The organism is Paenibacillus sp. FSL K6-1318 (assembly GCF_037976905.1).
Taxonomy (GTDB): domain Bacteria; phylum Bacillota; class Bacilli; order Paenibacillales; family Paenibacillaceae; genus Paenibacillus; species Paenibacillus amylolyticus_A.
In genome coordinates, this window is sequence record NZ_CP150270.1 from 2,679,972 (window position 1) to 2,737,642 (window position 57,671).

At 47.2% G+C, this 57,671-nt stretch carries 49 protein-coding genes (1 of these 49 only partly in view); 33 read left to right on the top strand and 16 right to left on the bottom strand.

The genetic code is table 11. The features are described from left to right. From NYE45_RS12140 to infC, 6 genes are all read left to right on the top strand, one after another. A protein-coding gene (locus NYE45_RS12140; protein WP_340016804.1) for an LTA synthase family protein crosses the window boundary here: on the top strand, nucleotides 1–649 show its 3' end. The gene continues 1,289 nt to the left of window position 1, outside the view; 649 of the gene's 1,938 nt are visible here — the last part of the coding sequence; its start codon lies off the left edge, out of view; the stop codon is at nucleotides 647–649. 234 nt (nucleotides 650–883) lie between these two features. Further along, on the top strand, nucleotides 884–1,891 hold the full coding sequence (locus tag NYE45_RS12145; RefSeq protein ID WP_340016805.1) for an LLM class flavin-dependent oxidoreductase: 1,008 nt from the start codon (nucleotides 884–886) through the stop codon (nucleotides 1,889–1,891). A 99-nt stretch (nucleotides 1,892–1,990) separates the two neighbouring features. Next, nucleotides 1,991–2,740, top strand: a complete 750-nt coding sequence (locus tag NYE45_RS12150) for a metallophosphoesterase family protein (protein ID WP_340016806.1) — start codon at nucleotides 1,991–1,993, stop codon at nucleotides 2,738–2,740. Nucleotides 2,741–2,841: 101 nt separating this feature from the next. Continuing rightward, nucleotides 2,842–3,165, top strand: a complete 324-nt coding sequence (locus NYE45_RS12155; RefSeq protein WP_062834020.1) for a (2Fe-2S) ferredoxin domain-containing protein — start codon at nucleotides 2,842–2,844, stop codon at nucleotides 3,163–3,165. A 170-nt stretch (nucleotides 3,166–3,335) separates the two neighbouring features. Next, nucleotides 3,336–4,268, top strand: coding sequence for a manganese-dependent inorganic pyrophosphatase (locus NYE45_RS12160; protein WP_340016808.1), 933 nt, complete (start codon nucleotides 3,336–3,338; stop codon nucleotides 4,266–4,268). Nucleotides 4,269–4,387: 119 nt separating this feature from the next. Next, on the top strand, nucleotides 4,388–4,879 hold the full coding sequence (gene infC / locus NYE45_RS12165) for a translation initiation factor IF-3 (RefSeq protein ID WP_340016809.1): 492 nt from the start codon (nucleotides 4,388–4,390) through the stop codon (nucleotides 4,877–4,879). 188 nt (nucleotides 4,880–5,067) lie between these two features. Here the strand turns inward: infC and NYE45_RS12170 are convergent, their stop codons facing one another. Both NYE45_RS12170 and NYE45_RS12175 read right to left on the bottom strand, forming a co-directional pair. Next, nucleotides 5,068–5,346 (bottom strand): hypothetical protein, encoded by a 279-nt coding sequence (locus NYE45_RS12170; RefSeq protein ID WP_340016810.1) that lies wholly within the window; start codon nucleotides 5,344–5,346, stop codon nucleotides 5,068–5,070. Next, nucleotides 5,253–5,891, bottom strand: a complete 639-nt coding sequence (locus NYE45_RS12175) for a protein-glutamine gamma-glutamyltransferase (RefSeq protein WP_340016811.1) — start codon at nucleotides 5,889–5,891, stop codon at nucleotides 5,253–5,255. Before NYE45_RS12175 ends, NYE45_RS12170 begins: the two co-directional genes overlap by 94 nt. Nucleotides 5,892–6,162: 271 nt before the next feature. Between NYE45_RS12175 and NYE45_RS12180 the strand changes: the two genes are divergently transcribed. After that, nucleotides 6,163–8,910 (top strand): PAS domain S-box protein, encoded by a 2,748-nt coding sequence (locus NYE45_RS12180; protein WP_340016812.1) that lies wholly within the window; start codon nucleotides 6,163–6,165, stop codon nucleotides 8,908–8,910. An 83-nt stretch (nucleotides 8,911–8,993) separates the two neighbouring features. Here the strand turns inward: NYE45_RS12180 and NYE45_RS12185 are convergent, their stop codons facing one another. Both NYE45_RS12185 and NYE45_RS12190 read right to left on the bottom strand, forming a co-directional pair. Further along, nucleotides 8,994–9,206, bottom strand: coding sequence for a hypothetical protein (locus NYE45_RS12185; protein WP_062834023.1), 213 nt, complete (start codon nucleotides 9,204–9,206; stop codon nucleotides 8,994–8,996). A 120-nt stretch (nucleotides 9,207–9,326) separates the two neighbouring features. Continuing rightward, nucleotides 9,327–10,052, bottom strand: a complete 726-nt coding sequence (locus NYE45_RS12190) for a hypothetical protein (RefSeq protein WP_340016813.1) — start codon at nucleotides 10,050–10,052, stop codon at nucleotides 9,327–9,329. 635 nt (nucleotides 10,053–10,687) lie between these two features. Between NYE45_RS12190 and NYE45_RS12195 the strand changes: the two genes are divergently transcribed. The 15 genes from NYE45_RS12195 to NYE45_RS12265 all read left to right on the top strand — a co-directional run bounded on the left by NYE45_RS12195 (nucleotide 10,688) and on the right by NYE45_RS12265 (nucleotide 31,420). Next, nucleotides 10,688–12,382: a M3 family oligoendopeptidase gene (locus NYE45_RS12195; protein WP_076330835.1), complete on the top strand. Its 1,695-nt coding sequence runs from the start codon at nucleotides 10,688–10,690 to the stop codon at nucleotides 12,380–12,382. Nucleotides 12,383–12,626: 244 nt separating this feature from the next. Continuing rightward, complete coding sequence (locus NYE45_RS12200; protein WP_340016814.1) at nucleotides 12,627–13,778, top strand: iron-containing alcohol dehydrogenase; 1,152 nt, start codon at nucleotides 12,627–12,629, stop codon at nucleotides 13,776–13,778. 583 nt (nucleotides 13,779–14,361) lie between these two features. Then, nucleotides 14,362–15,531 (top strand): glucose-1-phosphate adenylyltransferase, encoded by a 1,170-nt coding sequence (locus NYE45_RS12205; protein WP_340016815.1) that lies wholly within the window; start codon nucleotides 14,362–14,364, stop codon nucleotides 15,529–15,531. Between the two features lie 26 nt (nucleotides 15,532–15,557). Further along, nucleotides 15,558–16,661, top strand: coding sequence for a glucose-1-phosphate adenylyltransferase subunit GlgD (glgD, locus tag NYE45_RS12210; protein ID WP_076330841.1), 1,104 nt, complete (start codon nucleotides 15,558–15,560; stop codon nucleotides 16,659–16,661). A gap of 516 nt (nucleotides 16,662–17,177) precedes the next feature. Further along, nucleotides 17,178–19,610, top strand: coding sequence for a glycogen/starch/alpha-glucan phosphorylase (locus NYE45_RS12215; RefSeq protein ID WP_340016816.1), 2,433 nt, complete (start codon nucleotides 17,178–17,180; stop codon nucleotides 19,608–19,610). 264 nt (nucleotides 19,611–19,874) lie between these two features. Next, a complete protein-coding gene (locus NYE45_RS12220; protein ID WP_340016817.1) occupies nucleotides 19,875–20,744 on the top strand; it encodes an effector binding domain-containing protein in 870 nt (289 codons plus the stop codon). Between the two features lie 42 nt (nucleotides 20,745–20,786). Beyond that, the gene (locus NYE45_RS12225) at nucleotides 20,787–21,245 is read left to right on the top strand and encodes a VanZ family protein (RefSeq protein ID WP_340016818.1); all 459 of its coding nucleotides are present in this window, start codon (nucleotides 20,787–20,789) and stop codon (nucleotides 21,243–21,245) included. Between the two features lie 140 nt (nucleotides 21,246–21,385). After that, entirely contained in the window at nucleotides 21,386–23,077 is a 1,692-nt protein-coding gene (locus NYE45_RS12230) for an alpha-glucosidase (RefSeq protein WP_340017359.1), read from the top strand. Between the two features lie 215 nt (nucleotides 23,078–23,292). Continuing rightward, entirely contained in the window at nucleotides 23,293–23,985 is a 693-nt protein-coding gene (locus NYE45_RS12235) for a metal-dependent hydrolase (RefSeq protein ID WP_340016819.1), read from the top strand. A 238-nt stretch (nucleotides 23,986–24,223) separates the two neighbouring features. Then, nucleotides 24,224–25,579 carry a C4-dicarboxylate transporter DctA gene (gene dctA / locus NYE45_RS12240; RefSeq protein ID WP_340016820.1) on the top strand — a complete coding sequence of 452 codons (1,356 nt, stop codon included), beginning with the start codon at nucleotides 24,224–24,226 and terminating at the stop codon, nucleotides 25,577–25,579. A 375-nt stretch (nucleotides 25,580–25,954) separates the two neighbouring features. Next, nucleotides 25,955–27,676 (top strand): alpha,alpha-phosphotrehalase, encoded by a 1,722-nt coding sequence (gene treC, locus NYE45_RS12245; RefSeq protein ID WP_340016821.1) that lies wholly within the window; start codon nucleotides 25,955–25,957, stop codon nucleotides 27,674–27,676. A gap of 28 nt (nucleotides 27,677–27,704) precedes the next feature. Next, nucleotides 27,705–29,723 (top strand): PTS system trehalose-specific EIIBC component, encoded by a 2,019-nt coding sequence (treP, locus tag NYE45_RS12250; protein ID WP_340016822.1) that lies wholly within the window; start codon nucleotides 27,705–27,707, stop codon nucleotides 29,721–29,723. 220 nt (nucleotides 29,724–29,943) lie between these two features. Next, a complete protein-coding gene (locus NYE45_RS12255) occupies nucleotides 29,944–30,792 on the top strand; it encodes a chemotaxis protein (RefSeq protein WP_340016823.1) in 849 nt (282 codons plus the stop codon). A gap of 70 nt (nucleotides 30,793–30,862) precedes the next feature. Further along, nucleotides 30,863–31,141 carry a YkgJ family cysteine cluster protein gene (locus NYE45_RS12260; RefSeq protein WP_340016824.1) on the top strand — a complete coding sequence of 93 codons (279 nt, stop codon included), beginning with the start codon at nucleotides 30,863–30,865 and terminating at the stop codon, nucleotides 31,139–31,141. A 75-nt stretch (nucleotides 31,142–31,216) separates the two neighbouring features. Further along, entirely contained in the window at nucleotides 31,217–31,420 is a 204-nt protein-coding gene (locus NYE45_RS12265) for a hypothetical protein (RefSeq protein ID WP_062834041.1), read from the top strand. Nucleotides 31,421–31,548: 128 nt separating this feature from the next. Here NYE45_RS12265 and NYE45_RS12270 read toward each other — a convergent pair whose 3' ends face one another. From NYE45_RS12270 to NYE45_RS12280, 3 genes are all read right to left on the bottom strand, one after another. Continuing rightward, nucleotides 31,549–32,664, bottom strand: coding sequence for an AbrB family transcriptional regulator (locus NYE45_RS12270; RefSeq protein WP_340016825.1), 1,116 nt, complete (start codon nucleotides 32,662–32,664; stop codon nucleotides 31,549–31,551). A 148-nt stretch (nucleotides 32,665–32,812) separates the two neighbouring features. Continuing rightward, complete coding sequence (locus tag NYE45_RS12275) at nucleotides 32,813–34,123, bottom strand: MFS transporter (RefSeq protein ID WP_340016826.1); 1,311 nt, start codon at nucleotides 34,121–34,123, stop codon at nucleotides 32,813–32,815. A 77-nt stretch (nucleotides 34,124–34,200) separates the two neighbouring features. Next, nucleotides 34,201–34,905 carry an O-methyltransferase gene (locus tag NYE45_RS12280; protein ID WP_340016827.1) on the bottom strand — a complete coding sequence of 235 codons (705 nt, stop codon included), beginning with the start codon at nucleotides 34,903–34,905 and terminating at the stop codon, nucleotides 34,201–34,203. 139 nt (nucleotides 34,906–35,044) lie between these two features. Between NYE45_RS12280 and NYE45_RS12285 the strand changes: the two genes are divergently transcribed. Continuing rightward, nucleotides 35,045–35,941, top strand: a complete 897-nt coding sequence (locus NYE45_RS12285; RefSeq protein ID WP_340016828.1) for a LysR family transcriptional regulator — start codon at nucleotides 35,045–35,047, stop codon at nucleotides 35,939–35,941. Nucleotides 35,942–35,983: 42 nt separating this feature from the next. Here NYE45_RS12285 and NYE45_RS12290 read toward each other — a convergent pair whose 3' ends face one another. Continuing rightward, entirely contained in the window at nucleotides 35,984–36,703 is a 720-nt protein-coding gene (locus NYE45_RS12290) for a YoaK family protein (protein WP_340016829.1), read from the bottom strand. Nucleotides 36,704–36,787: 84 nt separating this feature from the next. Beyond that, complete coding sequence (locus NYE45_RS12295) at nucleotides 36,788–37,663, bottom strand: prolyl oligopeptidase family serine peptidase (protein ID WP_340016830.1); 876 nt, start codon at nucleotides 37,661–37,663, stop codon at nucleotides 36,788–36,790. 243 nt (nucleotides 37,664–37,906) lie between these two features. Here NYE45_RS12295 and NYE45_RS12300 point away from each other — a divergent pair, with 243 nt between their 5' ends. Further along, on the top strand, nucleotides 37,907–38,650 hold the full coding sequence (locus tag NYE45_RS12300; RefSeq protein WP_062834047.1) for a GTP pyrophosphokinase family protein: 744 nt from the start codon (nucleotides 37,907–37,909) through the stop codon (nucleotides 38,648–38,650). A 6-nt stretch (nucleotides 38,651–38,656) separates the two neighbouring features. Continuing rightward, nucleotides 38,657–39,892, top strand: coding sequence for a multidrug effflux MFS transporter (locus NYE45_RS12305; protein WP_340016831.1), 1,236 nt, complete (start codon nucleotides 38,657–38,659; stop codon nucleotides 39,890–39,892). Between the two features lie 147 nt (nucleotides 39,893–40,039). Here the strand turns inward: NYE45_RS12305 and NYE45_RS12310 are convergent, their stop codons facing one another. Next, on the bottom strand, nucleotides 40,040–40,690 hold the full coding sequence (locus NYE45_RS12310; protein WP_340016832.1) for a hypothetical protein: 651 nt from the start codon (nucleotides 40,688–40,690) through the stop codon (nucleotides 40,040–40,042). A gap of 436 nt (nucleotides 40,691–41,126) precedes the next feature. Between NYE45_RS12310 and NYE45_RS12315 the strand changes: the two genes are divergently transcribed. The 6 genes from NYE45_RS12315 (at nucleotide 41,127) to NYE45_RS12340 (ending at nucleotide 49,029) form a co-directional block, all read left to right on the top strand. Continuing rightward, nucleotides 41,127–42,104 carry an ABC transporter substrate-binding protein gene (locus NYE45_RS12315; RefSeq protein ID WP_340016833.1) on the top strand — a complete coding sequence of 326 codons (978 nt, stop codon included), beginning with the start codon at nucleotides 41,127–41,129 and terminating at the stop codon, nucleotides 42,102–42,104. 157 nt (nucleotides 42,105–42,261) lie between these two features. Further along, nucleotides 42,262–42,882: a flavin reductase family protein gene (locus tag NYE45_RS12320; RefSeq protein WP_340016834.1), complete on the top strand. Its 621-nt coding sequence runs from the start codon at nucleotides 42,262–42,264 to the stop codon at nucleotides 42,880–42,882. Between the two features lie 240 nt (nucleotides 42,883–43,122). Beyond that, nucleotides 43,123–44,277 carry a type III polyketide synthase gene (locus NYE45_RS12325; RefSeq protein ID WP_340016835.1) on the top strand — a complete coding sequence of 385 codons (1,155 nt, stop codon included), beginning with the start codon at nucleotides 43,123–43,125 and terminating at the stop codon, nucleotides 44,275–44,277. 51 nt (nucleotides 44,278–44,328) lie between these two features. Beyond that, nucleotides 44,329–46,581: an MMPL family transporter gene (locus NYE45_RS12330; RefSeq protein ID WP_340016836.1), complete on the top strand. Its 2,253-nt coding sequence runs from the start codon at nucleotides 44,329–44,331 to the stop codon at nucleotides 46,579–46,581. 189 nt (nucleotides 46,582–46,770) lie between these two features. Continuing rightward, nucleotides 46,771–47,790 (top strand): alpha/beta hydrolase family protein, encoded by a 1,020-nt coding sequence (locus tag NYE45_RS12335; RefSeq protein ID WP_340016837.1) that lies wholly within the window; start codon nucleotides 46,771–46,773, stop codon nucleotides 47,788–47,790. A gap of 66 nt (nucleotides 47,791–47,856) precedes the next feature. Beyond that, a complete protein-coding gene (locus tag NYE45_RS12340) occupies nucleotides 47,857–49,029 on the top strand; it encodes a GDSL-type esterase/lipase family protein (protein WP_340016838.1) in 1,173 nt (390 codons plus the stop codon). A 151-nt stretch (nucleotides 49,030–49,180) separates the two neighbouring features. Here NYE45_RS12340 and mnhG read toward each other — a convergent pair whose 3' ends face one another. The 6 genes from mnhG to NYE45_RS12370 are packed head-to-tail and all read right to left on the bottom strand — an operon-like array spanning nucleotide 49,181 to nucleotide 55,089. Beyond that, nucleotides 49,181–49,573 (bottom strand): monovalent cation/H(+) antiporter subunit G, encoded by a 393-nt coding sequence (gene mnhG, locus NYE45_RS12345; RefSeq protein ID WP_169481694.1) that lies wholly within the window; start codon nucleotides 49,571–49,573, stop codon nucleotides 49,181–49,183. Next, nucleotides 49,557–49,841, bottom strand: a complete 285-nt coding sequence (locus NYE45_RS12350; protein WP_056692373.1) for a Na(+)/H(+) antiporter subunit F1 — start codon at nucleotides 49,839–49,841, stop codon at nucleotides 49,557–49,559. Before NYE45_RS12350 ends, mnhG begins: the two co-directional genes overlap by 17 nt. Continuing rightward, nucleotides 49,841–50,317 (bottom strand): Na+/H+ antiporter subunit E, encoded by a 477-nt coding sequence (locus NYE45_RS12355; RefSeq protein ID WP_062834057.1) that lies wholly within the window; start codon nucleotides 50,315–50,317, stop codon nucleotides 49,841–49,843. The genes NYE45_RS12350 and NYE45_RS12355 overlap by 1 nt, the downstream gene beginning before the upstream one ends. A gap of 6 nt (nucleotides 50,318–50,323) precedes the next feature. Beyond that, complete coding sequence (locus NYE45_RS12360; RefSeq protein ID WP_062834058.1) at nucleotides 50,324–51,802, bottom strand: Na+/H+ antiporter subunit D; 1,479 nt, start codon at nucleotides 51,800–51,802, stop codon at nucleotides 50,324–50,326. Continuing rightward, nucleotides 51,795–52,133 (bottom strand): Na(+)/H(+) antiporter subunit C, encoded by a 339-nt coding sequence (locus tag NYE45_RS12365; protein ID WP_062834059.1) that lies wholly within the window; start codon nucleotides 52,131–52,133, stop codon nucleotides 51,795–51,797. Before NYE45_RS12365 ends, NYE45_RS12360 begins: the two co-directional genes overlap by 8 nt. Before the next feature lies 1 nt (nucleotide 52,134). After that, entirely contained in the window at nucleotides 52,135–55,089 is a 2,955-nt protein-coding gene (locus NYE45_RS12370) for a Na+/H+ antiporter subunit A (protein WP_340016839.1), read from the bottom strand. A 300-nt stretch (nucleotides 55,090–55,389) separates the two neighbouring features. Here NYE45_RS12370 and NYE45_RS12375 point away from each other — a divergent pair, with 300 nt between their 5' ends. Both NYE45_RS12375 and NYE45_RS12380 read left to right on the top strand, forming a co-directional pair. Next, the gene (locus NYE45_RS12375) at nucleotides 55,390–57,030 is read left to right on the top strand and encodes a GGDEF domain-containing protein (protein WP_340016840.1); all 1,641 of its coding nucleotides are present in this window, start codon (nucleotides 55,390–55,392) and stop codon (nucleotides 57,028–57,030) included. 71 nt (nucleotides 57,031–57,101) lie between these two features. Then, nucleotides 57,102–57,623 (top strand): hypothetical protein, encoded by a 522-nt coding sequence (locus NYE45_RS12380; RefSeq protein ID WP_340016841.1) that lies wholly within the window; start codon nucleotides 57,102–57,104, stop codon nucleotides 57,621–57,623. Nucleotides 57,624–57,671 lie beyond the last annotated feature (48 nt).

The window sequence follows — 57,671 nt, forward strand, 5'->3', positions numbered from 1 at the left end:
GTTTACGGTTCCCGCTGATCGTGCGCGAATCACGATTCCTGCGACCATCACGAACAAACTGCTTCACGATTATCTGCAAGCGATCAACTATACGGACTATGCCATCGGTCAACTCATTAATGAGTTGAAGTCGAATGGATTATGGGATAACACAACGCTAGTGCTTTACGGAGACCATTTCGGTCTGCCTGCTGACGAAGAGATTACACAGCAAATCCAGGCCAATCTGGGCGTTCCTTATGACGGTAAAGTAAGTCGTTTCAATATTCCGTTCATGATTCATACGCCAAAACAGACCAAAGGACAATTGATCGAGCAGCCTGGCGGTCAGCTGGATATGCTGCCAACGATCATGAATCTGATGGGCGTTTCGCTCCAGGATGAGAAGTTCACTGCATTCGGGCATGATCTGCTGAACATGGATCATAATGCCTTCGGTATCCGGTATTACTTGCCGACAGGTTCATTTGTTAACAATGACATCATGTTTATCCCTGGTGCAGGCTTTGACGATGGAACAGCCTATTCGCTCAAAACCTATGAACCGGTAACGGATTTGGAACCGTATCGTTCCGATTATGAACATGTGCTCAGCCTGATGAAATTGTCTGACGAGTATGTGAAGTTGTTACCGAAACGTGCGCCATAAGTTAATATTTCTCGAATAAGATTTAGTAAAAACGTCACCGGTCTAAGAGCTGGTGGCGTTTTTTGCATGTTTATTGCACGAGTGTGGTAATAAAGAGGATAACTAAAGTTTGAAACTGTAATAATTAATGTTACAATGGAACAAGCAAGAACGAAGTGAGCAAGAGCGCGTAATATTCGCAGAACTCATATTCACAGAACGCATGAACCTAACAGACGAGAGGATTGAATATATATGAAACTGAGTGTACTTGAACATGGACATATCAATGAAGGCCGAAGTGTACAGGATACGTTGCAGGAAACGGTGAAACTCGCGCAACATGCGGATCAATTGGGGTACTCCCGTTTCTGGATGTCGGAGCATCATGGTAGTGGTGCACTGTCTTTCTCCAGTCCGGAAGTTATGATTGCACATGTCGCAGCACATACGGATCGGATTCGTGTAGGTTCCGGCGGTGTAATGTTGCCTCATTATAGTGCTTACAAGGTTGCGGAGAATTTCCGTCTGCTGGAAGCTCTGCATCCGGGACGGATTGACCTTGGGATTGGCAGAGCACCGGGCGGCATGCCGATTGCCAGCAGAGCGCTCAACGAAGGCAAATCATCGAATGTACACTTCTTCCCACAGCAGATTGCGGATCTGGGTGGATACTTCCACGAGCAATTGCCAGAGGATCATCGGTTCGCATCTCTTGTAGCCGGGCCATCGGTTCCAACCGTTCCTGAAGTATGGTTGCTGGGTTCCAGCTCCGAAGGTGCGAGAATTGCTGCGGCGCAAGGGACATCGTATGCGTTTGCCCAATTCTTCGGAACACCCGGCGGCGAAGAAGCGATGAAGCATTACCGCAGACATTTCAAGCCGTCCATCCTGAATGACAAACCACATTCAATGATTGCTGTGTCTGCATTCTGTGCGGAGACAGAGGAAGAAGCCGCTGAACTTGCACGCAGCAATGAACTTTTCTTCCTGCGTCTGGGACGAGGTCTTGAGCAAAGTTCATTCCCATCTTTGGATACGGTGAACAACTATCCATTTACAGCGATGGAGATGGAACAGATCCGTCAACGCCGTTCTTTTTCTATCGTGGGTACACCAGATCAGGTGAGGGACAAAATTACTGCTATGGCTGAACGTCATGAAGCGGATGAAGTCATTATCGCGTCAGCGGTCCATTCGTTTGAAGCACGTCTGCGCTCATTCGGCTTGATTGCAGAAGCCTTTGGACTCAAGCAGGACTAATGGTAAGCAAGCGGGAATAACTACTCTGAACAGACTGGAATCTTGCACTTGCAAGGTTCCGGTTATACTCTTGCGTGATCAGGGAGAGGAGAGATTCACATGCGCAGATGTGTCATTAGTGATATTCATGGCTGTTACGATGAATTTAACGCACTGCTTAAGCTTGTAGATTATGATCCACAGCAGGATGAATTGATTTTGCTCGGTGATTATGTGGATCGAGGTCCAAGCAGCAAACAGGTCATCGAACAGATTATGCAGCTTCAACAACAGCACAATATTATTGTGATCAAAGGCAATCACGATGCCATGATGGTCAAGGCACTGAACCAGGATGTTGAGCAATATGACCAACACTGGATTCGTAATGGCGGATTACAGACGATGGCAAGTTATCTGGAGCTTACTTATGATGATGAGCAACAGATAGATTGGGAAGCTTACGCTGAAGCCAAACAGTGGATACGTACACACTATGAACACCATCTTCGTTTTCTGGAACAGCTTCCGCTGGTGTACGAGATTCCCGGTTATATTTTTGTGCATGCCGGGATCAACCCGGATATCGAGGATTGGAGAAACCAGTCCGAGCGGGACTTTATTTGGATTCGTGAATCATTCTATTCCAGACCAACGTCGATTAGAGAGACAGTCGTATTTGGACATACACCCGTGAAGCATTTGCATGATGAGACAGGCATCTGGTTTGACCCGAGCGGAGACAAAATTGGCATTGACGGTGGTTGTGCCTACGGAGCGCAATTGAACTTGCTGGAGATTAGCGAGGACGGCAGTCTACAGACCTTTTTTGTACGGCAAGGGCAGAGCGCGGAAGAGCCTGAGATTTAATATTTTCGTTGCGCATCAGGGTTTCGTATGCTAATTTATAAGGTTGTACGATGGAATAAATACGATACATATCATATCGACTTGAGGGGAATGAACCAAGTTTGGCTATCTATAATCTGGATCAACTGCAACATCACATTTTACTCTGCAATGGTGGAACCTGCATGCGTAATGATGGAGAAGAAGTAACACAGGCGGTGCGGGACGAGATTCTCAAGCAGCAGGCGGGAGGATTCATCCATACAACGCGTACCAAATGTAATGGTCGGTGTGACGATGCATGCGTAACGATTGTGTATCCACAGGGTGACTGGTATGGCCAAATGACACCGGATTCAGGCAGAGCGCTCGTTCAGGCCTTGTGTGAAGGGGAGAAATTGGAGAAACACCTGATTGCTAATGTGGCCAAGACCTCTGTAAATTAGAATTACAGAGAGGGTATTGTTTTTTTCTAAGATGACTTACCTGAGAATGATTTGCAATCAATTCGCTGTAACGGGATTGGAATTAAGCCTTATTAGCGCTATAATCAGTAGGGTATGATTAAAATATGACATGTATTATTCTAAATGAGAATTGACGGAGGGCTATAAATATGGAGAAAGCGTTAATCTTCGGTCACAAAAATCCCGACACGGATACGATCTGTTCGGCAATCGCCTATGCGGATCTGAAAACAAAATTGGGTCAGGACGTTGAAGCTGTGCGTCTCGGCGAAGTCAATGGTGAAACCCAGTTCGCACTGGATCAATTCAAAATCGCAGCACCACGTCTGATTAAAACAGCTGCAAATGAAGTAAATAAAGTCATTCTGGTTGACCACAACGAGCGTCAGCAAAGCGTAAGCGATATTGAGGAAGTGACTGTCGTTGAAGTTATCGACCATCACCGTATTGCTAACTTTGAGACAAGCGGACCTCTGTATTTCCGTGCAGAGCCTGTAGGTTGTACAGCAACCATTTTGAATAAAATGTACAAAGAAAATGGTATCGAAGTGAGTGCGCCGATTGCTGGTCTGATGCTGTCTGCCATTATCTCCGATTCCCTGTTGTTCAAATCCCCGACTTGCACAGAGCAAGACGTAGCCGCTGCGCGTGAATTGGCTGTCATTGCTGGTGTAGATGCAGACAGCTATGGTCTGGACATGCTGAAAGCCGGCGCGGATCTGAGCCAAAAAACAATTGCTGAACTGATTTCCCTGGATGCCAAAGAATTCGTAATGGGTCAATCCAAAGTGGAAATTGCACAGGTTAATGCCGTGGACGTGAATGATGTTCTCGTGAAGCAACCTGAGCTTGAAGCAGCTATTGAAGCGATTATTTCGAGTAAAGGTCTCGACCTGTTCGTATTTGTCGTAACAGACATTCTGAACAACGATTCCGTTGCTCTGGCATATGGTGCATCCACCAAAGCGGTGGAGAAAGCCTACAATGTGACGCTGTCTGATAGCAGAGCTATCTTGAAAGGCGTAGTATCACGCAAATCACAAATTGTACCGGTTCTGACTGAAGCATTCAACACGCTGTAAATCGGACGGATTAGCGTATTCGTACGCTGATATGTTTTGCAAATCGTAGCAACACCATCCTAGCCTGCTCTGATCCGTAAATGGTCAGGACAGGCTTTTGATGTGGAGGAGGAAGAATCATGATCAAAAATGAAAAAATCAAAGCAGCAGAAGTACAGCTTACCGGATTGAACGGTGAAGATCTGGGTGTGATGTCCACGCAGGAGGCTCTTCTACTTGCGAAGCAGCATAAGGTAGATCTGGTGTGCTTGTCCTTGATGACGAGTCCGCCACCATGCAAGCTGATTGGCGCAGGAGCAGCCAAAGCGGAAGCGCAGCAGGCGAAGAAAAAAGCGAGTAAATCCCCCGATAAACGTAAAGTAAAGGAAATTCGGTTGAACCTTGCGATGGAGGATCATGACCGGGATACGAAGCAGTCTCAGGCGGAACGCATTCTGAAGAAGGGTGATTCGGTAAAGCTCGTCATTCAGGTGCATGGAGCCAAAGAAGGCGCTGCAGGCAAGGAGTGGGCTGAGCAACTGAGCAAAGCGCTGGCTGAATTCGGCAGCAAAACGACGGGGGTTCAGGTAAGTGGTAAACAGGTTGTGGTACAACTGGACCCGAATGCGTAAGCTGTCAGAAGTGATCTTCAAAGTAGCACACAGGTAAGGCAAATGTTGATAACGCAGTTAGTAAAAGAATGTGAGGAAAGCCCAATGAGATGGCAGGGTAACTGCTGCATCATTGGGCTTGTTTGACGTCACTCGGATTGAGATATCGTGCGTACTATTCAATGCGCTGCCGTTAACGTTCCAGTAGTTCAGCTTCGTAAATAACGACTGCCCCCAAGGCGTACATATAACTGTCCGGGTAATACAGGCGTAGAACCAGCGGCCATATTATTCTGACCGTTTTTGGCGAATCGGGATAAATAAAAGAAGTCCGGATAGATCACCATATCCATTAAGTAGGCGGAGACCCGGCTACCTGGAAAGCGGAACTGATTCAGGGTACGTATAATGTCTTCGCCACGTGCAATGCCAATGCCGTGTCCATAATACCAATTCTCGCGCAGATGATCGTATTCTCTCCCTGCCATTCGGGGGTTTCGGGAGAGACATCAGGATTTTTGAAATACAGTACATCTCCTGGAAGGGCGGTTTCACTACCGTTTTTTTCTGTCAATCGCAGGTCACTGTCATAATGCCAGTCAAAGAGTAACAGATTTCGAAACAGGGAGTTAAAGGCGTCTTCGCGAATACTTCCCAGCACGCCACCATACAGCACAATGACGGTGGCTGTTGCACATTCAAAGGCGTATAAGTGCCCATTCCTCCAGATATCCCGGATGCCATCGGCGGGGGTGACGTTCGATTTTAGCTCGAATCCACCCTCAGCATTACGATTCCAGTAGGCAGGATTACATCTGGATTTTTCAAAGGATGCAAAACTCACCCCGCTTCGATCAAGCCCTTCTGCTGCGTCCACGAGAGAGCCCCTCAAATCCCATTCAAATCGAAGATGATCCATGGATTGGTAGACATACCTCGTTGGACGATTCTGGAGTTGCTGTAACCAATACCATTCAAAATCAGACCAGTCCGAGCGGTTCAGCTGGGCAGGTTGATTGGCGACAATGATCATGATTCATAACCTCCGTTCCTGTTCGAATATTCAACATTGTATAATCGGGAGAGCACGGGTATTGTGTAGTATATGACGTGATGTGTTCGAATTGGTATGTACACATGAAAGTCGTCAGTATCCAAGATTAAAAATGTCGATTCATGCGTGGATTTTGCCTGACCTCGTTTATAAATCATGGCATTTGGGGTAGTACTCTATAGATGAAGTTATGTTCAGGTCGATCTGTTCATACGGAATACATTCAGATTCTCATAAAGGAGGACATGTGGTGTCGAAATCCATTACAGAGAGCCGGTCTCTGTTCGAACAATTATATACGCACGCACCGATAGGCATTGCTGTCGCTTCACATGTGAATGGACGTTGGTTGCAGCTTAATCCGGCATTTTGCGAGATGCTCGCGTACAGTGAAGATGAACTAATCGATACGTCGGTCATACATATGATCTATGAAGAAGATCTGCACATGGAGGAATTTCGCAGCAAGTTCTGGGAAATGACCGATGAAACACGTCCGATGTACGAGACGGAGGTTCGTCTGAAACGAAAGGACGGCTCGCTATTATGGGCAACGATTAGAGCTTGCATTGTGAGGGATGAAACGAATGGTGAGCCATTGTATCTGTTGGTACAGGCTGCTGATATTACGAAGCAAAAGGATGCAGAGGAACGCCTTATTGTGAAGCGAAAGCAACTGGAAGAGAGCAGCCGCATCTCTCGTCTGCTGGCAGAGTCTTCCCTTGACCTCATTGTCATTCATCAAGCTGATCCTGATCGTACATTTAAATATGTATCAAATGCATGTAAAAGCATGTTGGGCTATGAGCCAGAGGAAATTATAGGTAAGCCGGGAATACTCGTTATCTATCCGGATGATGTACCTATGGTCGATGCCTACGTGGAAGAGCAGAGGCAGGGTCTGGCTCCTAAACGGATCAGTTATCGTCTTTTGCATAAGGATGGATCTACGGTGTGGGCAGATACCATTACACATTATGTGTATGACGATGCAGGTGAACTGATAGAGATCGTCGCCGTAACCCGTGATATTTCAGCCAGTCAGCAACAACAGTTAAGCCTGCAGGAGTACAGATCGTTATTTGACTGTAACCCGCTAGGAGTTGCTTCTCTGGATTTGGAAGGCAATCTGTTAAAGGCAAATTTAGGTCAGGAACAATTGACAGGACACACCAAGGAGGAGCTGCTGAGTCGGCCTTTTGATCACCTCGTCGACCCTGTGGATCTGGATCAGACTCGTCATCATTTTGAGGAAACGGTGAAGGGCACTGCACAAAGATACGAGATCGGTTTGATTCACAAAAATGGGCAGCGAATTGAGACGAGCGTGATTAATGTTCCCATTATCCTTGAGGACAAAGTCGTTGGGGTCTACGGGATCACCAGTGACATCACAGAGTCCAAACGTTACGTCGAGGAAATTGAAAATCTAAGTTATGAACGGGCACTGATTCTGAATGGCATGTCTGAGGGTGTGATTGGACTGGACCTGAATGGGAATCTGAACTTTGCCAATCCGGCCGCCGCGGAGATCATCAACTTCTGCCCAAGTGAAATGAATGGCAAAGCGCTCGAACAGTTGATGATCCAGATGCAAAGCGAAGGCATCCCTTATCCATCCAAGGATACACCGATTTTACAGGCTGTACGTGAGGGACGAAGTCTGCCGCGTACCGAATCTCTTTTCTGGAGACCAGATGGGTCCAGTTTCCTGGCTGAGTTCCAATTGAAGCCGATTATGGATCAGGGGAGAACCCGTGGAGCCGTTCTGGTTTTCCGTGATATGACATCCGTGAAGGATATTATTCGTGCAAAGGAAGCAGCAGAGCATGCAGACCGTGCGAAGTCCGAGTTTCTCGCCATTATGAGTCATGAGCTTCGTACGCCATTGAACGGTATTATGGGCATGGCTCATCTGTTGATGGAAACTGAGCTGGATGAGGAACAGAAAGGTTTTGCGGAAATCATCATTGACAGCGGTGAGTCTCTTTTGTACATTTTGAATGAAATTCTGGATTTCAGTAAAATCGAGGCAGGCAAAATGGATCTGGAGCGCACACCAGTAGATATTAAGGCGATGCTGGGTGGTGTGATTGAGCTGTTTGCACTGAAAGCCTCCGAGAAAAATATTGAACTTTACTGTGAAATGTCAGATCACATTCCTGAACGTGTTCGAGGGGATGAGACGCGGATCCGGCAGGTGTTGATTAATCTGGTGGGGAACGCTGTTAAATTCACAGAGCAGGGCCGAATTACGGTGAAGGTAGGCGTTGATTTCTCAGAGGAGCATGGTCAGGATCACCTGATGTTGATCTTTAAGGTCCAAGATACAGGAATCGGGATTCCAATGGAGAAACAGCATCAATTGTTCCAATCCTTCTCACAGCTTGATCCGGCCATCAATCGCAAGTTTGGCGGCACAGGTCTGGGACTAGCAATCAGCAAGAAACTGGTGGAATTAATGGGCGGAGCAATTGGCGTCCAGAGTGAAATTGGTGAGGGAGCAGAATTTCAGTTCACCCTGGTGCTTGAACGATGGCTCGATGAAAGTAGTGACCCGATCGAAATCGCCGGGAATGATGAACTGCTATTGGATCGAGCAAGTCTTGCGCATGACATCAAAATTTTGATTGCTGAAGATCAGGCGGTCAATAGTCATCTGCTGGAGGAAATGCTGCGTAAATTTGGTGGGGTATGTGATATTGTTGAAAATGGTGCGCAAGCCGTAGAGTCATTGAATAATGTACAATATGATCTGGTGTTCATGGATATTCAAATGCCGATTATGGATGGCATTGAGGCCACCTGCAAAATCAGGCAGACTCATCCGGAGATCCCGGTCATCGCAGCAATAACAGCCTTTGCAGGCTCAAGTGACCGTGAGGAGTGTCTGAAATGCGGAATGCAGGACTTTATCAGCAAACCGTTCCATTCCACAGAGATTAGCCGTGTGCTGAATACATGGGTCCCATACATCCGGTCTCAAAGGGTAAAGTAAAGGAAAAATAACCTGCGCCTTGAAAATCAAGGTGCAGGTTATTCTGTCATTCAGTCCAATTCATAGGCTCCTGACCACAAGGATCAGGACCATCCTCCGATTAACCCGGAGAGGGTTACGCATTCGTCATCTTCCAATTCTGCAATCAGAGTGAGTTCTTCGTTGTCTTGTGGATCAACGGAGAATAATTCACGGCGTCCGTCTTCGTGTACAATAATGACTAACTGATTGCCGCCCTTTGTATCAAACTGGTACTTAACTCCGATACCAGGTAGTGGGCATTCCCGGATATTCATGAAACCTGTCACCTCTTTAGCTTTTGCTTAATTAAAAATCTAACCGTTCACACAGTACGGATGTATTCTACTATCCATAACACCGTTTGGCAAGTCACAAATAAAATTGTTTTGATGAAATTAACGTTTTCCGCGATGTGGTCGTGCACTTTGGCGCTGTCTGGCCCGTCTGCGGCGAACGAAAATCCAGATGAGCAGCGCAACGATTAACAATAAGCCAAGGACTGCCACAATGATAATATTCCGGATATTGGGAACCTGTACAGTCAGATCTAGCTTATTCATCTGGAGTGGTGAAACGTGCCAAATGAGCGTTTTTCCACCATCCTCCACCTGGTCCGCGTTGGAATCGGCTGCCTTGATGGGCAAAGACAACTTGAAGTCAAAGTTAACATCTTTTAACAAGAGATTCTTTAGAAAGCTAGGCACCTTGTTAATCTGATTTTTGATCTCACCATCCGGCATGGACTCCATCAGATCGGCTTCTGCTGTGATATGCATTTTGGAAGTGAAGAAGCCGGCTGTAGTGGATTGTTCGACCTGAATGCCTTGTGGTAACTTGGATGTATCAAAGCTGGTCGTATTGTTTTTTTCATAATGGGTTGTCGCTGTGAGTTGCTTCTGATCTCCCTGTTCCGAAACCTCTGCCTGGAAATTATTTCGATTCAATGCATCTGCGATCAGAGGCATGAGATTGTCTTGTCCGATCTTTCCAAGGGCAGAGTTGGTTACATTAAGATTGAGATCCAGATCCGTTGATCCATCCATATTAACCGTTAGATGCGCTTCTCCATCTGCACAGGCGGATAAAATAGATAACATAAGGACTAGTAAAACAGTAAGCATTAGCTGACGTAAAGGGATGCGAGTCGACATGTCTTTCAACCTTTCTGTGTAAATATCCAAATTCCAATTCATAGAAGTATAGTATACACTGTAAGCATGGCGGATGAAACTTTGAACCTTGCAACGAGATAAGCATGATACCATGTGAATATGGGAATAATTGATTTATTAAAATTAAAGATTTCGTATTTTTGTCAATGTTCGGTCAATTCAAATGGGGCTTCACCGTGTACACTAGTAGTAGTGTGATGAATATACGGAAGCAGGGAGGTTACATTCATGACATATATCATTATTATGGCTGTTATTATGGTCGTGGGCATGGTCGGAATGGGCTGGTTCTATCAGATTATGGATAAAGACCAAAGCTAGTATTCATTAATTGTGGAAATGAAGAGACAAGCCTATAAGCTGGCTTCGCTAATGCGAGGCGGGCTTATTTGTGTGGCAAAACATTTTGTAGTATGACCTTACATTGGCACGTAATATATATAACCAGTCATGTTGCACAATTTGACCGATGGACAAATATTTTTCGTAAAGATGGGATTTTTTAGCTGCTCTTTTGTATAATAGGGGATAGTTTAACTCGGGATATTCCCGAAATTCTGCCAAACAGGAAAGGGTGTACATAAATGAAATTTGGTGAGTATACGTATACACGTCCCGATCTGGAACACATCAAGACATCTTTCCGTGAGCTGCTGAGCGGTTTCGAAGCTGCGGCAACGGTTGAAGAACAAAGCGGATTCATGGATCAGATTAACGCGCTGCGCAGTGATTTTGAGACGCAAGCCCAATTGGTCTACATCCGTCATTCCATTGATACCAATGATGAGTTTTACAAGGCGGAGAACGAATTTCTGGATGAGAATGCACCAATTGTGCAGGAATACATTACGGATTTTTACCGCGCACTGGTTAACTCCAAATTCCGCAACGAGTTGGAACAAAAATGGGGTTCACAGCTGTTCCAGCTGGCGGATCTTTCATTAAAAACGTTCAGCCCGGAAATTATCGAAGAACTCCAGAAGGAGAACAAACTTTCTACAGAATACAACCAGTTGATCGCTTCGGCCAAAATTCCGTTTGAAGGTGAAGAGCGCACATTGCCACAGCTTCATCCATTTGAACTGTCCACGGATCGCTCCATGCGTGAGCGTGCTTCGGAAGCCAGATATACGTTCATGGCTGAGCATGAGGCTGAATTCGATCGTATTTACGACGAACTGGTTAAAGTACGTACACAGATCGCGAAGAAACTGGGATATCCAAGCTATGTGGAACTCGGCTATGACCGCATGAACCGTACGGATTACAACGCCGAGATGGTAGCCAACTTCCGTGCACAAGTTCGCGATTATATCGTGCCTGTGGCGACCAAGCTCAGAGAGCGCCAGCGTAATCGGATTGATGTGGAGACGTTGTATTATTACGATCAGGGCTTCAGTTTCAAGACGGGTAACCCGACTCCGAAAGGTGACGCGGACTGGATTATCGATAATGGTAAAAAAATGTATGCTGAATTATCGCCAGAAACGGATGCCTTTTTCCAAATGATGACCGAAAATGAATTGATGGATCTGGTAAGCAAAAAAGGTAAACAGGGCGGCGGATATTGTACGTTCCTGAACGATTACAAAGTGCCGTTTATCTTCTCCAACTTCAACGGTACATCGGGTGATATTGATGTATTGACGCATGAAGCAGGTCATGCTTTCCAGGTCTATGAGAGCCGTGATTTTGCAGTGCCTGAATACAACTGGCCAACGTATGAATCCGCTGAGATTCATTCCATGAGCATGGAATTCTTCACATGGCCGTGGATGAACCTGTTCTTCAAGGAAGATACGGACAAGTACAAGTTTGATCACCTGTCTTCCGGTCTGTTGTTCATTCCGTATGGCGTAGCCGTGGATGAATTCCAGCATTTTGTATATGCGAATCCGGAAGCTACACCAGCGGAACGCAAACAGGCATGGCGCAACATTGAGAAGACCTATCTGCCACACATTAATTACAAAGATAATGCGTATTTGGAGCAAGGTGGTTTCTGGCATAAGCAGGGCCACATTTTCTCATCGCCATTCTATTATATCGACTATACGTTAGCACAAATCTGTGCATTCCAGTTCTGGAAACGTAGCAACGAAGACATGAAGTCCGCATGGGCTGACTATCTGACATTGTGCAAAGCCGGGGGAAGCCTATCCTTCACTGGATTGGTTGAACTGGCTGGATTGAACTCCCCGTTCGAGGATGGTTGTGTATCCTCCGTAATTGGGGATATTGAGGCATGGCTTGACGGCGTGAACGATAAGGCGCTGTAAGCCATCGTAGATAGCTTTTAGTGAAAGCATCTTCCATCATAGAATGAGTAGTGGGGGAGCTTTGAAATGGATAAGTAAGACGGCTTGGAGACCTGCGGGTGTCTGAGTCGTCTTTTTCATTGCGGGTAAAAATCAACCTCAGTGTAACATTTATCGGACTCATTGTGATTTATTTCACTATATCTGAAAACGGATTCAGTTACAATGTAGATAGTAAATCAGGGGTTACAGGAGGCTGGTTCAAATGGCAACACATGCATATTATGTTCCGCCCGTGAACTTGATGGGTAGAGGATGTTTACAGGAAGCAGGCCAGATGATAGAACAGATGGGTATCCGCAAAGCGCTGGTTGTAAGTGATCGTCAATTGATTGCTTCAGGCGTTGCTGAACAGGTACTGTCTATATTAAGAAAATCAGGGTTAGACTATGTCGTATATGATGAGGTTCAGCCTAATCCAACATGTCAGAATGTACATGACGGACTTCGAGAATTTCAGGATCATGGCTGTGACGCCATTATATCGATAGGCGGAGGTTCACCGCAGGATGCTGCCAAAGGCATTGGCATTGTAGCTACCAATGGTGGCCATATCCGTGAATATGAAGGATTGCATCAATCGAAACATAAGTCCGTGCCACTTGTGGCTTTTAACACAACGGCTGGCACATCGAGCGAGGTGACAATTAACTACGTGATTACAGATGAGGAACGTAAAGTGAAGATGGTGATGGTGGACCGTAACAGTCTGGTTTCCCTGTCGGTTAATGATCCGGAGCTGATGCTCAGCAAACCTGCAAGTCTCACAGCGGCCACAGGAATGGATGCATTGACCCATGCCGTTGAAGCGATGGTTACACCGGGTGGATTTACAGTGACAAGTGCGACAGCTGCAGCAGCTGTTGAACTGATCTTTGAATATCTGCCAAGAGCCGTGAGGGACGGCAGTGATCTGGAAGCGCGGGAACATATGACGTACGCGTGTTTCCTGGGGGGAATCGCTTTTAATAATGCAGGCCTTGGTTATGTGCATGCGATGGCGCATCAACTGGGTGGCGTGTATGATCTGCCGCATGGTGTGTGTAACGCCATGTTACTCCCCTATGTAGAGGAGCTTAATGCCAAGCATGTACCGGGCAAATTCCGTCATATTGCCAAGGCGATTGGTATGGATGTGAAGGGTAGAAGTGATGAGGAATGTTCGGATTACGTCATTGAAGCCATTCGACAGTTATCGAAGGAAGTGGGTATCCCTGAGAAACTGTCTGAACTCGGCGTGAAAGATCCTGATGTTGAACTGCTTGCCGATAACGCGATGAAAGATGCCTGTGCACCAGGCAATCCATATCAACCGTCCAAGGATGAAGTGATGGAGCTGTTCCGCAAAATTATATAGACCATTTTAGGAACGTTTAGGAACGGATATAGAAAAAGTAAAGTACAGTATGATCCTGCGAATGAGCATGGACCAAGCAGGGGCATAAAATAGACAGACAAAATGAGCCGGGATTGAAAGTCGGCTTTTTTGTCATGTTTGCAATTCTTTTTTACTTATTTTTCCACTTAATGATTGCACAAAAACTAAAGGATTTTGCTTCTCTATTATCGAATACAATATGAATAGCACCGGCACGAGAAAGGGTAATCTCACCCGCAACTTGATGTCGATGTTTTCCAGCAAGATTCCCCAGTCCGTTTCGTGTTTAATGTTAAATAGGAGTAGTCTATTACATTGTTCACGAGCTACACCTTAAGCTCTACATCTAACATTCACCTCAGTAAGTCAGTCAAGGCAATTCTACACCGCATTATCTCTATTTCAGGCTTCACAATCCAAAAAGTTCAACTGCAAGTTGAATCATCCAGCTACACATCTGTACAGCAAGCTCCTAATCAAGACAACAGTGTCCACACAACAGAATATCGATTATGGGCTCTGAAATGAATCAGAACGAATGCACGTGGAGGAGGCTGTAATGATGGCGAAAAAAGAAGTTGTAGCGATGCTACTTGCCGGAGGGCAAGGTAAGAGGTTAAAAGGATTAACCAAATCACTGGCGAAGCCAGCTGTATATTTTGGAGGAACATACCGAATCATTGATTTTCCACTGAGTAACTGCTCCAATTCGGGTATTGATACGGTTGGCGTGTTGACCCAGTATGAACCACTCGTCCTGCATTCTTACATAGGCATTGGCAGTGACTGGGATCTGGATCGTAAAAACGGCGGGGTATACGTACTTCCACCTCATGAACGTGAAGACGGTAGCAACTGGTACCGGGGGACAGCGGATGCGATTTTCCGCAACCTGAACTTTATTGAACAATTCGATCCGGAGCATGTGCTCATTCTGTCAGGGGATCATATCTATAAAATGGATTACGAAAAGATGCTCCAGTATCACAAAGAAAAAGATGCAGACTGCACCATATCGGTCATTGATGTCTCATTGGAAGAAGCCAGCCGGTTCGGCGTGCTGAACACCAATGATGACTATAGCATCTATGAATTCGAAGAAAAACCTCCTGAGCCCAAGAGCACACTCGCTTCCATGGGTATCTATCTCTTCAAGTGGGATGTATTGAAACGTTTCCTGATCCAGGATGAACAACAGGCATCCACCTCCTATGATTTTGGTAAAGATATCATTCCTTTGTTGCTTGAACATGAAAAATCCTTATATGCGTATCCGTTCGAAGGGTACTGGAAAGACGTAGGTACCATTCGCAGTCTATGGGAATCCAATATGGACCTGTTGGACGAAGACACACCGTTTAATCTGAATGATCCGGACTGGCGTATCTTTACTCGTAACCCGAATCAACCTGCACAATACATCTCGCCATCGGCCAAAGTACGGAATTGCATTATTAGTGAAGGCAGTGTTGTGCATGGTGAGGTTAATCATTCCGTTCTGTTCTATGGAATTGAAGTTGGGGAGAACAGCGCTGTTATCGATTCGGTCATCATGCCAAGGGTGAAAATCGGTCAGAATGTGAGAATTCACCGAGCGATTATCTCAGAAGGATTGGTTATTCCAGATGGAACACAGATTTCGCCTTCACCGGGAGATGAAAGTGATATTTTGCTCGTGGATCAGGAAGAGCTGGAACGTCAGCTTCGCCAAGGAATAACCAGCAAGGCCTAATTGAAGCCAAAAGGACGGTGCATGCGATGAAACCATTGATCGGAGTTATTAACCTTGACCATGAACTTGAGGAATTGAAGGAATTGACGTACTTTCGCTGCGGAGCCGCGGTGCCTTATGCCGGGCGTTACCGTCTGATCGATTTTGTTCTATCCAATATGATGAATGCAGGAATTGAGAGTATAGGGGTATTTGTACGGCGAAAATATCGTTCACTGATGGACCATCTCGGTGACGGCAAGCCTTGGGATTTGGATCGCAAGCATGGAGGTATGTTTATTTTGCCACCGGACTGGAACGATCCAACAGATACGTCACAGGGGGATTTGCAGCATTTCCATAACAATTTGGACTTTTTCCACAGAGGTGCAGGGCAATATGTCGTGCATGCGGGTAGTCGCCATGTGACCAAAGCAGACCTCCAGGATGTCTACAGGTATCACATCAGCAAAGGAGCGGACGTTACTCTGGTTTGCAAAAAAGTGGATCAACTGCTGCCTGAGCATGACGCCTGTGTCAAAGTTGACCATGACGGGGACGGTAACGTAGTGGACATTCACCAAAGCGCCAACCACCCGAATATATATACAGAAATTTTCATCATGGAGAAGGAATTGTTCCTGCGCCAAGTGCAACGCTGCATCGATCACGGCGAGAGCCATTTCTTCCGGGATGTCATTCAAAAAAATCCGGATGGATTGAATATCGCTGCGTACGCATATGATGGCTATCACGCAGTTATCAATTCCATCGACAGTTATTATCGCAATAGTATGGAACTGCTCAACACAGGGCAATATGAACAACTGTTCAAGGAAGATCCTGTTCAGACCAAAATTAAATATGAAGCCCCAGCCAAATACCTGGATACCGCTGATGTTAAACATTCACTGCTTGCCAATGGCTGCATCGTTGGTGGCGAGGTGGAGGACAGCATTCTGTTCCGCGGCGTACAAGTGGCCAAGGGTGCCAAAATCAAAGGTTCCATCATCATGCAAAAATGTTACATTGGCGAAGGAACGGTACTTGAGAACGTCATTCTGGATAAAGACGTGAAGCTGACCGGAGGACAGACGCTGATCGGCGACCCGTCGAATCCATATATTTTAGCGAAAAGTACTATTATCTAATACCCACACGTAACCGATATCTTCTATAAATATATATAAAATAAAAATCTTGTAGGATGGATGTAAGGTTCATACTTTCGACGCATGAATTGCATCTTCGAAAGTTCTCACCAGCATGCAAACGTAGTGAAGGGAACGAAATCGATTCTGAAGGAGCATAGACTGTCTCCAAATTTCAACCTTGTACTATATAAATTCAACTTAAACATTTACACAAAACGGAGAGGACAGAAAGAACCTGAAGAAGCGCAGCGTTCGCCTTTATCCCCGGATTTCCCCTTTTCAAAAGGAATCAAAAAAATCTGGGGATAACAGCGATCGGAAGGTTATTCTGTCATCGAAGTGTCCAGTGTAAATATTCTTTAGTTCAATTTATATAGGTTAATCAAGAAAATTTGGAGACAACAGCGATCATAAGAACGATTCGTCACCGGAACGGCCACTTTGCACAATGTTGAGCAACTGAGTGTATGAACCGCCACCGTCCTGCAGGATTTCCCCGGGAGGAACCTACTTTTGTTTGACAACAAGGAAACGTTCAAGAGTATCTTTACACGGAATCTGGTCAGCAAATTGGGCAAACCGATTGAAGAAGCAACACAGGAAGACGTATACCACGTACTGGGAAGCATGATCCGTGAATATGCAGGCCAGGATTGGGCAGCGTCGAATCAGGGGTTTAAGCAGCGCCAGGATAAACAGGTCTATTACTTCTCGCTGGAATTCCTGATTGGACGTCTGCTCGGCAACAATCTGTTGAATGTGAATGAATTGGAATTGGTGCGCGACAGTCTGGCTGAGCTGGGCTTCTCCTTGGAAGAAGTGGAAGAGCAGGAGGCCGATGCAGGACTAGGTAACGGAGGTCTCGGACGACTCGCTGCCTGTTTCCTGGATTCACTTGCATCACTTGGATATGCGGGACATGGCTGCGGCATTCGCTATAAATACGGGTTGTTTGAGCAAAAAATCATCAATGGCAATCAGGTCGAATTACCTGACAATTGGTTGGATAAAGGCAACGAATGGGAAGTCCGTCGTCCAGACAAAAAGGTGGAAGTACAGTTTTGGGGAAGGGTAGAAGCTCACGAACAGGATGGAGAATATCAGTTTGTTACAAAAGATGCCGAATCGGTTGTCGCCATTCCCTATGACGTGCCTGTCATCGGATATGGTCAAACCCATGTGAACACATTACGTCTATGGAGTGCTGAGCCGAAGCGCGAGACTTCACTCGACACCCCTTCGAACTACTACGGCTATCTGGATTATAGCCGTTCGGTTGAATCGATCTCGGAATTCCTTTATCCGGATGATTCCCAGTATGAAGGAAAGCTGCTGCGATTGAAGCAGCAATACTTCATGTGTTCAGCAGGCGTGCAAAGTGCGCTGCGTACATTCAACAAGCTGGAGCTTTCGTATGACCGATTGCCGGATAAAGTGGCTTTCCACATCAACGACACGCATCCAACCTTGGTTATTCCAGAGCTGATGCGCATACTGATTGATGTGAAAGGTTATGGCTGGGATGAAGCATGGGATATCACGACACGAACCGTATCGTACACCAATCACACAACGCTAAGCGAAGCGCTTGAAAAATGGCCTGTATCCATGATCAGCAAGCTGCTGCCACGGATTTACATGATTATTGAAGAGATCAACAAACGCTTCTGTGGCATGCTGCTGGACCGGTATCCGGGAGATCAGGATCGCATAGGGCATCTGGCGATCGTTGCGAACGATCAGGTGCGGATGGCGCATCTGGCGATTGTAGGCAGTCATAGCGTGAATGGTGTCGCTGCATTGCATACCGAGATTTTGAAGGAACGCGAGATGGCTCCGTTCTATGCACTGTACCCAGAGCGTTTCAATAACAAAACGAATGGCATTACCCATCGCCGCTGGCTGATGCATGCCAATCCGAAACTGTCAGATCTCATCACGGATACAATTGGTAACGAATGGATAACAGAGCCGGGCAAGCTGGACCAGCTGGCAGGTTTTGCGGATAATACATCATTCCAAGAGCAGTTTCGTTCGATTAAGCGGGATAACAAGGAACGACTTGCTGCGTATATTCTGGATCATACTGGAACGACAGTGAATCCGGATTCCATTTTTGATGTGCAGGTGAAGAGGCTGCATGGGTACAAACGACAACTGTTGAACATTCTGCATGTGATGCATCTGTATAACCGGCTTAAGAATGATGCTTCGTTTGATATGGTGCCGCGTACGTTCATCTTTGGAGCCAAGGCAGCACCGAGTTATTATTTTGCCAAGAAAATCATCAAGCTGATCAATACGGTATCTGACACGGTAAATCGGGATGCAGCGGTGAATGACCGCTTGAAGGTATTTTTCCTCGAAAACTATTCCGTCTCTCTTGCAGAGAAAATTATTCCAGCTGCGGATGTTAGTGAACAGATCTCAACCGCAGGCAAGGAAGCATCGGGTACAGGAAACATGAAGTTTATGATGAATGGCGCCTTAACGATTGGCACGATGGATGGAGCCAACGTGGAGATGGCGGAGCAGGTTGGGGAAGAAAATATGTTCATCTATGGTCTGCGCGCAGACGAAGTACTTGAGTATTATCGTTCCGGCAGCTATCGTCCGAATGAGATTGTGCAACACGATGAACGCATTCGCGAGGTCGTGGAGCAACTGGTGCATCCAGGTGCATTCTGTTATCGTGACGGGGAGTTCTGGGATATTTATGACTCCTTGCTTGCTCATGGTGACGAATACTTTGTATTGCGTGATTTTGCTGCTTATGCAGACGCGCATGCAGTGATTGACCAGGCGTATCGGGATATTCCGGGCTGGACTCGGAAAGCGATATTGAACACGGCTCATTCCGGCATATTCTCCAGTGATCGTACCATTAGTGAGTATGCGACAGATATCTGGGGTATTCATCCGGTGTCCGGGAACTGGAAAGGTTAAGAATAGATTGTTAAACAAATAAGTCCCCTTGTACACAAGAGCTATCTCTGCTGGTAAATCAACCAGCGTAGAGAGTATCTCCTTGTAGAACAAGGGGATTTTGGCATACAGTGTATCATAGTGTTATTCAACTTGAAGAGAACCGCAACTCGCGTATCTTTCGTCATACAAGTTCGCACACAAAATCAAAAAAATGATCTGGATCTCAGTCATACTACATAAGAAATCGCTTGATATTTTGAATTAGATAGGGGAGCCGTCACTATGGATCATTACACACGAATTCAGCTTGCTATTGAGTATTTGGAGCAGCATTTGCAAGATGATTTTAATATCAGAGAGACGTCCGCTGCTGCGAGCTTTTCGGCGTTTCATTTTCAGCGTTTATTCCAGGCGATCACGGGATTCACGGTACTGGAATACGTGCGCAGACGCAGATTAACGGAAGCTGCAGGGGTGCTGCGGGGCTCATCGGAAGGCATATTGGACATTGCGATGAGCTTTGGCTATCAATCTCAAGAGGCATTTACCCGTGCATTTTCAGCCTACTTTGGAATGACACCCGCGAAGCTGCGTAAACTGGAAGCGGATCAGTTGTCTCTTCTAAAGATGCAACAGAGCATTGATTTTAATGATTATCGAACCCAGCTTGGTGGAACATTCCACATGAACACACCCCGTCTGGTCACACGGGAACCGAACTGGATTATCGGCTATGAATACAAGACAAATTTGAATGACAATCAGCATTATGCTGAAATACCCGGATTTTATCACGATTTTGGCATGGAACAGAAATTCATGGCGATCCCGGAGAGGACACGCCCTGATATGGCTTACGGTGTGGCCTGTCATTTTGAAGAGGATGGAGCATTTTCTTTTATTGTGGGTGAAGAAAGCAGTGGAGCATCACAGGGACTTGAACCCGGTTTTACTTCGATTGAAATTCCGGGTGGCTTGTATGCAGAATTCACCGTGGAAGGATCTGGGCAGGATATTCGGAAAATGATCTATGGCAGCTGGTTGCCGCAGTCGAACTATGAACGGAGGGAAGGACCAGACTTTGAAGTGACGGATGTCTGGAAATCGACCCCTGAACAACTGGACATGAAGATCTATATCCCGTTAAAATAGACCTTACCGCTTCGCGGAAATCAAAGTCGGAGGACGGGATGAATGAGCGAAAAGTCGTGGCTCCACTCCAAGTGGATGCTGACCATTGTTGCTTGCATGGCAGTGCTTTACCTACTAATTATGGGCATTTTACTGTTTGTCAGTGGACGAACACCTGGCATGTATTATCAATATAATCTCGTACCCTTCGAGACGATTCGTCCACTTCTTATGGAGAGGGAGAGGTACAATACAGATACCTGGATCAAAAACCTGTTTGGCAATATCGTATTGTTCATTCCGCTGGGCATCTGGATTCCATGGTTGTTTCGGAGGTGTCGTTCGTTCCTAACCTTTACATCGACAGTTGTCTTGCTTCTACTGGGTGTTGAGCTCACACAATTGATCACGCGTGTTGGTTCGTTCGATGTGGATGACATTATTCTGAACACGATCGGTGCCTGGATAGGTTACGCCGCGTTTAAGTTGTTTTTATGTTCACAAAGAAGGACTCGGAATTGAGCCGCAGATCGCGGTCCATGACCGGGTCTTTTTGCATAAGATACCTTTCACATGTTTACAAGGGAATCTTTTCGGATAAAACATATTAACGGCTTAATATAGTGAACAGAGATTATATATTAGACAAAGATGAGAGCGAGGTGGGCGATATCGTTTGGTGGAAAGAGAGTGTGGTCTACCAGATTTACCCGAGCAGCTTCAAGGATTCGGACGGGGATGGATATGGCGACTTGCAGGGGATCTATGAGAAACTCGATTATTTGGAGAATTTGGGCGTGGATGTAATCTGGCTCTGTCCCATCTACGATTCACCAGGACATGATAACGGATATGATATTCGGGATTATTACGCCATTCTGCGTAAATATGGCACGATGGAGGATTTTGATCGGTTATTGGCAGCGGCACACAAGCGCGGGCTCAAGATCATGATGGATCTGGTGCTGAATCATACGTCGGATGAACATGCGTGGTTTGCCGAGTCTCGTTCATCGAAGATGAATCCGAAGCGGGATTATTATATTTGGCGTTCAGGTAAAAATGGCCAGGTGCCGAATAACTGGGAGTCCTATTTTGGAGGTTCGGTGTGGAAGCATGATCCTGAGACAAATGAATATTATTTGCACCTGTATTCGGAACAGCAACCGGATCTCAACTGGAACAATGCACAGATGGCAGAAGAGATGTATGAGATGGTGCATTGGTGGCTGGAAAAAGGGGTAGACGGATTCCGTTTCGATGCAGTAGCGCATATCGCCAAGGCAGAGGGGCTGCCAAGTGCCCACAATCCGGATAATCTGCCGGTGGTTCCAGCGTATCAGCTCTTTTCCAACCTGGAACAGGTACACTCCATCCTGAAGAAACTGAATAACATGATCCTGAAACCTTACGGACCCATGACGGTTGGCGAGACTTCCGGACTTGGACCTGAGCAGGCACTGGCCTATGTGGGGACGGATCGTGACGAGCTTAATATGGTTTTCCAGTTTGAGCATATGTTCATCGATGCCAAATCTTCTGGCATTGGTAAGTGGAACTATAAGGAATGGAAACTGACCGACCTCAAAGAAATCATGAGCCGGTGGCAAACGGTTTTGCACAATAGGGGCTGGAATGCCAATTACATGGGCAACCATGATCAGCCACGTCCGGTTTCCCGTTTTGGTGATGACGGTAAATATCGGGTACGTTCTGCTCAGATGCTGGCGACATGGATGCTTACACTTGAGGGAACGCCCTACATCTATCAGGGGGAAGAGATTGGCATGACCAATGTTGCTTTCCCGGATATCGAGCAATACCGGGACATCGAGACGAAAAATTATTACAATCATTACATTGGTCAAGGTAAATCGAAGCATGAAGTCATGCAGGCGATCTGGCTGAAGAGCCGCGATAATGCCCGCACGCCAATGCAATGGGATGATACGGAACACGCAGGGTTTACCCAAGGTCAGCCTTGGATTCAGGTGAATGATAATTATTCTGAAATTAACGTAGCCGATGCCGAAAGTGATCCGCAATCCATTTTGCATTATTACCGTAAGCTAGTTGCCCTTCGCAAACAACATAAAGTGCTTATCTATGGCGCGTATGAACTGCTGCTGCCGGATGATCCGGATATCTATGCCTATACACGAACATTGGATGATGAGCAGATGTTGGTCATTCTGAATTTCCGTGGACATGAACCCGAGATGCAGTGGCCGGAAGGCTGGAATTCCGAGCATGCCAAGCTGATCATCAGCAATGTAAGCAGACGATATTCTACCGATGAAGGTGCGATTCAGCTTCAGCCGTACGAAGCAAGGGTGTATCGTAAGCAGCGCTGAGATGGATGATCGCAAATTTTGCGTTGGTGAAGAGCTATGATTTATAATAAATAGAATCAATTTCATAATACCTTTAGCTGCTTCAATCAAGGGTAGATATAGATCAAAACGGTTCAATTTGTCTATATCTAGTTACAAAAATTCTGTTTTTAGTAAGTTATGAAATTGATTCGGTTTTCAAAATAAATCAAAACATATGTCGGGAGGAATCCAAGTTGTTGAATATTACGTTCCACGGTCACTCCAGTGTACAGCTGGGCACAGAAGATAAGTCACTGATCATTGATCCTTTCCTGCGTGGCAACGAGCTTGCTGTCACGAAGCCGGAAGATATCAAGACTGATGTTGTGTTGCTGACACATGCACATATGGATCACATCCTCGATGCTGAACCGATTGCCAAAGCGAATAACGCCAAAGTTGTGGCTATTGTAGAGCTGGCTACATATATGTCCTGGAAAGGTCTGGACACGCTCGGGATGAACATGGGCGGAACGGTAGATCTTGATTTTGCTCAAGCCAAAATGATCCAGGCGTTCCATACTTCTGGGATCGTGTTGGAAGAAGAACAACGGATCATGTATGCAGGTTTGCCTGCTGGATATATCATTAATATTGGTGGCAAAACCATTTTGCATGCCGGAGATACAAGTCTCTTCGGGGATATGAAGATGATTGGTGATCGCCATGATATCGATGTAGCTTTCTTGCCTATTGGTGGACATTTCACCATGGGACCTGATGATGCGCTGCAAGCGGCAGAATGGTTTAATGCCAAACTGACCATCCCGGTACATTATGATACATTCCCGGTGATTCGTCAGGATGCGGAACACTTCGTGCAGCAGCTGGCTGCAAAAGGGTTGGAAGGCCGTGTGCTGGCCCCAGGGGAATCCATTACCCTGTGATGCACATTTAACCCCTGTTCAATAATAAATGGATTGATAGATAAAGACGAATATCACGTCAAGATAACTGACGCGATATTCGTCTTTTTTCGGTTTCAGGTTCAATTTTCACAGATAGAGTTGGTACAAATGACAAAAAGATTGAAATTCCATTGTTGAACTCCGTTTCGGAATGATATAAAAAGTTACACGGAAACCAACCGGAAATCCGAATTGACCGCAAACAGGGGGAGCGTTCATGTCATTTGTGAAATCATTATTTTTTCAGATTATTGTAGCGGTAATCATCGGGATTGGCGTAGGCATCCTGTGGCCCGATCTGGGCAGTTTGCTGCAACCGCTCGGAACAGGCTTCATCAAATTAATCAAAATGATCATCGCACCACTGATATTCATGGTGATTGTGACAGGTATTGCCAAGATCGGTGATCTGAAGTCTGTAGGTCGCATCGGACTGAAAGCCATCGTGTGGTTCGAGATTGCAACTACAGTTGCGCTGGTACTTGGATTGGGAACAGCCAATCTGCTTCGCCCAGGTGCGGGAATGAACGTGGACCCTTCAACCATAGACGCAAGTGGCATCGAAGCGAAAACGAATGGTTCCGAGTTGCCACATACGGTAGATTTTATCATGAATATTATTCCGACGAGTGTTGTGGATGCTTTTGCACAGAATGCGCTACTGCAAGTACTGCTCGTGGCCTGTCTGTTTGGGGTGGCACTGGCAGCAACAGAAAGTAAAGCGAAAGAAAATGTACTGACGTTGATTGAGAACCTGCTCGGAATTGTGTTCCGCATCATTGGTTATATCATGAAACTCGCGCCAATTGGTGCATTTGGAGCCATGGCTTACACGGTAGGTGCCTATGGGGCTTCCACATTATCATCCTTTGGTCTGCTAATTCTGGCCTGTTACGGCGCAGCACTGCTGTTTCTGGTCATGCTGGCATTGGCTGCCTGGTGGATTACCGGGCTGAATTTCCTGCAATTTGTGAAGTATACCCGTTCTGAAGTGATGCTGGCGATTGGAACCGGATCATCAGAAGTGGTGATGCCACGTATGATGGACAAGCTGACCAAGGCGGGTTGTGACCGTGCCGTTGTGGGTCTTGTAGTGCCGACGGGGTACTCGTTTAATCTGGATGGCGCTTCAATCTATCTATCGCTAGCGACAGTTTTTGTGGCTCAAGCCGTAGGAATTGAACTGACATTTATACAGCAGATTACGATTTTGTTGGTGTTAATGTTAAGTTCCAAAGGCATGGCAGGAGTGCCTGGCTCCGCATTCTTGGCTCTGTCCGCCACGGCAGTAGCCGTCAATGCTTTCCCGGTAGCAGCGGTTGCTCTGCTGCTTGGTGCAGATCGTTTTATGGATACAATGCGTGTCTTCACAAACCTGATGGGTAACTGTGTCGCAGCATTTGTGGTCGCAAAATGGGAAGGCCTGCTGGATCAAAAGCGAATGCGTGCCGTACTATCAGGTGAGATTAGTGCTGCTGAACTGGAAAGGGAAGAACAGGCTGCGCTTGCTTTATTGAAGTTGAATATGCAGGAAAAACAGGGTAAAGCCGTAGTATCACCGGAGATGTCGTAAGTAGCGTGTTCCCTTTGTATTGACTAAGTCAACTGACAGTACTTAAAAAATAACAATCCACTACAACAGTAAAAACAATAAAATACATTTAAGAAGTTCAACCAAGTTCAACCAAAGTAGACCGTCTGTTACCCACATCAATCGTGGGAAGAACAGGCGGTTTTTTGTTTTACCAATACAGATATCATGGAGTTTACGAACGCAGGTTCCAAAATAAATGTTACAGAGGAAAGATTTATGGGGAATGTGTAGAAGAGGCGAAGAATATACATATTATAGTTTCAACTTGTATATACATGTTTACTTATGTAATATAGATATGAAGTTAGCCGAGAACATCACATAATAGCATTACAATTTATTGGAGGCGTTAACATGAGTTCTAATAACACAACTCCGTCATCTTGGTGGAAGACATCAACGGTGTATCAGGTATATCCAAAGAGTTTTAATGATACAACCGGATCGGGTACGGGAGATATTCGTGGATTAACCGAGAAGCTTGATTATTTGCAGCATCTGGGTATCGATATTGTGTGGTTGCAGCCGGTATATGTATCCCCGCAGCATGATAATGGGTATGACGTAGCGGACTATTATCGGATTAATCCGGATTATGGGACGATGGAGGATTTTGACGAACTGCTGAAAGGTCTGAAGGCTCGTGACATGAAACTGATGATTGATATCGTGGTGAATCATTCCTCGACCGATCATGAGTGGTTCCAGCAATCTCGTTCTTCCAAGGATAATCCGTACCGGGATTATTATATTTGGAAAGATCCTGCGCCGGACGGCGGTGTGCCAAACAACTGGCAATCCAAGTTCGGTGGACCTGCATGGCAGTATGATGAACAGACGGGACAATATTTCCTGACTTTATTTGATAAAACGCAGGCAGATCTGAATTGGGAGAATGAAGAAGTACGCAAAGCTGTACGGGATATGATCAAGTTCTGGGCCGAAAAAGGTGTAGATGGTTTCCGTATGGACGTGATCAACCTGATCTCGAAAGACCAGCGTTTCCCGGATGATGATGGCAGCGTATCACCTGGTGATGGACGCAAGTACTACACGGATGGACCGCGTGTGCATGAGTATATCACCGAGATGTACGATGAAGTATTCGGGCCTCACAACATGGTGACGGTAGGCGAGATGTCCTCGACAACATTGGAACATTGCATCCAATATTCGAACCCGGCTTCCCGGGAGTTCTCAATGACGTTTAACTTCCACCACCTGAAAGTGGATTATCCGAATGGTCAGAAATGGGAACTGATGCCGTATGATTTCGAAGCGATGAAGCAGCTCTTCAGTGAGTGGCAGACAGGCATGCAAGCCGGTGGAGGCTGGAACGCACTGTTCCTGAATAACCATGATCAGCCGCGGGCGCTGTCCCGATTCGCCGATGATGGTGACTATCGTGCCGAGAGTGCAAAGATGCTTGCAACGACTATACACGGAATGCAGGGTACACCTTACGTCTATCAGGGTGAAGAGATCGGAATGCCGAATCCGGTCTGGAATGACGTCAGCGAATTCCGCGATATCGAATCGACGAACATGTATCGCTTGCTTCAGGAAGAACGGGGCAAATCCGCTGAAGAAGCTTTCAACATTGTAAAAGAGCGTTCCCGAGATAACTCGCGGACACCAATGCAGTGGAATGGAAGTAAGAACGCCGGATTTACTACCGGAACACCTTGGCTGAAGGTGGATGAAAGGTATCCGTCCATTCACGTGGAGCAGCAGCTGGCTGACCCGGATTCAATCTACTACCACTACCGCAAATTGATTGCCCTGCGTAAACAGGTTAACGTGCTGACTGACGGTCTGTATGAACGCCTCGACGATGCACATCCGGACGTATTCGCGTACGCACGTACCAATGGAAGTGAAACCCTGATCGTTGTATCAAACTTCAGTAAACGAGACGTTACGTTCTCGCTTCCGGAAGCGGTGTGGAATGATCATATTACAAATAAATCAGTAGAGTTACTCATTGGAAATACAGAGGTAGCGCCTGTACTGACACAGGAAATCTCCCTCAGTCCGTATGCATCCTATATGTGGCTTGTGCCACAACAGGACTAATCACATTTTATAAATAGGAAGTGACACTATGGCAATCGATAAAAAACAGGTTGAGGAGATCGTCCGGGCGGTCGGCGGCAAAGAGAATATTGAAGCTGCAACGCACTGTGTTACACGACTCCGGTTTGCCTTGTACGATGAGAGTAAAGTGGATACCGAAAGTCTGGATCAGAATGATCTGGTCAAAGGACAGTTCTCTTCCCAAGGACAATTTCAGGTCGTTATCGGGCCTGGTCTGGTGGATAAGGTCTATGATGAGATGATTCAGATCACCGGGGGAGATCGTTCTTCCAAGGATGATGTGAAGGCCGTTGCTGGTAAAAAGCAAAATCCAATTCAGCGAGCGATTAAAACACTGTCGGATATTTTTATTCCGATTTTGCCTGCGATCATTACGGCAGGTCTTTTGCTCGGGATTAACAATATTCTGACAGGTCCAGGCATTTTCTTTGATGGAAAATCACTGGTGGATGTTTACCCAGCCTGGAAGGATCTTGCGTCCATCATTAATACAATCGCGAGTACAGCCTTTACGTTCCTGCCGGCTCTGATTGGTTGGGCAGCTGTAAAAAGGTTCGGCGGCAGTCCGCTGCTCGGGATCGTGCTTGGGCTCATTTTGGTACATCCCGATCTGCTGAGTGCATATGGTTACGCTGATGCCGTGAATAATGGCACGGTGCCAACATGGAATTTGTTCGGTTGGGAGATTGAGAAAATCGGTTATCAAGGGCAGGTTCTGCCTGTACTGGTATCCGCCTATCTTCTTGCGAAAATGGAGATTTTCCTCAATAAAAGGGTACATGACTCCATTAAACTGCTGGTCGTTGCACCAGTTACGTTGCTGATTACCGGATTCCTGGCCTTTACGATCATTGGTCCAGTGACATTCGCCATTGCGAATGCGATCACATCTGGCTTGATCTATGTATACGATTCCTACGCGGCGCTGGGCGGTCTGATCTACGGTGGTCTGTACGCTTTGCTTGTTATCACCGGTATGCATCACACGTTCCTCGCAGTGGATGTGCAGCTCATCGGTAGTCAGGGCGGTACGTTCCTGTGGCCGATGCTGGCATTGTCCAATATCGCACAGGGTTCAGCGGCACTTGCGATGATGCTTGTCCTGCGTGAAAAGAAAATGAGAGGACTTGCGGCAACGTCCTCGGTGTCGGCCTTCCTCGGGGTAACCGAGCCGGCGATCTTCGGAGTGAATATCCGTTACCGTTATCCGTTTATCTTCGGTATGATCGGTTCCGCGATTGGTGGTGTGCTGCTGACGATGAATAATGTTCAGGCAACCTCCATCGGTGTAGGTGGCGTACCTGGATTCCTGTCGATTTTCCCTAACAAATGGGGCGTCTTCTTCATCGGCATGGCGATTGTCCTGGTTGTACCGTTTGTACTGACCGTTATTTTTGGCAGAGCCAAAATGAGAAAAGAAGATCGTAATGAAAGTAATGAAAACGTTGCTGAGCCTAAAGCGGCTACATCGCAGTCTGCTTCGGGCGTTATCTCTTCGGCTGCAAATACAGATCTGAACCAGCGCACACGTAGTGCTGCTCAAGTAGGGGATGAAGCCGTGAATACACTGGAAATCATGGCGCCATTAACAGGCCAGGCCGTTTCACTGGAGCAAGTACCTGATCCGGCTTTTGCCGAGAAACAAATGGGTGAGGGTGTAGCGATTGAGCCTTCCGGCAACGTGGTGGTTGCTCCGTTTGATGCTCAGGTAGCTCATGTGATTAAGAGTAAACATGCGGTGATTCTGGAACACGCGAGTGGTTTACAGGTACTGATCCATGTCGGGATTAATACGGTATCCCTCAAGGGTGAAGGCTTCAATATGCATGTCGAAGCTGGCGAGCATGTCAAAGCTGGGCAAAAGCTGTTGGAATTCGATCGTAAGGTGATTGAAGATGCGGGATACCCGCTGATTACACCGATTATCATTCCGGATGGTCAGGATATGGTTGAACGGGTGGAAGTCACGACAGGTGATGTTACATCCAATCAGAATGGTGTGCTGAAGGTTCATCTGAAAGGTTAATTGAATACAACAACATGACGGGGGCTGCGTGATGCGCAGCTCCTTTTTGCTGTATGATCGTTATTTTCATGACCATCATGGTAAACTGTATATAAAATGGAAGAATCACATTTTTTAAATAATGGTGGTTGGAAAGTACCTTCTGACAAAAGCAAGCTTCAGGCATGTTCGAGTAGTGGCGTTCATATGGTGAAGAAAGAGTTCATAGAGGAGGAGAGCCATGACACGTATTGCGGTGATGGTCATTCATGGGCTGGGTATGCGAAAGGAAGGGTACGCGGACAAGCTGATTGCTTGTTTGCATAAGGAATTGGACAAGGTGATGGTCTTGCCTGGAGCATCCAAACAGATGCTGGATATCGAACCTGTATATTGGGCGGATGTATTTGAGGAGCGGGAAGAGGCGCTGTTTCAACAGCTCGTCAGCTCTCCGGGATTGAATTACCAGACGCTGCGCCGATTTGTCATCCATTACCTGGCTGATGCGGTTGCTTATCAACCGGTGGAAAATCAAGGCCATAACTATGATGCCGTACATCGAACGTTGAATCAGGCGATGCACACTCTTGCACAGCGTAATGGACCGGAAGCTCCACTCTGTGTGGTTGCCCATAGTTTGGGTGCCGTAATCGCAAGTAACTTCTTCTACGATCTGCAATATCCGTCCAGTCGTGTACCTGAAATTGTAGATGTGAACTCGGCTTTGGAGCGGGGGGACACGCTGACCCATTTTTACTCGTTTGGTACAACCCTGCCCTTATGGAGTTTGCGTTACCATGACTTTAGTCGCCCGATTCAGGTGCCCTCCTCCCATGTGGATCACTATTATGCCGGTCTGGAAGGGGAGTGGGTGAACTTCTATGATCGGGATGATATTCTGGGTTATCCGTTACGCCCCATTGATCCCGCTTATGAGAAAGCGGTCAAAGAAGATATTGAAGTGAACTCCGGGGGCTTGGCCTTGAGCTGGAATCCGCTAAGTCATGGAGGTTATTTCTCCAATGCAAGCATGAATCGCAGAATCGCGCAGGGGCTCGCACGAACCTGGACCTGGGTAAACCGTTCATAATATAAAAGGTAGTTCAAAGACGATTTTTTTGAACACGTATTGTAAGTATTAAAATTAGGAGGGAATATGTATGGAATGCAGGACAGGCTGCGCCGCATGTTGTATCGCGATTTCAATATCATCACCGATACCGGGCATGGCTCATGGCAAGCCGGCAGGTGTACGCTGTGTGCAGCTTACCGATGATAATCGCTGTGGAATTTTTGGCCAAAAAGAGCGTCCTGCTGTATGCAGTGGATTGCAGGCTGAGGAAGAGATGTGCGGTAGCACCGATCAGGAAGCCTTTGATATTCTGACCTGGTTGGAGCAAGAAACCGCACCGACCTTAATTGCACCGCATGTAATGTGAATGACTTGTTTTAATTAAATAGGATATTTATACTTAATATGGAAGAAGGTCGATCAGAGAGGAGACTCGAATAGAATGGGGTTTGTTAAACGTTTTGTATTGGTTGTTGTGAATATGATCGGAGAGTTATGGATGGGCTTTTACCGACGTAACTCGGATTATTATGACCATCAGACTTCGGAGTCCAAGAGCAAGATTGGGTATTATGCATTTATTATTGGAGCAACGGTAGTTACGGTGGGTATTGTGGGCTGGATGTACAACCGAATTTATTCTTAAGTATTTATTTGATTTCAAATTGAATGAGAGCAAATACTGAAGTTGAGTCTGTACAAGTAAAATAGAGTATCCGCAGGATGTGACATCAAGTGGATACTCTATTCGGCATGGGATCAGACAAAATATGATCATTGAAGTGAGGGCGCTGATTTCTTTTCTTTTAACATATGTACGAGAATCATCTTCAGTACGGAAGAGACGATGAAGAAGATAAACAGGATGCGGAACAACTGATATCCGGATACAACCGAAAGGTCAGCATTCACTTCATGTGCCATAATACTCATCTGATCCATGCCGCCAGGGGCCATACTGAGTAGCGAGGTTGCCGCCGAGAGAGAGAACACATTCATTAACAGATAACTCAATCCAAGCGCACCAACAATGAGCAGTACACTGCTAATCACCGCTAGGGTCACTGTTTGTGTCTTACGTTGCAACTGTTCCGGCTTGAGCATCAGTCCAACGTGACTGCCTATCATCAATTGCGATACGTTCAGCAGGGAGGTTGGCAGACTGGGCGTGTGCATGGCTGTACTTAATTGGATGACACACATAACGATCATGGGACCCAGCATAAAGGCCGTAGGAAACCGGAGTTTGCGTGCAACCCATGCACCAGCTACACAGAGCGGAGCATAGAGGAGGATCTCGGGGAAAAGGGCTCCCCACGTTGCTATGTCAATGAGCGGCTGACCTGAACTGCCACCTGCGGTACCTCCAATCCACGGACTGAACAGCAGGAACGGAACACAGAAGACAATCATGATCAGCCGAGTCACCTGCAAAAAGGTAACCAGCGTCAGATTGATGGATTTCATCTCTTCTGCAAGGGACACCATCTGGGATAGTCCTCCTGGAATGCTGCCAACCAGCAGCGAGGGGAAGTCAAAGTCGGTTACCTTCGATGCGATGTAGGCCGTAAGCACACACAATCCGATTAACAGCAAGGTCATCAGCAGCATCATGGGAAGTTGTTGCAGAATGCCGTGCAGTGCCTCTTCTGTTAAGGTGAGTCCAATTGAATAGCCAACGATCAGAATGCCATAGTCCCGGATGGAGGCAGGCCACATAAGCGGCCATTTGGCGACTTGGGAACCAAGCAGCATGAATACCATTGGCCCAAGCAACCACGGGATTGGTGTATGAATGGCTGTGAACAGCAATCCGCCAAGAACAGAGACACCCAGACTAAGAAAAAACCGAAAGACAACGTAGGAACCGAGCTTGCGCATCAGTTCCATCCGTTTAGCCTACCGGTTGAATGAGGTGGTATGAGATTCAGGTATGCATTCAGGTTCAATGAAAGAATCATGTTCATGTGTGATCACTCCTGATGATGAGATACGTTGCGTTATCTGCGGAACAACCAAGCTGCTTCTGTTCAACTTATCAAGATCCTGCAAGAGCCGTAGCGGAAGGCTTGGGTTCTCTGAACATTACATAATACATCAGTGATGAAATAACGTATAGACTGCCTGTGATGCTGAATGTGATCGCGTAACCCCAATACGTTCCGTACGTGGTAACCAGATAGGATTGCACAGGTCCCATGGTCGCCCAACCAATCATGAATGAGGTCTGCATTAGTGAATTGGCAATGCCGCGGCGTTTGTCTGATATTCGATCCACCAGTATGGCTGAATGAATGGGATTGGCTGCGTTCATCAATGCTTGTCTGAATAAGAAACTCAGCGAGGCGATGAACAACAGATTGGTGAAGCCTGTTAATAGAAGGAAGGGCAGCGACATGACCTGGAAAATGACAACAGCTCGTACGCTCCCGACCTTTGCTGCCAAAGTAGGACCAATCAGCATGGATACAATCGTCATAATCTGACCGAGTGCAATCAACAGGCTCATGCCGCTCAGAGAAACCGAGAACCGATTGGTGAAATACAGATTCAGATAAGGTACAACCAGTCCTGAGCCTAATCCGATTAATAACTGGGTCACTACAAACTGACCAATCAGTCGGGAATCTTTTTTCTTCGTGATCAAATCGTCCGTGCTTAGGGTACTCGTTGAACTTTCTTTTAGATCTGCATTGGGCTGAAGAACCGGTTGAGCCGGAATTGTTGTCTGCGTAGCAGCCGTGCCTTCGGTTACAAATAACAGTGGAATAAACGCAGCCAGTGTTGCTGCACCACCTATAAATAAAACCGTCTGTAATCCGCTCACTTTGGCGAGTCCTGCCGTATGTAACAAATCTGCGAATACGCCGCCACCCAGGCTACCAAGCACCTGGGAAGCGAGCACAAGGGAAGAATAATAACTGAACATCTTAAGCCGCTGGCTTTTCTTGACGTTTTCTGCCAGATAAGGAATGGCGAGTACCTGGAATACACCAGCGAAAAGGCCAGAGAATACCGCAAACCAGATCAGTCCGGTAGCCGAATAATCGAAGGAGCGTCCGATCAGAAAGATTCCGCTGAATAACGCCCCCGTAATGAGTAGCCGCTTGCGACTGAACAGATCACCGCATAGACCGATAGGAACAAACATAATGGCTGTTGCGAGTGATTGAATACTTACAATCTGGCCGTTCATTGTATCATTATAGCCCAGACCCTGAATGTACAGATTGTACAAGACAGAGAACATGCCATTTCCGATCTGATACAGGATGCTAGCCAGGAAAAACAGTTGAATATTGCGGGACCAGCCGCGAATTTCATCATGAATATGTCGTAAAACTCTCAAGTGGTTCCCTCCAGTCTGCCTGTGCAGTGATTCCAGTTTAACAGGAAAGGAGAGTTTGCGGAAGAATTGACCACTGTTTATTTTGGTATAGGGGTATCAATCACACGAGCGATGACGAATCCATCGTAACCTTTGCTACCGACGGTTTGCAGTGCCGTAGCTTCAAGCCGAGGGTGTTCGGCAATCATCTGCAGGAAGGCTCGAACGCCTTGAACTCTGGGGTCCGTGCTGTCCGCTCGGATCACTTCGCCGTCCCTGACAATATTGTCACCAACAATGAGACTCCCCGGCCGAGTCAGTCGTAGGGCCCATCTCAGATAATCGGGATTACTCGGTTTGTCCGCATCGATGAAGATCATATCAAAAGGTTCCCTGTATTCTTCCTTAACATCGGGAAGGGTGGTCAGGGCAGGACCAACTCTCAGGTCGACCTTGTGCATTAGTCCTGCACGTGTGAGATTGGCACGTGCCAAGTCCGCATGGTGTGGTTCGGATTCCAGTGAGACGATGTGTCCATGTTCAGGTAGCGCTCTTGCCATCCAGATGGTACTGTACCCACCCAGTGTGCCGATTTCAAGTACACGGGATGCACCTTGGATTTGAAGCAGGAGCTGGAGTAACTTTCCTTGATTCGGTGTTACGTCATGAGCGGGCAGTCCAGCTTCGGCATTGGTTTGCAGTGTTTGCTCCAGCAAGGTATCCGAGGGAATCAGCAGATTATTCATGTAGTCGTCGACTTGAGTCCAGGTATGCTGAGAGTTGTTCGTATTTATATTTTTCATTTTCACATGTTCCTTTCCTTGTCTCTTGTATTGGATTTCATAACTCAACTATAAATGGAGTCGATATATAAATAAAATATATAATATGTATGTTAATATAACTTTAGATTATGCATTTGACATGGAAGAGGTGTAGCACATGAATCTGCATGGATTACGATTATTTCATGCCATCGTGAGATATGGCGGGGTCACTCGTGCCGCAGAGGAATTGAATATTAGTCAGCCAGCGGTATCTTCCCAGGTGAAGAAGTTTGAGCGTGAACTGGGAATTCGACTTTTTGTTTCGGAGGGAAGAAGATTGGTGCTTACGGATGCTGGGATGCAGTTAACAAGTTATGCCGAGCGTCTGTTCATGCTGGAGCAGGATGTCGAGAATTTTGTGCAGGATTTTCGCGAGGGCAAGAAAGGAATGATCCGTCTTACGGCAACTTACTTGCCTTCGAATTTTCTACTGCCGGCCTGGATTGCGCGGTTCAAGCAGATGCATGAGGATGTGGAGCTGGTTGTGAGCACAACCAACACCCGGATGGCTTTTGACCAGTTGCTTCGCTACGAGGCAGAGATTGCAGTGTATGGTGGAAGTGGAATCACACATTCGGGTGTCCAATGGGACGAATTGTTTGACGATGAGATGTGGTTTGTTGTGCATCCAGACCATCCGTATGCGGGCAAAGAAATTGAGCTGCATGAGATGGTGGCAGAACCGTTCATTATGCGCGAAGAAGGCAGTGCCACACGTGAGCGGCTAGTGTCCCTTTGCACCACAAATAACCTGGCCGCTCCCCGCATTGAGCTTCAGTTCAACGGGCTGAACGAAACGATTAGTGCGGTGAAGGCAGGTTATGGGGCCAACTTTATATCTTCTTTGGTTGTGAAGGAAGATGTGCATCAAGGCAGGCTGGCACGTGTGTACGTTCGAGGTGTACAACTGAGAAATACGATTGCCGTATGTACAAGAGCAGGGGAAGTGTTGTCGCCTGCTGCACAGCAACTGGTCAAGTTTATCCGCCAAGAGGCTGCTTTGATGAAATAAATAGCGTGATTGTACTTAAAAATGAATAGGTTACTTTTTCGACTACTTGCTTTCACCTTGTTGTGGACTACCCCATGCATGTAATCGGGCATAAAGGGTTACGCCGCCAATGGTCAGGACAGGAATCCAGACGGCGACCATGGGTACACGGTGGAACAGTAACGCGGCTACAATGACGCCAACCAAATAGATAACAACAGCACCTGCACGAAGGTAGGAGTCTGTAGATAAGGCTGTGACCAGTGATCGGATATTGGCATGTCGCAGCCTCTTAAGGATGCTTACGGTGTCCTCAACCACAGCGGCGAGATTATTGGTGAGCACGGTTGTTGAGATGCCGGCTATTCCAATTCGGCGTGCTGCAGTCGTTTGCATCCCCATGGCGATGGCTAGTATGACAATTAAGAGATAAGACAGTTGTTCTGAAAATGGACTAATCATGGCGATCGCGAACAGCAGGAGCAATATGCTTTCAACAGTAAATACGGCTGTGACCTTAGAGGACCAGCCATTTTTGGTCTGCACATGTCCAACCATATGTGCTGCAATGGCATTTCCGGCAATAAAACCGATGAGGGCTAGCAGTGACCGCAACACGACAAATTCCTGCGCACGGGCGATGGCAATACCGAGCAGTACAATATTTCCCGTCATATTGGCTGTGAGCACATGTCCGAGTCCCAAATATCCAATCAGATCGACCATCCCCGCAGACATACATAGCAGGAGCATCGCGTACTTTTGGAGGGTGTTTTGATTCATCATATCCGTCCTTTCAAAAAACGTAACCCCTCCAGTATACAGCCATAACGCAGGATTCTTCAAAATGAAATTCATGGCGCGGGACTATGGTGCCGTAAGCCAATCAAACATATTGTTCACCGCTGACTCATGTATTCTCTGGTGAAAATGATGATCCTGCCCGCCATAGGCGTGAAACGTAACGTTAGCACCTCCGCGCTTCAGCCAGTGATACATTCGAGTTCCGTGACTATAGTTCACCTGTGTATCTGATGTACCGTGCATGATTAGTACAGGGCAAGAGAGTTTGTTTGCATTCGACAGGGGAGATCGGGCGAGATAAGCTTCCGGAACTGCGCGCGGGGAACCACCCAGCACCCGTTTTAATGTGCGCCTCAGGTCGGTTCGTTCATGGTAAGTGCGTTCGACATCGGCGACACCGCTCCAAAGAACTAGCTTATGTACTTTGTCCGGTCCTTCATTGTAGACAGTCGCGGTATGTACGGCATTAATCGCTCCTCGGGAGAAGCCCATTAAAGATATCCGAGTCGAGTCAGCGAAAGGCAAACGCTGAACCAACCGGTAAGCCGCATGCACATCTTCGGCATCTCTTCCGCCATACTCGTCACGTCCTTCACCGCCTTCGTTACCACGATAGGATGGAGCGAACACGATATAACCTTTCTGTACAAATTGCTCAAGCCAAACGGTATTAACCCCGCCATAGCTGCCAAGTCCGCCGCGACAATAGATTAGTACCGGCCACTGTTCCGGTATGTTATCCGTATCATGCATTGTTGTAGCAGGGTAGTGGCTGGCGAGCGGCTGTAGATGTAGAGACTTATGTATGGAAGCGAAGTCCGGAAAGGTAGAGAAGTCAGAGAATGGATGAGAAGTTTCATCTGTGAGAGCAGATAACGAACAACCGTGTGGCAGAAATAAATAAGCTTTAACCCGAAGCGTATCGGACGAATACGTCACTTGATAGAGCAGGAAAATCCACCTCTTTTATTAGTAATAACGGGCCAAATGACAGGGATGCTTCTATATGATGCACGTAAAATAAGATCCCATACCTTCCGGCCCAATCGCCAGCCCGAATGTGAGAAATTCGTTTATTGGCTCCATATGATTTATAATGGTTCAGGAGACATGTGGATTGACCGCTGTCCTCATATTTATAAAACTAACTTTAGTGTGCAGAAAGAAAGGGAGAAAGCTATGATGAACGCTCCACATCCAATTGATCAATTCAAGAAATTTAAATATGAAATTACCAGATTTATGATGATCTATAAATTTGCTCTGGATCAAATGGAGACCAAGATTGAAGTCCTGAAGGAAGAGTTCCAGTCTCTGCATGATTACAGTCCAATTGAGCATACGAAGTCCAGACTGAAGTCACCTGAGAGCATTATGAACAAGATGTTCCGCAAAAATCATGAGTTAACGTTTGAGAGCATCAAGCAAAATATCAAGGATATCGCCGGGGTGCGGATTACATGTTCCTTTATCTCGGACATCTATCGCATTAAGGATATGCTGTGCAATCAGAGTGACTTGCGTGTGTTGGAGGTCAAAGACTACATCGAAAATCCGAAGCCAAATGGCTACCAAAGTCTTCACTTGCTAGTCGAAGTGCCTGTGTACATGTCCAATGGTGAGGAACGAGCTTGTGTGGAGATCCAGATTCGTACAATCGCGATGGATTTCTGGGCGAGTCTGGAGCATAAGATTTTTTATAAATACAATAAAGATGTTCCCGAGCATTTGACCAGAGAACTGAAAAGTGCGGCAGACTCTGCCAATGCGCTGGATCAGCAGATGGAACGACTTCACCGGGAAATTCAAGAGATCAAAGACGCCGAGAACGAGCGGGATGAAGAAGAACTGCGCCGTATTATTATTAACAACCAACAGTTCACACTGCCGTCCAACTTGCTCAAGCTGCTGGGTAGCGGGGAGTAGTACTCGATGAAAAGTACAACAGCCTCATTGAACACGAATTCCACATCGCGTGTGCGAATGGCATTAATTCTGGGGACGCTGTCGGCCTTCGGGCCGTTGTCCCTAGATATGTATTTGCCCGCATTGCCCACGCTGGCTGATGAGTTCGGCTCATCTACCTCGTATGCTCAGCTCAGTCTGACGGCGTGTATGATTGGACTTGCAGTTGGTCAGTTGCTTGCAGGACCTTTAAGTGATGTACGTGGTCGGCGAACACCGCTCATCGCAGGGCTTGTACTCTATACCATCGCTTCTATACTCTGCCTGGTCAGCCCCACGATGGGCTCTTTTGTTGTGCTGCGATTCATTCAGGGGGTAGCCGGAGCGGCCGGTATTGTCATCTCGCGAGCAATCGTCAGAGACGTATACTCGGGCCCGGAACTGACACGGTTCTTCTCCCTGTTAATGCTGATTAACGGCGTAGCCCCGATTGCGGCACCGATCATTGGTGGACAGTTGTTGACATATACGTCGTGGCGCGGCGTGTTTATTTTGTTGAGTCTCATCGGTATACTAACGCTGTTTGCTGTCATTTTCGGTCTTGGAGAGACACTGCCTTCCAACCGCAGATCAAGTGGGGGATTGAAGCAGACCTTGATTACGTTTCGCCAAATCGCAGGGGATCGTCAGTTTATGGGTTATGCGTTAACCCAGGGCTTCGTAGCAGCTGGCATGTTTGCCTACATATCCGGTTCACCGTTTGTGCTTCAGAAAATATATGGGGTATCCCCGCAAATGTTCAGTGTTTGCTTCGCCATTAACGGGCTAGGCATTATTCTGGCTAGTCAGATTGCTGGCAGACTTGCAGGGAAAGTATCTGAAACCCGCCTGTTAATTGCGGGGCTGCTAACCGCGGCGCTGGGAGGAACTTCACTGCTCATCGCGATCCTGGCGGGAGGCAATCTGATCTCTGTGCTGATTCCGTTATTTTTGGTGGTATCCAGTGTCGGGTTGGTCAATACCGCGTCCTTCGCCCTGGCTATGGCCAATCAGGAGAAGTCGGCAGGCAGTGCGTCTGCACTTATAGGAGTGATGACGTTCCTGTTTGGAGGTATTGTCGCTCCGCTCGTAGGTCTGGGAGGAGAAGGAACAGCTGTGCCAATGGGAATCGTTATCGCGTGTGCTGATCTCGGTGCATTGGTGATATATTTCTTAATGGTCAGTAGAGGCAGGAAGCGTCAGAACGATCCGCCACTGAGTTAAAAGTACTGATTCTGTACGCCGTAATATTGTGGAGTTTAGTTGGCAAGTTTACTTCTGTTTAAAAGAACGAATAAAGAGCCCCACTTGGAAGGAATCATGCTTCCAAGTGGGGCTCTTGCTTGTAGGTAAGGCAGGGTAAGGACAGGTTTAGCAGAGCGCAAACAAAATCTGTGTATTCAACAGAATACCTGGCGTCTGGAATGGATAGAAGTATCCCACTACAAAACCAAACAGATTAATGGCAGGCCACATCAGGTAGACATCATTGTAAGTGAATACAAGGGACCATCGGTTGTAGCAAAAGTTGGGCAGTGCACGTTCTTCATTATCCCGAGGTGCCACTGCACCCGTTTGTGCAAATTGCACGGCTTGAGTGAGACTTTGTGGCTGTTGCTGGAGGAAGAGCGGAAGCAGACCCGGGCTGCTTTTGATCAGGTTATACAGAAAAAGCATTTCTGCCGGAGGCTGACCTACCGGACGAGGATAGGCACTAAGCAGCGTAGGCAGATTGCCTTGAGCCAGTTGCGCAGGTACGCCCGGTGCTGTACCTGGGATTGTACCCGGAATGCCTCCAGGGATATATGGACCTGGTCCTCCGCCTGGAATGAATGGAGGATAGGAGCCTTGGCCGCCAGGTATACCAGGAAATGTCGGACCTCCCGGTGTGCCGCCACCTCCACCACCTGGGAACAGTGGAGGCAGTTGAAATGAACGGTCTTCTCCATAGCCTAAGTAAGGGTTATATTCGTAATACATGTACAGAACATCCTTCCTGTCGTCGTATTCTGCATTCAGCATATGGCGGCATCCGCCTATAGGTGAATGCCGTCAAGAAGATTTTATATGATCTATATAGTTGAATTAATCATTTACACAAAACGAAGAGGATAGAAAAAACCTGAGAAAGCGAAGCGTTCGCCTTTATCACCGGATTTTCCCTTGAGAAAGGGGAATCGAAAAAATCTGGGGATAACAGCGATTGGAAGGTTGTTCTATCATCGAAGTGTCAGTGTAAATAATCTTTAGTTCAACTTTATAGCGCAGAGCATAATCGAATTGACAAGTGAACTGATAACAATTATCATTGTCAATGGAATTAGACAAAAGTACATACGGATATTATATGTATCAATAATAGTATCAATATTTTTGAACGTAGATATCTGTCATAATAACGCCGAATAAGGTGTTCATATTGAAAGGGGTTAATAAAGTGTTAAAGAGAAATAGAAAGATGATTATGCTTCTAATTACGGTGATGGTCATGTCCATCTGGTTAGCAGCGTGTGGAGCGAAGCCTGCAGAGAACGGAGCAGCAGGAGAGAACGATACAACAACGGAGACAGAGACGCAAACAGAAGCCCCGACAGAACGCACATTAACAGATGCAATGGGACACGAAGTAACCATCCCGGCTAATCCGGAGCGCGTTATCGCATCTTATCTGGAAGACCATCTCGTTACACTCGGTGTTAAGCCAGCAGCACAGTGGTCCATCAACAACGGCAGTGGCTTGCAGGATTATCTGCAAAACGATCTCAATGGCATACCTGGTATTGCAAGTGACCTACCTTTTGAAGCGATGGCGAGCTTTTCACCAGATCTGATCATTATGGGTTCTGAAAGTACAGTTGAAGGGGAGAAATATGAACAGTACAACAAAATTGCCCCTACGTATGTCCTCGGAGATGAGGTTAACAAGGATTGGCGTCAGGCTTTGCTCAAGATCGGCGAGATTTTGAACAAATCGGATGTAGCACAGAAGGCGCTTGACGAGTATGATGCCAAGGCAAAAGAAATCAAAGAAAAAGTAACTGCTGTCACTGGTGGAACAAAATCTGCTGCGGCGTTGTGGTTGTTCAATAACAAGTTTTATGTTGTAAGCAACAATGTATCCAGTGGTGAAGTGATGTACAATGAACTTGGACTCGCAGAGCCCAATGTCGTAAAGGAAGCATCCGCAAAGGCAACAGGTAACTGGTCTGAGATTTCACTGGAGAAGATCGCAGAAATGGATGCAGACTATCTATTCCTGGTGAACAGTGACAAGGGAGCAGGCTCAGAAGCGTTGCAAGATGCCGTGTGGCAGAGCATTCCTGCTGTGAAGACCGGCAATGTGTTCGAATTTGAAAGCACAAGCAGCTGGTTATATAGCGGTGTTCAAGCCAATACTCAAATTCTTGAAGATATTCAAAGCAGTATTGTGAAGTAACACCAAACCATATGTGAGACATTCGTTTAAACGCTTTGATGCCATTAGCATCAAGGCGTTTTTTTGTTTTTATAACAGATATGGATATATAATAACGAGGAAGTAACGTAAGTGAACCAGTTTAACGTAACATGAGCAGGGAAGGGGATATTTACATATGTATACTTTGGATCCACGTGAAATAACGGGAAGAGACAACTATAAACTGATGAGTGGTTCAGTGGTGCCACGTCCAATTGCTTTTGTGACGACACGTTCAGATGAGAATGGTGTGATTAATGCAGCGCCTTTTAGTTTCTTCAATGTGGTTAGTTCGGACCCACCACTGTTATCCATATCCATTGCACGTAAAGACGGGATCATGAAAGATACCGCACGCAATGTGCTTGCCCATAAAGAACTGGTCGTGCATATCTGTGATGAAGCAATCATAGCCGAAGTGAATGAGACAGCAGCCATACTGGAACCCCACGAAAGTGAGCTTGAGCGGACAAAACTTACTACAGTGCGAAGCACCAAAGTTTCAGTTCCTGGAATTCAGGAAGCACTCATTCGGATGGAGTGCGAGCTGTATCAGCACATTCCGATCACGAACGATGAGGGCAAACCAGCCAGTGATCTGCTGCTAGTACGCATTGTACAGTATCATTTCAGCGAACAAGTCTATAATCCTGATAAGGGCTATATCCTGATGGATCATTTGAAACCAGTCAGCCGACTGGCGGGTAATGATTATGCCAAGCTTGGGGAGAGATTCACAATAATTAGGCCTGAATAGTTCTGACAGATCGAATATTTAATAAGGAATGGGTTTGATCCGGTAGCAAAGGCGGACAGCACGTGCGAAACTCGCATATGTTGTCCGCCTTTGCTTGTTGATATGAACATAAACGTGACAGGGAGTGAATAGACTTGTACTATATCCTGCACATTTCATATGAACCTATTTTATATATAGGTTGTTGAAAAAGCCTAATTTGATTACGAAGGACACGTACTATATAGGGAGGTTAAGCCGATGAACCAGCTTGAGGGAACTACAGGCGCAAGTATTATGGGAATAGGGACGGCGTTGCCAGCCCACCGTATTGAGCAAAAGGATGTGTCTGCCCGTCTCGCACAGGCGCTGGAACATGAGCCGGATGCGAGAAGATGGGCGAAGCGTATCTTTAATCAGTGTGGTGTGGAGACTCGTTATACATGTGAACCAAATCTGCTTGAGCCTGTGGAGGCTTGCCGATATTTACCCTTTACTTCTGCGGAGGAAGTCCCGACTACAACCGAGCGTATGGCCAAATACAAAGCTGCTGCTATTCCACTTGGTCTCGAGGCGGCAGGACAGGCCCTTCACGATGCAGACGTATCTTCCGTGGAACTTACGCATCTCATCACGGTTAGCTGCACGGGGCAATTCCTGCCTGGGCTTGATGTTCGGCTGATCCAGCAGCTTGAACTGTCACCGCAGATCAACCGGATTCCACTGGTGTTTCAAGGATGTGCAGCCGGTCTGAAGGCGATCCAATTGGCGAATTCAATCGTAACGACAGATCAGAAGGCTAAGGTTCTCATCGTGTGTGTTGAACTGTGTACGCTTCACTTCCAGCCATCTGCCAAACGGGACGACCTATATGCTGCATCGTTCTTCGGAGACGGAGCATCTGCCTGTGTCATTGGTGCCTCAGGAACAGGCCGCAATGAATGTTTTCGACTGGCCCGTGGGCACTCGACGCTGCTCCCGGACTGTGCAGAAGAGATGATCTGGGAAGTGGGCAATACAGGCTTTGATCTCTACCTGTCACCTCAGATTCCGAAGCTGCTTGGTTTGCATCTCGGTTCAGAGGTAGAGCGTTTATTGGAGGGAAGTGCTTTACCGGAAATATGGGCGATCCATCCAGGAGGCAGAGGCATCGTGGATGCCGTTCAGAAGCTGTATCAGTTGACAGATGAACAGGTCTCCTACAGTCGAAACATCTTGCGGGATTATGGCAATCTGTCGTCCGTGACGATTCTTTTTGTTCTTCAAGCCATCCGAGAGGGTTACAGACAGAAGGAAGAGCATTCCAGTGGGATAGCGCTAGCCTTTGGCCCGGGACTGACCGCAGAATTACTTCCTTTTACATACATTCCTGTCCCCGTTGCGAATAGAACACCTGTGAATCATGGCATCCAATAGATCGCGAATCACGTAACTGAATTCCCAATCTGATCGCAGAGGAGCTAAGGTATGGGTTATCGCAGACTTGCTGTCCTCATCAGCCGATATCCGCGGTTCATTATTCTCTGCTGGGTGTTTATCATCGGGATGTCAGCGGTCTGGGCGTGGAAGTTACCTGACATTGTACAGGATCACGGGTTGAAACAAGTTCACGGGGATGCGCAAGCGGTTGAGCTTGTTCTGGAGGACGAATTCGGTTCTCCTGCTGATCCGGTTATTCTGGTTTTTGAGAAAAAGGAAAATACCTCACCGTTAGAGTTCCGGCAGTGGATCAGGGATCGTCTGACACAGGTCCAATTGTTGCCTGCGGTAACCTCTATCACATCTCCTCTGGATGCTAGAGAAGGGATGATGCTGCAAGAGCATAGGGCTTATGCCCTCGTGAAGATGGATGTGCCCGCGCATCAGATGGGTCCTCCGCTGAAGCAACTGCGCGCCGTGCTGGCAACAGACGGCCCAGGTACGTTCGAATTGACGGGAAAGGCGGTCGTGCAGCAGGATGTCAATCATCTGAGCTTTCGTGACCTGGAACGGGCAGAGATGGTGGGAATTCCGATTGCCCTGATCGTTCTGTGCTTCGCATTCAGGGGGCTATATGCTGCATGGATTGCCGTCATGATGGGGATTAGTGCTGTGATTACGGCTATGGGGGTCACGTCTCTCCTTGGTTATCATCTGGAACTGTCCAACTTTATCATTAACGTAATTCCCATGGTGGGCATGGCACTCAGTATAGACTTTGCCCTGATCATCCTGAGCAGGTACAGGGAAGAACTTCAGCGTGTCTATAAAGATGAAGACGAAACTAAGGATCAGGGCAGCCTTATGGTTATGCATAGTGAGGCTCTGCGGAGCGAGATTCTTCAGCGAACATTGCGTACAGCAGGCAGAGCGGTGTTGTTCTCGGCAGCTTGCGTGCTCCTTGGACTGTTGGGTCTGCTCTGGATCAGGCTTCCGATGTTTCTGAGTGTATCCTTGGGGGCCATCATCGTTCTGCTCTTATCCCTACTGTTAAATATAACGCTGCTGCCAGCCCTACTGTCACTGTCTGCGGATCGTGTCTTCAGGCGAAATTCAGTCCATTCGTTACCGAGACGTTCGGTCTGGCATAGATGGTCAGCGATGGTCATGAAACGACCAGTCAGAATGGCCATCGGAGGTACGGTTGTGCTGCTCATGTGTGTATATCCAGTGACCCGGCTGGAACTGTCCATCCCGGATGCCTCTTCACTGCCAGAGAGAATGGAGTCCCGCCAGGCAGCAGAGCAGTTTAAGCATGATTTGGGACAAAAGGATACCTCCACCATCGAGATGGTGATTGGCGGACAGCAGGAGCTGTTGACTGCTTCGCACTGGCAGATGGCCCACAACAAAGCACATCAACTTCTGCAGGACTCGGGCGTATTGAGCATTATTTCACCATGGGGTCTGTTACAGCCGGATCAAAATAGTGTGCAAAGCCAAAACCATTTTCGAATTTCACCGTCATCGCTTACATCTTCCATAGAAGGCAAGGAGTCAACAAGGAAGGCATGGCTGCGTTCAACGGTTTCTGATCATTCAATTCGATTGGTAGCCACCGTGCGTGGGGAGCCCGGTTCGGAACAGATCGCAGACTGGCTGGAACGAATGAGGAAGAGCGATCATGCCCTGGGTTTCAACGACGTAAAACTACGTTATGGTGGTGAAGCTGCGAAACAACATGAAATTATGCAGGAAGTTACAAGTCAACTGCCCAAAGTGCTGGTATTTGTAGTAGTCACCAATTATCTTGTGCTACTGGCAGCATTCCGATCGCTGCTCATTCCAATCAAGGCGATTGTGATGAATCTGCTCAGTTTAGCGGCTTCATTTGGCATATTGGTGTGGGTGTTTAATGAGGGCCATCTGGGGATGGAGCCGTCAGCCATTGCCATTATGATTCCGGTATTCATTGCAGGATTGGTGTTTGGCATATCCATGGATTATGGTGTGTTTATGCTCAGCCGGATTCAGGAAGTCTATAGACGAACCGGAGACAGTGATGTGGCCGTCCAACAGGGATTGGCTTCAACGGGGCGTCTGGTTACATCCGCGGCGGCCATTCTGCTTGCGGTGACCGTACCGTTTGCTTTTGCAGAAGTTGCAGGTGTGAGACAGTTAGGGATTGGGATATCCGCCGCGGTATTGATTGACGTTACTCTGATCCGTCTAATACTGGTACCCGCACTGATGAAGTTGATGGGCCGGTGGAACTGGTGGTTGCCGGGTCAGATCAAATGAAGGATATTTCCGAAGCCCAAAAGCAGGCCAGGAATATCCTTTTTTTGGCTGGAAATCATGTGAATCCATCCAAAACAGGCAAACATGTTCAATTCTTGGACAAGTTAAAGTCCTATAATGGATGGGATCAATTCCTTATGACGGTCTTTCATCTACGTTATCCTACGAAAAACAGGAGGGACACAGGCAATGTCGGATATAGAAGCCTATCTGCAACAACAAACGAATCTTCGTGGTCGTTCCGCGTATCAAGTAGATCAACCTATGGAGTTATGGCGCAGTCAGTTACGTACACGTGTGAAAGAACGACTGGGCGGTTTTCCAACGATGCCAGCAGCGCTCAATCCTGTATTACTGGAGCGCATTACATGTGACGGTTATATCCGCGAGCGGGTAGAGATCACGACCTATGCAGGACTTCGCATGCCTGTGTACATGTTGATTCCAAACGATGTAAGCGTTACCGATGTGAAGAGACCTGCGATCGTTGCTTGTCATGGGCACGGGTACGGTAGCCGGGAGATATCCGGTATGGAGCCGGATGGGTCACCACGGACAGGAGAGCCTGGGTTGCACAAGGATTTTGCAGTAGCTCTTGTGAAGCGGGGATATGTGGTTGCTGCTCCAGAACTGCTCGGATTTGGTGATCGCAGACTGGAAGAGGACCGCGATGCGCCACCAGGGGCAAGTTCCTGTACGAAGATCGCTGCGCATCTGCTTATGGTGGGGAAGACCCTTGCCGGGCATAGGGTATACGAAACAACGCGTGTGCTGGATTATGTATCGACTCGTCCTGAAGTGGATTCGGAGCGAATCGGGAGCATGGGCATCTCGGGTGGGGGTCTGGTAACCGCATTTACAGCCGCGCTGGATGAACGGTTTCGTGCAGCTGTAGTGAGTGGTTATGCAAGTACATTCCAGGGCAGCATACTGGATCGGAACCACTGTCTGGACAACTATGTGCCAGGTATCCTGCGTGAAGCGGAGTTACCGGATATCATCGGCCTGATTGTGCCTAGGCCACTCTTGATAGAAGCCGGAAGTGATGACCAGGTATTTCCGATCCACACAGCAAGAGAGGCGTATGCGCGTTTGACACACATATATGAGCAGGCGGGAGCACACGAATCGCTGAATGCGGATTTCTTTACAGGTGGACATGAGATTAGCGGAGCGAAAGCCTATGACTGGCTTGATCAAGTTCTTTGAAGCTAAAGTTGTAGATCATGCAGATCATGCACCAATCAGATTCTGATTCGAAAGGAGAATTCAGTGATGAAATGGTCAACAGCGGTAAAGCTTCTATTCTGTCTTGTTCTGTTTGCAAGTACGATCGGCGTAGGTCTGGGAAGCAGTGGAGAGCAAATTGTTGAAGCGGCCACTGACAATTACAGATTTGATTTTGGTTCGGGTTCTGTTGAGAGCGGTTACACAGGTGTTTCCGCAGGAGATGGCTATACTGCAACGAAAGGATATGGGTTCAACACACCTGCCAATATGCGAAATGTGTCTGCCTCGGGAAGCGGAGTGATGAGTGACGCCGTACAGTTTCTGACGTTTGGTACAAAGAGCACCAATACCTTCAATGTGGATCTGTCCAATGGCCTCTATGAGGTCAAAGTGGTTCTGGGCAATACAGCCAGAGCGAGTGTAGCTGCAGAAGGTGTATACCAGATCATTAATATGACGGGCAACGGGGCGACGGACCAATTTCAAATTCCGGTGACTGACGGGCAATTAAACTTGCTGGTTACGGAAGGAAAGACAGGCACCGCCTTCACACTTAGTGCACTCGAAATCCGGAAATTATCCAATCAGACGGTAACCAACCGCACGATCTACATTGGTGGCGACTCAACGGTCTGCAATTACTATCCGTTGGTTAGCAGTGTACAGGGAGGTTGGGGACAGCTGTTTCCGTCCTATGTGAACAATGCCACCTTCCAGGTTCGCAATATGGCGTCAAGTGGTCAATTTGCGAGAGGTTTCCGCGATGATGGTCAGATGGAGGCGATTCTGAAGTATATCAAACCGGGAGATTATTTTATTTTGCAATTCGGAATTAACGATACCAATGCTAAGAACAATACCACGGAGGCTCAGTTCAAAGAGATTATGCGGGATATGGTACGCCAGGCGAAAAATAAAGGAGCGACGGTCATCCTCTCCACCCCTCAAGGTCGGGCAACGGACTTCAATTCAGCCAATGTGCATCAAGCAGAGAACCGCTGGTACAATCCATCCACTCGTGCTCTTGCTCAGGAAGAAGGGGTCACTCTTGTTGAACTGAATAAGTTGAGTTCGGCCTATTTCACGTCCATTGGTCCAGCTGCAACACTCGCTCTGTATATGACAGGGGATAGTTTGCATCCGAATCGTCAGGGTGCTGCACAACTTGCTCGTATTGTTGCCGAGGATCTGAGAAGACAGGGACTGAATGGATTCTGACGATGCTATCTGATCTGCAATCTGTCTGCATGATCATCATGATTAGAGATTGATATGAACCGTGTATGAAAAAATAAAAAAATACCCCCGGGAACATGCCGCTAAACCGGCGGCTGATCCTCGGGGGTATTCGTTATGCCCAGGCTTAGGATTACTCCATCATATCCTTGGCTTCATGGTTCACCTTTTTCCCTTTTAACAAAGGTTCCAGTTCATCTTGAACGCTTTGCTCCCACAATGGTACATCTGTGCGATAGGCGGCCCGTCCGTTCAGATGTCCGGCGACCGGAGCCGTGATGAATACGAACAGGATACCTAGCAACAAGCGTGCACTGATGTAGTTGTCGAAGTACCAAAAGAAGAAAAACGTAGCGCTTAGTACACAGAACACACCAAGCGTCATACTTTTGGTTGCGGCATGGGCTCGCAGATATACGTCAGGCAGACGAATAAGTCCGAACGCACTGAGTGCACTAAGTAATGCACCAAGCAGTACGAGTAGACCTATAGCTGTTTCAGCGGCTACATTAACGATCTCCATCATTTTTGAATACCGCCCCCCGTTCAATATAACGTGCAAATGCCACCGTACTTAGAAAAGCCAGAATACCAATCAGCAAGATGATATCCAGATAGGCCTGGGTTTTCAGCATCATCGACAGAACGGCAACGATGGCAATTACATTGATCCCGATGGTATCCAGTGCCGTAATCCGGTCAGCCATGGATGGTCCCCGAAGCACCCTGTACAAGCAACCCAGAATGGCTAAGGAGAGAATGAGCAAAGAGATGAACAACAGTGAGGATAACATTAACGCGTCACCTCCATAATTGCTTTTTCAAATGTGTTTTGGATATCATCTCTCAGTTTCTGTTCATCCTTGATATCCAGTGCGTGGATAAACAGTTTGCGTTGATTACCCGAGATTTCAAGTGGCAGGGAACCTGGTGTCAATGAGATGAGTAGACAGAGCAGGGTAACCTCCCAATCCGAGGACAATTCAGTCTTATATGTGAAAATACCCGGACGTATATCGAGCTTGGGCTTGATAATCTGGCGTATAACCTCAATGCTGGCACGCACCAATTCCTTGAACAACAGATTAATCAGTTTGATGATGGCCCAGACCCGCACAATATAGAAGCGCTGGGGGAAGAATCGGCGCATCCCCCCGATGAGAAGCAGTCCGAGCAGGTAACCTATGAGAAAACCAACACCATTCCAGGCATTGTTCAGAAACATCCATACAAAGGCAATGATAAGATTCAGTACAATCTGAAAGGCCATAGACATCTACTCCTTCAATACGGCATCAATATAAATATTGGGATGCAGTAGAATATCGCCTGCGCGGGAGGTCAACTGGAACATGCCTTCAGCCCCCACACCCATTACGATGATGAATACAAACAGAATTCCGGCAGGAATCAGCAGGCCGTTCACCGCGTAAGGGCGTCTTGTAACCCCGGCAGGCGGTTCGCCCCAGAACGCTTGTATGAAGATACGTAGTACCGAATATAACATCAACAAGCTGGAGAGCACCGCTATACCAGTTAGACCATACAACCCTGCCTGCAGGCCGCCTTCGAAGAGAAGCAACTTACCCGGAAAACCACTGAATGGAGGCAAGCCTGCCAAGGCAAGTGCGCTGATGAAGAACATCCAGCCGAGCAACGGATAGCGATGAATTAGTCCACCCATGTTGTCGAGTTTTGATGTTCCTGCAACAGCGATCAAGGCACCGCCGAGCAGGAAGAGCAATGTTTTGATCAACATGTCATGCAGCATATAGAAGAGCAGACCTTCCAGTGCAGGACGACTGGCCGATGCCATACCGAAAGCGACAAACCCTACGCCTGCGACCACATTGTAGATGAGAATCTTGTTTACATCCCGATACGAGATGGCACCGATGACACCAAGAACCATCGTGGCACCTGCCATCCATCCGATCAGTGCATGGAAGAAATCTGGATCATGATAGAAGATCAGTGTGAATGTTCGCACAATCGCGTACAGGCCAACCTTGGTGAGCAATCCAGCGAACAGCGCAGTGACGACAGCCGGTGGGGCGGCATAAGAGCCTGACAACCAGAAGAACAGGAACAGTCCCGCCTTGATGCTAAATACGATCAGGAAGAGTACGGCAATCAGGGTAACGACCCCGCTCTGTCCCACTTCAGCAATTTTGACGGACAAGTCCGCCATGTTCAGTGTGCCAGTAATCGAGTAGAGGAAGCCGATGGAAGCGACAAACAGTGCTGAAGAAACGATGTTAATCAAGACATATTTGATCGTTTCCCGCAGTTGTCTTTCGGTACCTCCCAATACGATCAGTGCATAAGAAGAGATGAGCATCAGTTCAAAGCTGACAAACAAATTGAATAAATCTCCGGTTAGGAATGAACCGTTAACTCCGGCGATCAGGAAATGAAAGAACGGATAGAAGTGATGCTCTTCCCGCTCCTTGTTCACACTGCGGAATGCATACAGCAGACACGCCAGTGCGATGATGGAAGCGGCGACGACAAGTAGCGCCGATACCATGTCCGCAACAAGCACAATCCCATAAGGAGGTGCCCATCCACCCATATTAAGCGTTAGAACTCCAGTTTGAGCCACACGAGTAATGAGTATCGTGGAGACCGCTGCGGTGAACAAAAGTCCGATGACACTAATGATTCGCTGGATGTTCGTTTTCCGGAAAAACAGAAGGGCCAGAACACCTGTAATCAAGGGCAACAGAATCGGCAAGACGACGAGATTATTCATATGGGCGCCCCCTTACTTCTTCCATATCGTCTGTTCTCAGCTTCAGATAGGAGCGATAGGAGAGAACGAAGAAGAATGCAGTGAGCCCGAAATTAATAACAATGGATGTTAATATCAGCGCCTGTGGAAGTGGATCGACATAGCGTTCAGCCATCTCCCCAAGCAGTGGTGGTGATCCGGTTTTGAGACGTGACATGGTGATCAACAACAGATGCACGCCATGGGTTAGTATGGACATACCAAGTACGATTCGGAGCAGGCTCCGCGACAAGATTAAAAAGACGGCAACCGCAAACAGAATGCCAACGGCTACGCACATCAATATTTCCATATCAGCGATCCTCCCCGATCTGTAGAATGATGGTCATGGTGACACCCAGGACAGCGAGATACACGCCAAGATCGAACAGCATGGCCGTGGCAAGTTCTGTCTCTCCCAGTAAAGGAAGTTCGAAATAACCGAAGGTTTGGCTGAGGAACGGGACTCCGAATATAAATGAACCCGCACCCGTCAGTAGGGCTATACCCAAGCCGATTCCTGTTAGAATACGGAAGTCAACGGGCAACGCTTTGCGTATTGTATCTGTACTGAATGCCAGAGCAATCAAGACAAGTGCAGCCGCTGTGACCAAGCCGCCGATGAAGCCTCCGCCCGGATTATGGTGTCCTGCGAAGAACAGGTGCATGGCAAACGTCAGTATGATGAACACAACAACCTTAGTGGTCGTTTGCAGCAATACATCATTACTCTGTAAAGGTACAGTATCCCATGAGGATGAGCTGCGTTCCCGGTTACCATACTTTTTCGTATTGTCCGTTTCATCATCCAGATCAGACTCGGAATCCTGATTGTCCTCCTTCTTGCGGAACTTCAATCGCGCTCCGAGATCCTTCGCTTCAAGGTTCAGATTAATCATGGAATAGATGGATAGTGAAGCAACGCCAAGTACCATGATTTCCAATAAGGTATCGAAGCCACGGAAATCTACCAGTAATACATTCACGACATTTTTACCACCGGCCGAGTCATACGCTTCCTGAAGGAAAAAGGTAGAAATGCTCTCCAGTGATGCTGTTCCGCTTGCAGCTAATGCAACAAAAGTCATCACGACACCGACTGCAATCGCCACGATCATATTCACCGTGAGATAACTGCGGCTTGATTTGCCACGTTGCAGTTCAGGCAGATGGTAGAAGCAGAGCAGGAACAGTGCTACGGATACCGTTTCAACAATCATCTGTGTCAGTGCCAGATCCGGCGCCCGGAAGAGTACGAACAGCAGGGTTACAAGGTAACCAACCGCTCCGGTCATAATGACTGCCGACAGTCTGTTCTTGGCAAATGGAATCGAAACCGCGGCACCGATTAGGGTGACTAGCAGGACGACTTCATAGAATGAGAAGGGCGCATTGCCCTGCAGATTCCACGTAATATTTTCACCTGAACGGAAGAAGGCATAGACCAGTAAAGCGACTGTGAATGAGAAAATATAAACGAGATAACTACGAACTGAGCCATTCATATAGGCTTCGGTCCATTTGCGTGCATAATGCTGAAGATTATCCAGCACGACATGGTACATATTGTTAATCGTTAATCCTTGTGGATAATGCTCATAAATATTCCTCCATCGTGGCAACAGCTTGTAGAGAGTGATTCCGAGAATCACGACTCCGATCGTCATAATCAGTTCCGGAGTCCATCCATGCCACAGAGAGAAATGTACATCGAAGCGTTCGTTCCCATTTAACAGGGAAGGAAGCACAGCGGCCATTGCCGGTTCGATCAGTGATCCGGCCAGCAGGTTCGGGAAGAGTCCGAAGATGATGACAAGAATACCGAGAACAACGGGCGGAATGAGCATACCGGCGGGCGCTTCGTGCAGCTTCTCGGCAGGAATCTCGCTTTGGCTACGACCGAGGAATGTTTTGAACACGATAATAAGCGCATAGATCAAGGTAAACACACTTGCAAGCCAAGCGAATACCGGCAGTAGAACACTCCAGGACCCAAGTCCAAAGATTCGCAGATGCGTGACTTCGACCATCGCCTGGAAGAATAGCTCCTTGCTCAGGAATCCGTTGAACGGCGGAATACCCGCCATGGCAAGTGAGCCGATCAGGGCTACGGTGAAAGTGATTGGCATGAATGATGCAAGTCCACCGAGCTTCCGAATGTCACGTGTACCCGTCTCATGATCGACAATGCCTACGACCATGAACAAAGCGGCCTTGAAGGTCGCATGGTTAAACAGGTGAAGCAGCGCAGCGGTAATCGCCACGGTGTACATCGCAGAGGACTCGCCATATCCGAAGTAGAGAGCAGCAGATCCAACCCCGAACAGGGACATGATCAGACCAAGTTGAGAGATGGTCGAATAGGCGAGAATCGCTTTGAGATCGTTTTTTTTCACCGCCAGGAATGATCCATAACACAGAGTCAGAAGACCAACACCGGTGACCAGCCAGAACCAAAGTCCCTGTCCACCGAAGATCGGTGTGAACCTGGCCACAACGTACAGTCCAGCCTTAACCATCGTGGCTGAGTGCAGATAGGCACTCACTGGTGTAGGAGCTTCCATGGCATCCGGCAACCAGATATGGAACGGGAATTGGGCTGACTTGGTGAAAGCTCCAATCAGAATCAAGACAAGCGCTGGCAGAAATAGTGCGCTTTCCTGAAACTGCCCCAACCCTGCAATGGTTGCACGAATACTGAACGTTCCGGTAATGAGATACATCATCATGAATCCGGTAAGCATGGCGAAACCGCCAAATACCGTAATCAGGAATGATTTTTGTGCTCCTGAAGTCGAGGCTTTACGTTTGTAATGAAATGCAATCAACAGGAATGACGTAATACTGGTCAATTCCCAGAATCCGTAGAGCACGATCATATTATCAGACAGCACCACGCCCAACATGGCTCCCATAAACATCAAAAGATACAGGTAAAAGCGGTTCAGCGCTTCTTTCATATCCATGTAGAAGATGGAGTAGAGAACAACGAGCACACCGATTCCGGTGATTAGCAGTGTCAGCATCAGGCTTAGACCGTCCAGATATAAGTTAAATCCTATGTCCAGTGAAGGAATCCATGGGATATTTCCGGATACGGTGTTGCGCTGGGACACAGCGGGTATGAGGCTCGCAAAGTATACAAATAATAGTGCCGGGACAAGGAGAACCGGCCATCCCAAATGTAATTTACGGAAGAAACGATGCAGCGTGGCAAGAAGAATGCCAGCCGCAAAAGGCAGAATAACAGCAACATGAAGCAGGCTCAACATTACACCCCCAATGTTTAGTATTTCGACTACTCTCTCTGTGACATACAGGCGCATGATCCTCAAAGGATATGCTTGCTCTCTATATTCATAACCCAAGTATGTATATACAGAATCGTGTCTATTCTTTGAATGGAAGAAACACGGTGAAGATTTCAGTATAATATTGTATGGGCATGTATAATGAAAAAACACAAAAGATCCGATAAATAGGAAAACGATTAGGTGACATCCCGTGTACCCTTTGCAGCATAGTTATGTTGAGAAGCAAGATGGTTTCACCGTGTAATGGAGGAAATAATGTCATTCAAAATCAGAACCGTGCTTACAGTCATCTTCGCTGTGTTATCCTTACTGGTTACCCTGACGATTGGGTCTATATTTAGCCAAAAGTCATTTGTTGCTGTAGAGACTGAGATTGGTCACTCGCTTACAGGCACGGCATCCCAAGCTTCGGACAAGCTGGATCGGTTTATGTCCGCTCGCGCGGGTGAACTGGATCTGCTGGGCCGCATGGCTGCGCTGGAAGATGGATTCAAACCAGCTGAGATTCAGATGTTGCTGGATCAGCTACAAGATAGCTTTCCCTCATTCTCATGGGTTGGATTCATGGACCCGAAGGGAAAAGTGTTAGCTGCGACGGATGGCATCTTGCTTGGGGAAAATTTATCGGAGCGACCTGTGTATCAGGAGGGAATCAAGGGTAAGTTTATTGGAGATGTGCATAATGCAGTACTTCTTGCCAAGCTGCTTCCGAATCCAACGGGAGAGCCGTTGCAATTTGTTGATATCAGTTTCCCTCTGAAAGATAGCAAAGGTCATATCCAAGGTGTGCTTGCTGCACATTTAAGCTGGGCCTGGGCGAAGGAAGTGGAGGAATCGGTGCTCGCCCCATTGAAACGGGAGGAAAAGGACATTGAGTTCTTTATCGTGAGCAAAAAGGAACATACCGTGCTGTTGGGACCAAAGGAATGGATCGGTAAACCGCTGGTATTACCAGGCATTGCAGAGGCCCAGCTTAACAAAAGCAGTTGGTCCATTGAAGAATGGCCTGATGGAAATGACTATGTAACAGGGTTTGCTTACAGTCGGGGTCACCTGGATTATCCCGGATTAGGATGGACCGTAGTTATTCGCCAAGTGAAGTCCACTGCGTTTGCTTCTGTGTTTGACCTGATGTGGTTTAATGTGTGGGCAGGACTTGCCGTTACCGTGCTATTTGCACTTATTGGCTGGTTTGTCTCGCGTCTGATCTCTGCTCCAATTGTACGTCTTACCAGAGTAGCCAACCGACTGCGGGTAGGAGACGATCTGGAGATTCCAGAGAACAAAGGAATTAAGGAGATCGAAGTATTGTCCCGATCACTTCGGGATATGCTGACCTCTCTTACGAATAAAGACTCAGAACTGGTCGTGATGCAGAATCTGGCACATTTTGATCAGTTGACCAGTCTGCCGAATCGTACTGCCCTGGAAGCGTACCTAGAAGAGTCACTGGAGACCGAAAGTGAAAATCACACCCTGACGTTCCTCTATCTGGATCTGGATGGATTCAAACGTGTCAACGATACACTTGGGCATCAGACTGGAGATGTATTGCTGCAGAAGGTCGCCCAGCGTCTGTCTGCTCTTGGTCAGGAGAAGGGTATAACGGTAAGGTTGGGAGGAGATGAATTCCTGATTGTACTTCGGTCTGTTGGAAGTCAACCGAGGGAAGAAGCCAGCGCTTATGCAGAAGCCATCATTCAAAGTCTGAACAAGCCGTTTATTATTGAATATGAGCGAATTCGGATTGGATGTAGCATCGGAGGTGCCGAATATCCGACCAACAGCAATAACCCAAGTGAGATTATCCGGATGGCGGACGAAGCTTTGTATGAATCCAAACGTGCAGGTAAGAATAGAATGACATTTTATTCCGATTTGAAGCAGGGGAGTTAGCGTATAATAGCATTAGCTAAGAGTTCTCAATCACCTTTGTACGAATCTGTGTATAGACAAGGAGGGGTGAAATGTCTGGACAATATACAACGGTACCTTACGGTTATGAGCCGCCTGCGGCCAGCCGTAAAGGCACACTGACTTTTTATGACTCGTTTGAACTTGTGACCGATGAGCAACTCGAACGTGCCGCTGCAACGGCGGATTCCCGTTCATTCGTACAGCTCGTGCTGTATCCTTTACACGAGAGCACGTTTAAGCGAATGAGCAAGGATACGATACAAGCCTATTACAAAAGGGAAGATCGCCTGCATGATTGGCGGCGGGAACATCTAACCTCCCGTATACGTGTGGAAGGACTGGAGGGCAAGAGAAAGAAATATACGCCTGTGGACAGCGCACTGCGCCATATTACTGCGGAATACCCGGCCCCTCACTTTCTTTATTTGACGGTAGAGATGGCCAATATGTTTGCTTCATTTGATTCCTTCAAGGATTGGATCAAAGAGCTGCGTCTCATCATTGACGGATCGTCCGTAGACCTGCATCCTAGGTTGGAGCAAAATCGTCATCGCTGGGAATGGGCGGAATGAAGACATAGAATTAAGATGTCGATGTTGGTAAAAAGATCAGCTCGATGA

Excerpts from the sequence above, each read along its gene's own strand:
- NYE45_RS12145 (WP_340016805.1), top strand. The coding sequence starts at position 884 with ATGAAACTGAGTGTACTTGAACATGGACATATCAATGAAGGCCGAAGT.
- NYE45_RS12150 (WP_340016806.1), top strand. The coding sequence starts at position 1,991 with ATGCGCAGATGTGTCATTAGTGATATTCATGGCTGTTACGATGAATTT.
- NYE45_RS12160 (WP_340016808.1), top strand. The coding sequence starts at position 3,336 with ATGGAGAAAGCGTTAATCTTCGGTCACAAAAATCCCGACACGGATACG.
- infC (WP_340016809.1), top strand. The coding sequence starts at position 4,388 with ATGATCAAAAATGAAAAAATCAAAGCAGCAGAAGTACAGCTTACCGGA.
- NYE45_RS12170 (WP_340016810.1), bottom strand. The coding sequence starts at position 5,346 with ATGGCAGGGAGAGAATACGATCATCTGCGCGAGAATTGGTATTATGGA.
- NYE45_RS12175 (WP_340016811.1), bottom strand. The coding sequence starts at position 5,891 with ATGATCATTGTCGCCAATCAACCTGCCCAGCTGAACCGCTCGGACTGG.
- NYE45_RS12185 (WP_062834023.1), bottom strand. The coding sequence starts at position 9,206 with ATGAATATCCGGGAATGCCCACTACCTGGTATCGGAGTTAAGTACCAG.
- NYE45_RS12190 (WP_340016813.1), bottom strand. The coding sequence starts at position 10,052 with ATGCTTACTGTTTTACTAGTCCTTATGTTATCTATTTTATCCGCCTGT.
- NYE45_RS12195 (WP_076330835.1), top strand. The coding sequence starts at position 10,688 with ATGAAATTTGGTGAGTATACGTATACACGTCCCGATCTGGAACACATC.
- NYE45_RS12200 (WP_340016814.1), top strand. The coding sequence starts at position 12,627 with ATGGCAACACATGCATATTATGTTCCGCCCGTGAACTTGATGGGTAGA.
- NYE45_RS12205 (WP_340016815.1), top strand. The coding sequence starts at position 14,362 with ATGGCGAAAAAAGAAGTTGTAGCGATGCTACTTGCCGGAGGGCAAGGT.
- glgD (WP_076330841.1), top strand. The coding sequence starts at position 15,558 with ATGAAACCATTGATCGGAGTTATTAACCTTGACCATGAACTTGAGGAA.
- NYE45_RS12220 (WP_340016817.1), top strand. The coding sequence starts at position 19,875 with ATGGATCATTACACACGAATTCAGCTTGCTATTGAGTATTTGGAGCAG.
- NYE45_RS12225 (WP_340016818.1), top strand. The coding sequence starts at position 20,787 with ATGAGCGAAAAGTCGTGGCTCCACTCCAAGTGGATGCTGACCATTGTT.
- dctA (WP_340016820.1), top strand. The coding sequence starts at position 24,224 with ATGTCATTTGTGAAATCATTATTTTTTCAGATTATTGTAGCGGTAATC.
- treC (WP_340016821.1), top strand. The coding sequence starts at position 25,955 with ATGAGTTCTAATAACACAACTCCGTCATCTTGGTGGAAGACATCAACG.
- treP (WP_340016822.1), top strand. The coding sequence starts at position 27,705 with ATGGCAATCGATAAAAAACAGGTTGAGGAGATCGTCCGGGCGGTCGGC.
- NYE45_RS12255 (WP_340016823.1), top strand. The coding sequence starts at position 29,944 with ATGACACGTATTGCGGTGATGGTCATTCATGGGCTGGGTATGCGAAAG.
- NYE45_RS12260 (WP_340016824.1), top strand. The coding sequence starts at position 30,863 with ATGGAATGCAGGACAGGCTGCGCCGCATGTTGTATCGCGATTTCAATA.
- NYE45_RS12265 (WP_062834041.1), top strand. The coding sequence starts at position 31,217 with ATGGGGTTTGTTAAACGTTTTGTATTGGTTGTTGTGAATATGATCGGA.
- NYE45_RS12270 (WP_340016825.1), bottom strand. The coding sequence starts at position 32,664 with ATGGAACTGATGCGCAAGCTCGGTTCCTACGTTGTCTTTCGGTTTTTT.
- NYE45_RS12280 (WP_340016827.1), bottom strand. The coding sequence starts at position 34,905 with ATGAAAAATATAAATACGAACAACTCTCAGCATACCTGGACTCAAGTC.
- NYE45_RS12285 (WP_340016828.1), top strand. The coding sequence starts at position 35,045 with ATGAATCTGCATGGATTACGATTATTTCATGCCATCGTGAGATATGGC.
- NYE45_RS12290 (WP_340016829.1), bottom strand. The coding sequence starts at position 36,703 with ATGAATCAAAACACCCTCCAAAAGTACGCGATGCTCCTGCTATGTATG.
- NYE45_RS12300 (WP_062834047.1), top strand. The coding sequence starts at position 37,907 with ATGAACGCTCCACATCCAATTGATCAATTCAAGAAATTTAAATATGAA.
- NYE45_RS12305 (WP_340016831.1), top strand. The coding sequence starts at position 38,657 with ATGAAAAGTACAACAGCCTCATTGAACACGAATTCCACATCGCGTGTG.
- NYE45_RS12310 (WP_340016832.1), bottom strand. The coding sequence starts at position 40,690 with ATGCTGAATGCAGAATACGACGACAGGAAGGATGTTCTGTACATGTAT.
- NYE45_RS12315 (WP_340016833.1), top strand. The coding sequence starts at position 41,127 with ATGATTATGCTTCTAATTACGGTGATGGTCATGTCCATCTGGTTAGCA.
- NYE45_RS12320 (WP_340016834.1), top strand. The coding sequence starts at position 42,262 with ATGTATACTTTGGATCCACGTGAAATAACGGGAAGAGACAACTATAAA.
- NYE45_RS12325 (WP_340016835.1), top strand. The coding sequence starts at position 43,123 with ATGAACCAGCTTGAGGGAACTACAGGCGCAAGTATTATGGGAATAGGG.
- NYE45_RS12330 (WP_340016836.1), top strand. The coding sequence starts at position 44,329 with ATGGGTTATCGCAGACTTGCTGTCCTCATCAGCCGATATCCGCGGTTC.
- NYE45_RS12335 (WP_340016837.1), top strand. The coding sequence starts at position 46,771 with ATGTCGGATATAGAAGCCTATCTGCAACAACAAACGAATCTTCGTGGT.
- NYE45_RS12340 (WP_340016838.1), top strand. The coding sequence starts at position 47,857 with ATGAAATGGTCAACAGCGGTAAAGCTTCTATTCTGTCTTGTTCTGTTT.
- mnhG (WP_169481694.1), bottom strand. The coding sequence starts at position 49,573 with ATGATGGAGATCGTTAATGTAGCCGCTGAAACAGCTATAGGTCTACTC.
- NYE45_RS12350 (WP_056692373.1), bottom strand. The coding sequence starts at position 49,841 with ATGTTATCCTCACTGTTGTTCATCTCTTTGCTCATTCTCTCCTTAGCC.
- NYE45_RS12355 (WP_062834057.1), bottom strand. The coding sequence starts at position 50,317 with ATGGCCTTTCAGATTGTACTGAATCTTATCATTGCCTTTGTATGGATG.
- NYE45_RS12360 (WP_062834058.1), bottom strand. The coding sequence starts at position 51,802 with ATGAATAATCTCGTCGTCTTGCCGATTCTGTTGCCCTTGATTACAGGT.
- NYE45_RS12365 (WP_062834059.1), bottom strand. The coding sequence starts at position 52,133 with ATGGAAATATTGATGTGCGTAGCCGTTGGCATTCTGTTTGCGGTTGCC.
- NYE45_RS12375 (WP_340016840.1), top strand. The coding sequence starts at position 55,390 with ATGTCATTCAAAATCAGAACCGTGCTTACAGTCATCTTCGCTGTGTTA.
- NYE45_RS12380 (WP_340016841.1), top strand. The coding sequence starts at position 57,102 with ATGTCTGGACAATATACAACGGTACCTTACGGTTATGAGCCGCCTGCG.